This is a genomic window from Sphingomonas sp. 66-10 (assembly GCF_001897045.1).
Classification (GTDB): domain Bacteria; phylum Pseudomonadota; class Alphaproteobacteria; order Sphingomonadales; family Sphingomonadaceae; genus Sphingomonas; species Sphingomonas lycopersici.
Window position 1 is genome coordinate 21223 of record NZ_MKRR01000106.1, and the last position, 48090, is coordinate 69312.

Sequence of the window (48090 nt, forward strand, 5' to 3'; positions counted from 1 at the left end):
GTTGCGACGCCCGAACGCACTCATACTCACTCGTCCCCCATCATCGGACGAATGAGCTAGGCGCGAAGGCTTTAGATTTGCCTAACCACGCTCCCGCGTCTGGAGCACGCGCTTGCGTTCGAGGCCATAAGCATAGCCCCCCGCGCTGCCGTCGGTGCGCTGCGCGCGGTGGCATGGGATCACCACCGCGACCGGATTGGCACCGCAGGCGCTCCCCGCCGCGCGGACCGCCCCGGGGCTGCCGGCGATCGCCGCCAGCTCGGCGTAAGAGCGCGTCTCGCCCGCGGGGATCGCGCGCAGGGCCTGCCAGATCGCCTCCTGGAACGCGGTGCCGCGCACGTCGAGCGGCAGGTCGTGATCGCGCTCGGGCGATTCGACCGCCGCGACCACCTTCGCCGCGAGCGCAGCGAGCGCCGCGCCGCCCGGCTCGATCGTCGCGCGCGGGAAACGCCGGGCGAGCGCCAGCGCATCCTCGTCGAACGAGACGCGGCACAGCCCCTTGTCGGTCGCCGCGACGAGCAGCGGGCCGAGGCTGGTCGACGCGATCGTCCAGCGGATCGTCACCCCCGCCCCCCCGCGCACCCAGGCGCCGGGCGACATGCCGAGCCGCTTGGCGCCGTGCGCGTAGAAACGGCTCGGGCCGGAATAGCCCGCTTCGTAGATCACCGGGGTCACCCGGTCCTCGTCGCTCAATGCCTCGGCCGCGCGGCGCGCCTTGAGCCCGCGCGCATAGGCCGCCGGGGTCACCCCGGTGGCGCGCTTGAACAGGCGGTGGAAGTGATGCGGGGCATAGCCGACGCGCGCGGCGAGCTCGTCGAGCGGGATCGCCTCCTCGGCGGTCTCGATCGCGGCGACCGCCTCGGCCACCGCGATGCGATCGCGCCCCACTTCGTCGGGCTTGCAGCGCAAGCAGGCGCGATAGCCGGCCTGCGCGGCGGCCGCGCCATCGGCGAAGAAGCTGACATTCTCGCGCCTGGGGTGGCGCGCGGGGCAGCTCGGCTTGCAATAGATGCCGGTGGTGCGCACCGCGACGACGAAGCGCCCGTCGGCGTTGCGATCCCGGCTTTCGAAGGCGGCCCAGGCCGCGGCGGTGTCGATGGCGTCGGTCATGGGCTTGATGTAGGCGCAGTGACCGTCGCGGGCATCCCGTCGCTTGCGATCAAAGCGATCGATAGCAAGAGGAGGCCCGCCATCACCGATCTCGTCCTGGTCGACATCGCCGCGGGGGTCGCCACCGTGACGCTCAACCGCCCCGCGGCGATGAACGCGCTGTCGCTCGCGCTGCGCCGCGCGCTGCACGATGCGATGCGGCGAATCGACGCCGACCCCGATGTGCGCGCGATCGTGCTGACCGGCGCGGGGACGCGCGCCTTCACCGCCGGGCTCGATCTCAAGGAACTCGGCGCCACCGCGGGCGCTCTCGGCGCGGCCAATGCCACCGACGCCAGCGACAATCCGGTCAGGGCGATCGAATCGTGCCGCAAGCCGGTGATCGGCGCGATCAACGGCGTCGCCATCACCGGGGGATTCGAACTGGCGCTGGCCTGCGACATAGTGATCGCGAGCGAAAACGCGCGATTCGCCGATACCCACGCCCGGGTCGGGGTGATGCCCGGCTGGGGGCTCAGCCAAAAGCTCTCGCGACTGATTGGACTCGCGCGCGCGAAGGAACTCTCGCTGAGCGGCAATTTCATCGACGCCGCGACCGCCGAGCGCTGGGGTCTCGTCAATCGCACCGTCCCCGCCGCCGAGCTGCTCCCCGCCGCGCAACGGCTCGCCGCCGATATCGCCAGCGCCGATGCCGACTTCATCGCCGACTATAAGAGGCTGATCGACCAGGGCTTTGCGCTGGCGATGGGGGAGGCGCTGGCGCTGGAGCATCGCGTCTCTTCCGCGGCCAATGCGCGAGTGACCCCGGAGGCGGTCGAAGCGCGACGTGCGGCGGTGCAGGCACGCGGTCGTGCGCAATAACGCAGCCGGCAAAGGATTTGACGCAAGGATTGCATCGCCGCACCCCCTTTGCTACGCGCGCCGCAACCCAAGCGTATAGGTGCGGCAACCGCGCCATCCGTTCGCTCGGGGCAACCCGTGTCGACGACGAGGAAAGCGAATCGCGTGGATAGTTCCAGCGGTATTCAAGGTGGCAGCATCCAGGCGAGCCTGGGCGGACGTTATGCGACCGCGCTGTTCGAACTGGCGGCCGACGCCAAGACGATCGAAACCGTCGAGGCGAGCCTCGGCAAGGTGCGCGCCGCGCTCGATCAGTCGGATGATTTCAAGGCGCTGACCACCTCGCCGGTCGTCGCGCGCGATGCCGCCTCCAAGGCGGTGCTCGCCACCGCGGGCGAGCTGGGGGTCGACCCGACGACCAAGAATTTCCTCGGCGTGCTGGCGCACAATCGCCGCCTCGCCGAGCTGCCGGCGATCATCCGCGCGTTCCGTGCGCTCGCCGCGCGCCACCGGGGCGAAGTCACCGCCGAGGTGACCAGCGCCCATCCGCTCGCCGACGATCAGGTCGCCGAATTGAAGCAGCAGCTGCGCCAGCGAATCGGCCGCGAGGTTTCGGTCGAACTGGCCGTCGATCCGGCGCTGCTCGGCGGGCTTGTCGTCCGCATCGGTTCCCAGATGATCGATTCGTCGATCCGCACCCGTTTGAATGCGCTCGCCAGCGCGATGAAAGGCTGACGTAAATGGATATCCGCGCCGCAGAAATCTCCAAGGTCATCAAGGACCAGATCGCCAATTTCGGCACCGAGGCACAGGTCAGCGAGACCGGCCAGGTGCTGAGCGTCGGTGACGGCATCGCGCGCATCTACGGCCTCGACAACGTCCAGGCGGGCGAAATGGTCGAGTTCGCCAATGGCGTGCAGGGCATGGCGCTCAACCTCGAGGCCGACAACGTCGGCGTCGTGATCTTCGGCACCGATTCGGAGATCAAGGAAGGCGACACCGTCAAGCGCACCGGCACGATCGTCGACGTTCCCGTCGGCAAGGGTCTGCTCGGCCGCGTGGTCGACGGCCTCGGCAACCCGATCGACGGCAAGGGCCCGATCGAGGCGACCGAGCGCCGCCGCGTCGAGGTGAAGGCGCCGGGCATCATCCCGCGCAAGTCGGTCCACGAACCGGTGCAGACCGGGCTCAAGGCGATTGACGCGCTGGTGCCGGTCGGCCGCGGCCAGCGCGAGCTGATCATCGGCGACCGCCAGACCGGCAAGACCGCCGTCGCGATCGACACCTTCATCAACCAGAAGGGCGTCAACAAGGGCAGCGACGAGAGCAAGAAGCTCTATTGCATCTATGTCGCGGTCGGCCAGAAGCGCTCGACCGTCGCGCAGATCGTCCGCCAGCTCGAAGAGAATGGCGCGATGGAATATTCGATCGTCGTCGCCGCCACCGCGTCGGAGCCGGCGCCGCTGCAGTTCCTCGCGCCCTACACCGGCTGCGCGATGGGCGAATATTTCCGCGACAACGGCATGCACGCCGTGATCGTGTATGACGACCTTTCCAAGCAGGCGGTCGCTTATCGTCAGATGTCGCTGCTGCTGCGCCGTCCGCCGGGCCGCGAAGCCTATCCGGGCGACGTTTTCTATCTCCACTCGCGCCTTCTGGAGCGCGCGGCGAAGATGAACGACGCCAACGGCAACGGCTCGCTCACCGCGCTGCCGATCATCGAGACCCAGGCGGGCGACGTGTCGGCGTACATCCCGACCAACGTGATCTCGATCACCGACGGCCAGATCTTCCTCGAAACCGACCTGTTCTTCGCGGGCATCCGCCCGGCGATCAACGTCGGCCTCTCGGTCAGCCGCGTCGGCTCCTCGGCGCAGACCAAGGCGATGAAGAAGGTGTCGGGCTCGATCAAGCTCGAGCTCGCGCAGTATCGCGAAATGGCGGCCTTCGCGCAGTTCGGCTCGGACCTCGACGCCTCGACGCAGAAGCTCTTGAACCGCGGCGCGCGCCTCACCGAGCTGCTCAAGCAGCCGCAGTTCAACCCGCTGCCGTTCGAGGAGCAGACGGTGTCGATCTTCGCCGGCACCAACGGCTATCTCGATACGGTGCCGGTGGCGGACGTGGTGCGGTACGAAGCGGCGATGCTGGCGCATATGCGCGAAGCGCATGCCGACATCCTCACCGCGATCCGCGACAGCCGCGATTTCGGCGACGAGGTGAAGGCCAAGACCAAGGCCGCGCTCGACGCTTTCGCCAAGACGTTCGCGTAACCCGATCGATGGGCTCCCGCCCCGCGCGGGAACACATGAAGGATTGAAATGGCTTCTCTAAAGGCCCTCAAGATCCGCATCGGCTCGGTGAAGTCGACGCAGAAGATCACCAAGGCGATGAAGATGGTCGCCGCCGCCAAGCTGCGCCGTGCGCAGGAGGCTGCCGTTCAGGGCCGCCCCTATGCCGAGCGGCTCGAGGCGGTGATGGCGAGCCTGGCAAGCAAGGTGACGGTGAGCGAAAGCTCGCCCAAGCTGCTCGCCGGCACCGGCAAGGAACAGGTCCACCTCCTGGTCGTCGCGACCTCGGAGCGTGGCCTCGCCGGCGCGTTCAACACCAACATCGTCCGCGCCGCGCGCCGCAAGGCCGCCGAGCTGGAAGCCGCGGGCAAGACCGTGCGTTTCTATATCGCGGGCAAGAAGGGGCGCGTGCTCAGGCGCTTCTTCCCCAACGGTATCGCCGCCGATCATGACATGAGCGCGATCAAGACGGTCGCGTTCGACGATGCGCAGGCGATCGCCAGCGATCTCATCCGCCGCTACGAGGCAGGCGAGTTCGATATCGCGCATCTGTTCTACGCCAAGTTCCAGTCGGCGCTGGTGCAGGAGCCGGTCGGGCAGCAGATCATCCCGGTCGCGGTGCCGACCAGCGTCGAGACCGCCAATGACGGCGGCGCGGCGGTGACCTACGAGCCCGACGAGGAATCGATCCTCGCCGATCTGCTGCCGCGCAACGTCGCGGTGCAGATCTTCCGCGCGCTGCTCGAAAACGCCGCGTCGGAACAGGGCAGCCGCATGACCGCGATGGACAATGCGACGCGCAACGCCGGCGACATGATCAATCGCCTCACGATCCAGTATAACCGCACCCGCCAGGCCGCGATCACGACCGAGCTGGTGGAAATCATCTCCGGCGCGGAAGCGCTCTAAGCTACGAGAAGCAGGAAGGAGAACATGGCCACCGTCCTCGAGGATCCCCCGACCACGGGCAGCACCAATGTGGGCCGCATCAGCCAGGTGATCGGCGCGGTCGTCGACGTGTCGTTCGACACCCACCTGCCGGCGATCCTGTCGGCGCTGGAAACCGACAATAACGGCAACCGGCTGGTGCTCGAGGTCGCGCAGCACCTCGGCGAGAACACCGTTCGCACGATCGCGATGGACTCGACCGAGGGCCTGACCCGCGGCCAGACCGTCACCGACACCGGTGCGCAGATCACCGTGCCGGTCGGCCCGAAGACGCTGGGGCGCATCCTCAACGTCGTCGGCGAGCCGATCGACGAGCGCGGCCCGGTCAATTCGGAGCATCATGCGCCGATCCACGCGCCGGCCCCGTTGTTCGTCGACCAGTCGACCGAAGCCGCGATCCTCGTCACCGGCATCAAGGTGATCGACCTGCTCGCGCCTTATGCCAAGGGCGGCAAGATCGGCCTGTTTGGCGGCGCCGGCGTGGGCAAGACCGTCCTCATCCAGGAACTGATCAACAACATCGCCAAGGGCCACGGCGGCACCTCGGTGTTCGCGGGCGTCGGCGAGCGTACCCGTGAGGGCAACGACCTTTATCACGAATTCCTCGACGCGGGCGTCATCGCCAAGGATGCCGACGGCAATCCGGTGAGCGAAGGCTCGAAGGTCGCGCTGGTGTTCGGCCAGATGAACGAGCCGCCGGGGGCGCGTGCGCGCGTCGCGCTGTCGGGCCTCACCATCGCGGAATATTTCCGCGACCAGGAAGGCCAGGACGTGCTGTTCTTCGTCGACAACATCTTCCGCTTCACCCAGGCGGGCGCGGAAGTGTCGGCGCTGCTCGGTCGTATTCCGTCGGCGGTGGGCTATCAGCCGACGCTGTCGACCGACATGGGCGCGCTGCAGGAGCGCATCACCTCGACCAACAAGGGCTCGATCACCTCGGTGCAGGCGGTGTACGTCCCCGCCGACGACTTGACCGACCCGGCGCCGGCCACCTCGTTCGCCCACCTCGACGCGACGACCGTGCTGAGCCGTGCGATCTCCGAACTCGGCATCTATCCGGCGGTCGACCCGCTCGATTCGACCAGCCGCGTTCTCGAGCCGCGCGTCGTCGGTCAGGAGCATTACGAGACGGCGCGCGCCGTCCAGTCGATCCTCCAGAAGTACAAGAGCCTGCAGGACATCATCGCGATCCTCGGCATGGACGAGCTGTCCGAAGAGGATAAGCTGACCGTCAGCCGCGCGCGCAAGATCCAGAAGTTCCTGTCGCAGCCGTTCCACGTCGCCGAAGTGTTCACCAACATCCCGGGCAAGTTCGTCCAGCTTGAGGATACGGTGCGCTCGTTCAAGGCGGTGGTGAACGGCGAGTACGACCACCTGCCCGAAGCCGCTTTCTACATGGTCGGCGGCATCGACGAAGTGGTCGCCAAGGCCGAGAAGCTCGCGCAGGACGCGTAACGGGAAATGCTCCCCTCCCCCGCGGGGGAGGGGCGGAGATTTGTGATGCTGCATTTCGAACTCGTCACCCCCGAACGGTTGATCCGGTCCGAGGCGGTGCATATGGTCACCGTTCCCGGTTCCGAGGGCGATTTCGCGGTGCTCGAGGGACACGCCCCGCTGATGTCGACGATCCGCGACGGCGAATTGCTCGTCCAGCGCACCGCCGGCGGCCAGCCCGAGGCGATCGCGATCCGCGGCGGCTTCGCCGAGGTCAATGCCAAGGGGCTGACCGTGCTCGCCGAGCACGCGGGCTGAAACGCCCCTACACCCTGAAGTGATCGGACGGGCGCGCCGCACGTTGCGGGGCGCCCGTTTTCATTCGGGATTGTAGCCGGAAAGCAGAGAGCGCCTTCGCCCCCGATCCGCCCGGGCCAAGTCGCCGGATCAGCTTTTTCCCAACGGCGTTACAAGCTCTCTCAACGCACGGCTCGGCTCGACGCGGCAATCCGGTTCCCGTCCGCCGCAACGCTCGAACCAACGCCTTTAACCTTGTTCGATCCCGTAACGCCCCTGTATCGAGCCCGCGCAAGTGAGGACGGTTTGGCCAATGCCATTAGTGTGTATCGATTGCAGATATATCGGGCCGAAACCGAGCGGAATCGCAAAAGTCGTCCAGGCACTGGTTGATTGGGTTCCTGAACTTGCGCCCGATCTCGACTTCCTATTACTCAAGAATCCGAAATTTACAGGGCAATTGTCCACGGCCGGCAATGTCACCGAAGCCGTCGTGAACGCCGCGGCGAACAGCCCGACGACGATGTGGCGTCTGCCGGCAGTTGTGGATCTCTCCCAAGTCGATCTCTTTCACGCGACATTCAACATCATGCCGGCCCGATTGCGGATGCCCTGCGTCACAACGGTGCACGACATCATGTGGCTGACAAATCCCGAATGGTGCAATTCGCGTTTCTCGTCTCTGCTGGAGAGGTTCTTCTATCAGCACGGCATTCGACGCGCGCTCGAGCGATCCGCGGCGATCGCCACGGTCAGCGAGGCAAGCCGGCACGCGATCGAAGGTTATGCACCGCAGGCGGCGGACCGCATCGCGGTTACGCCGCTCGGCATATCGTCCGCCTACCGGGAGATCGCCTATCGGCCCGAGGACCTCAGCCGCCTGGGGCTGGCACCCGATCGGCCGTTCATCCTGTGCGTCGGCCAATATGTGCCCTACAAAAATCACGAGGGCGCATTGCGGATATTCGCCGAAGCGACGGAATCGCTCGACCATGTGGACCTGGTTTTCGTCCAGCGGCTCAACCGCCGCTCCGATGGCCTACGCCGTCTGGCGACGAGCCTCGGCATTGCCCATCGGGTTCGTTTCCTGCCGCTCGTCGAGCAGCGCGATCTTACGTTGCTGTTCAACGCCGCGAAAGCGCTGCTCCACCCCTCCTATTGCGAGGGTTTCGGTTTACCGCTGGCGGAGGCAATGGCCTGCGGCTGCCCGGTCGTGACGAGCGGCCGGTCCGCAATGCTGGAGGTCGTCGGAGAGGCGGGATTGCTCGCCGACCCCGACGACGTTCACGCGATGGCCGCGGCGCTGCGGCGTGTCATCGAAAATTCATCGCTTGCTGCCACGCTGAAGCAAAAGGGGCTTCAAAGGGCGGTGCGCTTCGAATGGCGTCGGTTCGCGCACGACAATCTGGACGTCTATCGGCGGGTTCTGCGGCGAACTCCCGAAATTCGGGCCGAAATGAAGGTTAATCGAATGCGGGCCAATTGACGCTCGACAGGATGGGCGAATAAGGGCAGATTCCCGTAGCGTAGGAGTTTTTGTGCGAGGCGGAACCGATATGGATATGTTATTTTCCAGCCCGCATAAGCAGCGCGCATCCGATGTCGCCGCTGCATCTATCCTAAGCGAAGGGAACTCATCCGATAGCGGCCATTATGAGGTGATGGTAAGTCGAGCATTACGCTCGACCGCACGCTGATAGTTTCTCAGGTCGAATACGCCTAAGCATGCTGGAACGCGAATTCGTACTTGATGTGAGCCGCCTTATTTGGCGAAGCTGGTCGCGCCGGCTGGCGACGGGGATAGATCGGGTCTGCTATGCCTATCTGGAAAATTTCCGGGAGCGATCGCAGGCGCTCGTCCAATATCGCGGCATTCCACGCATTCTTTCGGTGAAGCATTCCGAAAGACTGTTCGACATGCTTCTCGACGACGATGAGAATTTCAAGGCCAGGTTGCTCGCGCTTGCGCCGGCAGCCTTGGCGGCCGGGAAGACCAGATTCGATTGCGGCGGCGCTTTCTACCTCAATGTCGGACACACCGATGTCGATCTCGATCGGCTCGTTCGCTGGGTCGGCGAGAATCGGTTGCGGGCCATATATCTGATCCACGACCTGATCCCGCTGACGCATTCGGAATTCTGCAATCCCAGCTCGGTCGACCGGCACCGCGGCCGCGTGACGAACGCGATCGCTCATGCCGCCGGCATCATCACCAATTCCGAGGCGTCAACCCAGGAACTGCAGCGTTTCGCGGAACTTGAGGGGCTCCGAACCCCACCGGTGATCGCCGCATGGCTGGCGGGCGCGCAATTCGCGCGGCCTCAGGCGATCCCGTTCAAGGCGCCGCAGCATTTCGTATGCGTGGGAACGATCGAAGCGCGGAAGAACCATTATCTCCTGCTGCAGATCTGGCGACGGCTCGCAGAGCGCCTGGGCGAGGCGACGCCGAAGCTGGTGATCATCGGGCAAAAAGGCGCGCAGGCAAGCCACGTCGAGGGCATGCTCGAGCGGTGCCACATCATCGGCGACCATGTGGTCACGCTTTCGCATTGCGGCGACGAGGAATTGGGTCGCTGGATGGCGACCGCGCGTGCGTTGCTCATGCCATCGTTCGCCGAGGGCTTCGGGCTGCCGCTGGTCGAGGCGCTGCAGGTCGGCACCCCGGTCATCGCCAGCGATCTGCCTTGTTTCCGCGAGATCGGCGAGGGCATTCCGACGCTGCTCGATCCGCTCGACGCGGTTTCCTGGGAGCGCACGATCCTCTCGTTCCTCGAAAACGGGCCGGATCGCAGCCGCCAGCTCCGGCTCTTGCGCGACTATCAGGCGCCGAGTTGGAAAAACCATTTCGACGGCGTCGAAAGTTGGCTGAAAACGCTGCCGCATCATGAAGCGCATCATCTGGAGCCGGTGTCGCGCGGTGCCCGTTCGTCGGGTGGCAATTCAAAGGCATCGCTGGAAGGTCGGGCGGTCGCGATCGATGGGGCGGATTTCTGATGTCTCGTTGTCAGCCGCACCATGATCGAATCGCGTTGACGCCCGGTCAGTTGCGGCGGGGCGACTGGTCTGTTCATGACAAAGGAGCCGCCTCTCGCCCGGCGGGACGGTAACGGTGGAGTTCATCACCCGCGTGGCCCGGCAGGACGAAGATCCGGACTTGCTGGCGCGCTTCTTCGCCGAATTTCTCGACGAGAGCAGCTTTTCCGAATTTCGCAGAATCGAGCGCGTGTTCGCGCGTCTGCGCGATCAGGGATCGACCGTCTCGGGCTATCCGATCATCCGCCCGAGCGATTGCGGACGGATCACCGAATCACTCAGCGGTTTTTTCGAACAGTGCAGGCCGCAGTTTCGCACCCGCGACGCGAGCATCACCGCGCGATTCGAAGAAATCATCGGCGCATTTCATGCCTTTTGCCGCTCGGTCTATCCCAGCGAGGCGACCGCGGTCCTTGTACTGCGCGGCAAGGTGCTGCTCTTCATGGGCAGGACCGAACGGGTGCTGGATCTCGTATCCCACCTTGTGCTGCGCCCCTATGCCGTCGAAAACGTGAAACATTGCGCCGAACTCACGGAGCTGTTCGCCCAAGCACATCTGCAACAGGGAACGGTGCCGGCCGAGCCGCTTTCCCATATCGCGTTCGGCGCGTGGCTGTCGGCACAGGCAAACGGGTGGGCGGCTTTCCCTCGCCCGTCACGTAACGTCGAAGCGGACGAGGGCGGGGCCGCGCAGACCAACAAGCGGTCGATCTTCGCCGTCGCAATCAGGATGGCGCCTTATGTCAACCGCGAGCCGGCCGGCGACAGCGCCCGGCTGCGCTCGGCGCTGATCCGCTGGGCGTCCGCGGGCTATCTGCGCGCCGCGCGCGGCCATATCGGGATTCGCCGCAATATCGCCGCTTTTGCGATGCGCTGGTTGTATCAGGCGACGATGACGTTCGGCTACTGGACATTGCGCCGACCGTCCCGCTTCAGCTCGCCATTCTCGCTGCGCATGAATCGGAAGGGCACGACACTCGTCACGCGGGCGATGGGCGGAATCGGCGATCTGCTGATGATGGAGCCCGGCCTTGAGGCGCTCGCCCGGCGTCAAAAAACGCCGGTCGATTTCGCGATCCCGCGGAAATTCTTTCCCGTCTTCGCCAATAATCCGCACGTTCGGCTGATCGACATTGACGGGCCGCCTATCGATATCTCCCGCTACCGCCGCTTCGTCAACCTCAGCCTATGCCCCGCGGGCCGCTACGAAAGCGGAGCGCGGCCGTATGTGAAGCGCGGCCGGGTCGAAATTTTCGCTGCGGCGATGGGCGTCCGCCGCGCCGAACTGAAAGCGCAGGGCTGGCGCATCAATTCGTTCGGGAATGCCGAGGAAGCCGCATTCTGTGATGCCTTCCTGATCGAAAAGGGCTTGGGCGCGCGGCCGATCGTCGGTGTGCAGCCTTATTCACGCGACAGCTACAAAGATCATCCCGCCATCGGCGAGATCATCTCGGCGCTAGCGCAACATTATGACGTCCTGATTTTCCATCATGTCGGTGAGGGCTTGCCGCAGGGGCCGGGGATCGTCACGACCGCCGGCGTCGCATTGGCCAATTCGCTGGCACTCGTTTCGCGGATCGAAGCCATGGTGTGCGTCGACAGCGCATTTCTCCACGCAGCCGCGGCGCACGACGTTCCGACGGTCGCGCTCTTCGGTCCGACCGACGCGCGTACCTTTACCCGCCATCATCGCAACGTCACCATTTTGTGGAAACCGCAAACCTTTGGGTGCGTCCCTTGCTGGCGTAACGAAGATATGCCCTGCCAGATAACCCGGCGCCGCTCGCTCAGCCCCTGCCTGGCCGCGATTACGGCCGACGAGGTACTCGACGCGGTGGCTGGTGCGATCGGGCCGGCGCGGTGATGGCGCGGGAAGACGGTCTGGCGCAATGGGTCAACATTGCATCGCGCCCCGCCGCGGGCACGCCCGCGCTGTTCCTCGATCGCGACGGAACGATCATCGAGAATATCGCCTATCTGTCGGATCCTGAGGCGGTTTCCCTCATTCCTGGCGCGCTCGAGACGATTGGCACGTTCCGCGCGGCCGGTTTCGCCGTCATCATCGTCACGAACCAGTCGGGCGTGGCGCGCGGACTCGTCAGCCCCGAACAATATCACGCCGTCGACTCCGCCGTGCTCGAACGACTGGGATCGGGCGCGGTCGATGCCTCTTATGCCTGTCCGTTCCACCTTGAAGGGCGCGATCCCTACGCGGTCGACCATCCCTGGCGAAAGCCGCGAGGCGGGATGATCAGGGCCGCCGCGGAGGATCTGCAGCTGGATCTGGCCGGATCGATCATGGTGGGCGATAGCCTGACCGACATCGTCGCCGCGGCTGACGCCGGCGTCGGTCACGCGATACATGTTCTAACCGGCCACGGTGCCAGGGAGCGCGCAGCGGTCGAGCAGTGGATTGCCGAGCAACGACGTGACGGCTTCGGCCCGCGCGTCAAATGCGTCGCGAGCATCGCGGAACTCGAGCCTGGGCGAATCGTATCATGACACCATTTCTTGCTGCCCGGCGTTGTGTGGCGGCCCGTCACATCAGGAACGGTTGACGAGATGCACGCAACCAACCTGCGCCGCACCGATATCGACACGCGCTTCGAGCCGTGGTCGTGGCTGCGTGCATTCGACTATGATCGCCTGCTTCATCCAGATCCCGCGCAGTTGGCCGGCCCGCCGGTCTTTGAGCGATTTGACTGGTCGGGGCGCCCGGTCGAGCCTGGCTTCCGCCGGGTCAGGGTGATGGCCCGACAGACCTATGTGCTGAGTCATGCGGCGATCGGCGGGATGCAAGCGGCAGCATCCGCTGCGCCGCGTGCCGCGCGCGCCTTGATGGAACATGGCGTGGAAGACGGGCAATTCCTTTGCCTGCTCGCGCCGGACGGTTCCGTGCTCGATCCCGCCGCCGACCTGTACGATATTGCCTTCGGGCTCTTCGCGATGGCCTGGTGGTACCGTTTTTCGGGTGATAGGCGCGCGTTGTTCGTCGCGGAGGAATCGATCGCGAACCTGCGCTTGCTGCTTGCAAGCCCTTCGGGCCGCGGTTTCGTCGCGCGAGCGGACAAGGCGGGGCCGCATCAGCAGAACCCGCATATGCACCTCTTCGAGGCGGCGATCTTTCTCGCGGCATTTTCCGGACGGCCAGCGTTTCGCGCCCTGGCCGACGACCTTTTCGCACTGGCGGAGGATGTTCTGATCGACCGCGCGACATCCACGCTGGCGGAATTCTTCGACGACGCGTGGCGGCCGCTTGGCATCGATGGCCCGATACGCATCGAACCTGGGCACCATTATGAATGGGTGTGGCTCCTGCATCGATATGGTGCTTTGGCGAACCAGCCACGCGCTTATGCCATCGCCGACAAATTGTTCGATTTCGCTTTGCGGCACGGCCATGATCCGCAGACCGGGCTTGTGCTTTCCGCCGTATCGCCGGCCGGAAAGTCGATCGCGACGGATTTGCGCGTGTGGCCGAACACGGAATTCCTCAAGGCGCAGATCGCGATGCGCGAACGCCACAACAGCGGCCCCGGATTCGACGCGGCCGCGATCGACGCCAACCTCGATCGCATCTCCGCCTATTTCCTGACGTCGCAGCCTTCCGGCCCCGCCGCCCGTCTCGCCAATGGCTTTTGGATCGATTGCCTCGAGGGCGATAGCTACCGTGCTAAATCCGATCATGTGCCGGCATCGACGCTCTATCATCTCTTTTTCGCTTTCGCCGAGCTGCTTCGTCATCGCAGCGGGCACGGGCATTTCAGCGGGCTTCCGTGGTGAGCTTGCCGTTGGCGTGAATTGCCGTCATCGCCGGACATTCGAGTATCAACGCGAATAGCGAGACCCAAAGTGTCGACTTCCCTTCCGCAGCGCTTCTCGTTCGACGACGCCCGCGTGCTCGTCATCGGCGACGTGATGCTCGACAAATTTCGTTATGGCACCGTGACCAGAATCTCTCCCGAGGCGCCGGTCCCGGTCATGCATGTCGCGAGCGAACGGACCATGCTGGGCGGCGCGGGCAATGTTCTGGCGAACCTCGTCGCGCTGCAATGCGAGTGCGGATTGATCGCCATGATCGGCGCCGATGATGCCGGGCGGCATTGCCGGCAGATGATCGAAGCGCTGGACGTCGACCCCGAGCTGCTGGTGATCGCACCCGCACGCGTGACGACGCTCAAGACGCGCCTCGTCAGCGGCAGTCAGCAGTTGCTGCGATGCGACGAGGAGGACGCGACCCCGATCGATGCCGCGATCGAAGAACAGCTTATCGCACGTTTCGAGGATGCGCTGGGCGACTATACCGCTGTTGCCATCTCCGACTATGCCAAAGGGGTGTTGAGCGACCGCGTGCTCCGGCACGTGATCGATCGGTGTCGTGAAACGAACGTTCCGGTCATCGTCGATCCCAAAAGGCGCGATCTCGCCGTTTATGCCGGCGCGACCGCGATCAAGCCGAACCGAAGCGAACTGGCCGCCTTCACCGGAACCCCCTGTTCGGACGGCCCCTCGCGCCGCGCCGCCGCCGATCGGGCGATGGAGGCGACGGGCGCCGCCATCTTGCTGACGCTTTCGGAGGACGGGATGGCGCTGTTTCGCCCGGGATCGGCGATGCAGCATTTCCACGCCACGGCGACCGAGGTTTATGATGTATCGGGTGCGGGCGATACCGCGCTCGCGATCTTTTCGGCGGGCATCGCTGCGGGCATGGCCATGGAGGAATCCGCGATGCTGGCGAACGCGGGCGCGGGCGCGGTGGTTCGCAAGCTGGGCACCGCGACGCTGAGCCGCATCGAGCTGGCGGAGGCCGTCGCCGCGGTCGACGGGCGACAGACCGGCGCCATCTGCAGCCGCGCGGAGGCCGCACGGCAGGTGGCGCATTGGAAGCAAGAGGGGTTGCGCGTCGGTTTTACCAACGGCTGTTTCGATATCGTCCACGCAGGCCATATCGAGATATTGCGGCAGGCACGCGCGCGTTGCGACCGGCTCGTCGTCGGGCTCAATAGCGACGCCTCGGTATCACGGCTGAAGGGCCCCGAGCGCCCGATCCAGCCCGAATCGTCGCGCGCGCAGGTACTCGCCGCGATCGATGCGGTCGACCTCGTCGTCGTCTTCGACGAGGATACGCCGCTGGATCTGATTACCGCCCTTTTGCCGACCGAATTGATCAAAGGTGCCGATTATACCGAGGATAAGGTGGTAGGCGCACGCGAGGTCAAGGCCGCTGGTGGCCGGGTTCACCTCATCGATCTGGTCCCGGGGTTGTCGACCACACGCGCGGTCGAGCGCATCCGCCGGCGCGCGGAGCCGGCGGATCAGAGCTGAAGGCCTGTCGGGTGGTTAGTTGGAGCGGAAACGCGAACTCGGGTAACGATCGATCATGATTCTCATTACGGGCGGCGCAGGCTTTATCGGCGCGAACATCGTCACCGCGCTACAAGGCCGGGAACCGATCGCCGTGCTCGACCGGTTCGGCACCGACGACAAATGGAAAAACCTGCGGCACGCGGCGGTGGACCGGTTCGTTTTCCCCGAGGAGCTCGATTCGTTTCTGGCCGAAGACGGCCGGTCGCTGTCGGGCGTCGTCCACATGGGCGCAATCAGCGCCACCACCGAGCGCGATGTCGACCTGATCGTGCGGAGCAACATCCAGCTCAGCCGCACGCTGTGGCATTTCTGCGCGCAACGCGGGATTCCATTCATCTACGCGTCGTCCGCCGCAACCTATGGCGACGGGAGCCTCGGCTTCGACGATCGCTCGGACGAGGATTATCTTGGCCGGTTGCGCCCGCTCAATCCCTATGGGTGGAGCAAACTCGCCTTCGATCGCATGGCGCTGGGCAGCGTGCGTCGCGGCGAGCAGACGCCGCCGCGTTGGGCGGGATTGAAATTCTTCAACGTCTATGGTCCCCGCGAGCAGCACAAGGGCTCGATGCGTTCCGTGATGACCACTCATTTTGAGCATCTGCGCGATGGCGGCAGCCTCAGGCTGTTCCGCTCCGACCGCTCCGATTATCCGGACGGCGGGCAGAAGCGCGATTTCGTCCATGTCGACGATTGCGTGGCGGTGATCGCCTGGATGCTGGACAATGATTTCCCGTCGGATCTCTACAATATAGGGACGGGCAAGGCGCGGACCTGGCTCGATGTCGGCGCGGCCATGTTCGCCGCGCTGGATCGCGAACCGGCAATCGAGTTCATCGACATGCCACCGACCCTCGCGGGGCGTTATCAATATTTCACCGAGGCGCGGATGGCGAAGCTTGCGGCGATCGGCGCCCCCCTTCCCGCCACTGGCCTCACCGACGGCGTTGCGGCGACATATCGCTATCTGGCAGCGGAACGCGAATGAGCGCCGGCCAAACCAAATTGCAGTCGCTCAGCGCGGCGTCCGGCGACAAGCCCGGCGCGGTGCGCGCCTATCTGTCGGCGCATTACGGCCGGGTGCTGTTCGTCCTCGTCTTCATCCTGCCAACGCTGCTTGCGCTGATCTATTTCGGGCTCATCGCATCGGATCGATATATCTCCGAAGCGCGTTTCATCGTCCGCTCCGCCAACAAGCCCGCCGCGCAGGGGGCCGCCGCCTATCTCCAGGATTTCGGCATCATGCGGGCCAATGACGATGCCTTTGCGATCGCCGATTATATCCAGTCCCGCGACCTGATGCGGGCGATCGAGAAAACGATCGATCTGCGGGCCGTCTATACCCGGCCCGGCGCCGACGTGATCAGCCGATTCGGCAGGTTTTCGGCGGACGGGAAAACGGACGAGGCGCTGTTCCGCTATTTCATTCGGCAGGTGACCGTCGAAAAGGATCCGGAAAGCGGAATCACGACGGTGAAGGTCAGCGCCTACCGACCCGAGGACGCCAAGGCGCTCCTCGATCGCATCGTCGAAATGAGCGAGCAACGGGTCAACCAACTCAACGTGCGGGCGCGACGCGACGCGCTTGCCGATTCCGAGCGCGCGCTGAACGAGGCGACGCGCCGGCTGGCGCAGTCCACGGTCGATCTCGCCCGCTACCGTGAAACCGCGGGCACGGTTGATCCCCGCGAGAGCGCGGTCGCGACTGTCGAGCGGGGTTCGTCGCTGCGGCAGGAACTCGCGCAGCTCGTCGTCAACTTACAGACGATGGTGGCGCGCGCGCCAGGCAATCCGGCGATCCCCGCGCTGCGCCAGCGCGTCGCGGCTCTTTCCGCGCAGGTCGCGGCGCAGCAGGGTCAATTGACCGGCGAGCGCGATTCGCTGTCGGGCAAGCTGGGCGGATACGAACAGCAACTCGTCGAACAGGCGATGGCCGAGAAAAGCTATGAAGCGGCGCAGAAGCAATTCGATGACGCGCGCTCCGAAGCGGATCGCCAGCAGGTGTTCATCGAGTTCATCGCACGACCCAATTTGTCGGACGATCCGCTGGAACCGCGCCGCCTGCGCTATATCCTGACCACCGCGCTGCTGGCATTCTGGGCGTTCCTGATCTTCTACCTGCTGCTTTCGGGCAGCCGCGAACATCTGAACATGAGCTAGCGACATGGCGACCACGTTCTTCCCGCGGTTTCGAAAAAAAAGCCGAACGATCAATGCGTTGCTGATCCGCGAGCTGATGGCGCGTTTCGGGCATCACAATATCGGGTTCATGTGGCAGGTAATCGAACCGCTGATGCTTACCCTGGGCGTGATGATCTCCTGGTCGCTCATCTACGGCGAGCGCAACCACGGGGTCCGCGTGATCCCGCTGGTGCTCACCGGCTATACGTTCATGACGCTGTGGCGGCATATGGTCGCCCGTCTCATGCACACCTTCCGCCACGGTTCGGGATTGCTGTTTCACCGCCACGTCAAACCGGCCGACATCCTCGTCGCGCGCGGATTGCTGGAGAGCATCGGGACGATGATCTCCTTCTTCGTGGCCTATATTCCGTTGCAGATGCTCGATCTGATCCCCCCCGTGGACGATTATCTGATCCTGCTCGGCGCCTGGACATTGATGTGCGCATTCACCTTCGGCTTCTCGCTGATCATCACCGCGCTCGCGCATTTCTCGGATGCGTTCGAACGGGTGGTGCAGCCGATCATGTATATCATCCTCCCCCTTACGGGCGTGTTCTACATGGTTTACTGGCTGCCGGCCGCGCTTCGTCCGCTCGTGCTCTGGTCGCCGCTGGTGAACCTCTCGGAGATGTTGAGAGCCGGCTATTTCGGTGCCGAGGTGCCCACCAGCTGGGACGTCAGCTACATCCTTGTGTGGACCGTCGCGGTCAACGCCATCGGTTGGGTATTGGTCCTCAAGGCCCAGCGGCATATCGAGTTGGAATGACGCCAGGATGCAACCCGCGAGCCGAAGCGTGACGACCGAACCGACCGATGCCGCCGCGCGCAACCGGCAGCTCGTGCTGCTCGAGGCGCTGCGGGATTCCGACGAAGCTGCCGACCTCACCGCGCGTCGGCGCGATCACATCCTGCTGGGCGTGTTCCTCGCGATCATGATCGGCACAATGCTGTATAATTTCGTGATCGCCACCCCGCGGTTCAGCTCCGAATTCAGCTATGTCGTCCGTTCGATCGACAGCTCGCGCGAGCGTTTCAGTATCCTCAACATGGCGGCAACGGGCGGCGGCACCGACAATAGCGAGGCGATCGTATCGTTCGTCGGCTCGCGCGACATGCTGGCCCTGCTCGATCATGATGGGCTCGTGACGCGCATGTTCGGTGCGAGCGGCCTCGATCCCTTTTCCGCTTTCCCCTCGCTCGTCTCCGGGAACAGCAAGGAGGATCTGTACCGCCATCTGCAGCATTATATCCATGCCAAGTTCGATCCATCGACCAATATCACCCACGTCGAGGTGGAGGCATTCTCCCCCGATCAGGCGCAGGCAATCGCGTTCCGCGTGATGCAGGCGTCCGAGCGGATGGTGAACGCGCTCAACGACCGGGCCCGGGCCAACATCATCGAGTCCGCGCAGCAGGAAGTCGACACCGCCACGCGTTCGCTGGAAACCACGCTGGACAAGCTAAACCGTACCCGTAACGATCTGCGCGTCCTGGAACCGAAACTCGAAGCGACCGCCGCGATCAAGAATAGCTCCGGGGTCGCCAGCGAGTTGGCGCGGAGCAATGTCGAGCTGGCACAGATGCTGCGCGTTGCGCCGAACAGCCCCGCGATCGGTCAGCTCAGGGCGCGCCGCACCGCACTGGAGGCGGAATTGTCCCGCCAGGTTGCCGCTACGGCGGGTGCCCCCAACTCGCTGGCAAGCCGGATTCGACCATATGAAGAGCTGAACGCGCAGCGCGATATCGCCGAGAAGCGCCTGCTCGCAGCGAGCATGGTGCTCGCCGGCGCCCGCGCGAACGCCAATCGCGCGCAATTGTACGTCGAACGCATTTCGCAACCGAACCGCCCTGACGAACCGCGTTATCCGCGCGCCTGGATCAACCTGTTGATCGTTATGGCGCTTACCATTGCGGTATTGTGGATCGTCCGTTCGCTTTCCGAATTGTTTCTTGCTCATGACTAACCTGCCCGAGCTCCTCACCCCGCCGCGCGAAGAACGCGCTGGGCATGTTCAGCCCGGCGGGGCGATCGTGGCGGATCGGATCAGCAAGATCTACGAGACGCCAACCGGGCCGAAGCGGGTCCTCACCGACATCAATTTCACGATCGCGCGCGGCCAGAAACTCGCGGTGCTCGGTCGCAACGGCGCGGGAAAATCGACGCTGGTCAAGATCATCGGGGGCGTCGAGCGGCCGACCACCGGCGCGATCCGCCGCGGCATGTCGATGTCCTGGCCGCTCGCGTTCGGCGGCGGCTTCGAAGCGAGCATGACGGGGTTCGATAATATCCGCTTCATCGCGCGCATCTACAACCACCCGATCGAGGAAACGATCGCGCGGGTCGACGATTTCGCCGAGCTGGGCAGCAACCTCTTGTTACCGGTGAAATATTATTCCTCGGGCATGCGCGCCCGGCTGGCCTTCGCGCTGACTCTCGCGATCGATTTCGATTGTTTCCTGATCGATGAGGTCATCGCGGTGGGCGATCAACGCTTCCATCAGAAGTGCCACGACGCGCTGTTCCGCGACCGGCGTGACGCGGCGATGATTCTCGTAAGCCACGATACGGGCATCATACGGGAATATTGCAGCTCTGCGCTGATCCTCAAAAACGGCTACGGGCGCGAATTCGCGGATCTCGATCTCGCGATCAGCATCTATGCCACGCTCTAGAGACCATAATATCACGGACGGGTGGGCCCGTGGCCTCGCATCCGCCGTTGAAGGAACCCTGAAGAACATGACGTGTCAGGCCTATCACCGCAAAATGCTGCTCACCGCCGCCTGCGCGGGTCTGGCGATGACAAGCGGTTGTTCCACGCTGCCGCAAGCCGGACCGGTCGGCAAGACCGTCACCCGCGCGGGAGATCGCGGCGCGTTCAACGTGATCGAGGTCGATGCCAATACCGCCCTGCCGACCCCGCCGGCTGCCCCCGATTACACGCCCCTGCCGCCCGGCTGGAAATCCGACGTTGAAGCGATCGCCCCGGGAGACGTGATCAGCGTCACCTATTACGAGGTGGGCGCGCGGCTTTTCTCGGGGGCGCCCTCGGCACCCGGCGCGAGCTTCGATCCCACCGCCAAGGAACAGAAAATCGGGCCGATCGAGGTCGACCAGGCCGGAACGATCCGGCTGCCTTATTCGGGCACCTTGCGCGCCGCAGGCCGCACCCCCGCGGAGCTTTCGCGCGACATCGAGGCCAGCCTGCGTGGCAAATCCGAAAATCCACAGGTCCTCGTTCGCATCGAAGGAGCCGCCGGCAGTTCGGTGATGATCGGCGGCGAAATCACCAGCCGCGGCCGCGTGCGCCTTACCGGCGCTCGTGAAAAATTACTCGATGTCATCACCCTGGCTGGCGGCGCGCGCGGCTCCAACGCGGACATCATGGTCCAGGTCAACCGCCAGGGCGCGATCAGCGAATGGCCGCTCGACGGAATGAGCTACGCCAATATCGGGGGTATGCCGATGGAACCGGGCGACCGGGTCGAGCTGCGCCGCCTGCCCCAGAGCTATGCGGTGCTCGGCAGCGCGAACCGGGTCAATCGATACGATCTTCCGCTGCGGCGTTTTTCGCTGGTTGAAGCGCTGGCGCTGTCCGGCGGCCCGACCGAGAATGTCGCAGACCCGGCGGCGGTATTCGTTTTCCGGTTCGAGAAAACCGGCGAAGCGGGCGTTGAGCGTCCGACGGTCTATCATTTCAACATGCTGAAACCGACGTCCTATTTCCTCGGCCAGAAATTCTATATGACCGACAAGGACGTGATCTATGTCGCGGGGGCGGAAGCCAACCAGCCCAGCAAGCTGCTGCAGATCATCGGACAGGTCTTCAACCCGCTCGCAATTGCCTGGCAGGTGGTGAAGTGAACTGATCCGGGAATCGACATGACGCCCGCTACGTCGGCACTGTATCGGCCGGGGTTCCGCGGGAAACGGGAAACTGCCAGCCGTCGCGGGATCTTCAGGAAGAGCGTGTTGGAGTAGCGTTATGATTTTCTCACCAAAGAATCTCCAAGCTCAACGCACGGACTCCTCCTCTTCGCGCGCTGTCCGTTCACTACGCAAGCAACTGCCCGAACTACTGAGCCTCGTCGATGCGGATGGGCGGCCGAACATCAACGCGCTGACCGAAATTTTGCGAGACTTCAATGCAATGAAGCTCAACATGAAGTTTTTTGGTTATGAGCTGGCCAAGACATTGGCTGCCGCGTTGCCGCCCCTGCCTGCCGGCGGCCCGTTTACATTCGACATCGAATCCAAAGCGTCGACGCAGGCGGATCTCGAAGCGAACTGGACCCGCCATTGGTCCTCCGAACTCGGCGTAGCACATGTCCTGCATCGAAAGATCTGGGAACTGGCTTATGTTCTCCAGGTGATCTGGCAGACTGGAAACATGCAACCTGGCCGCCGCGGGCTGGGTTTTGGCTGCGGTGAGGAGCCGCTGCCGTCCTATCTTGCATCCAAAGGGTGCGCGGTCACCGCGACGGATTTGGCACCCTCAGACGAGCGGGCCGCGAACTGGGTTGCGTCGGAGGAACATGGCAATCCAGATCGGACTTACCGGCCTGAATTTCTCGATCGCGCCACTTTCGACGCGTTGGTCGATTTCCGCTACGTAGATATGACCGCCGTCCCCGACGATCTGCGGGACTATGATTTTTGCTGGTCGATTTGCGCGTTCGAACACCTGGGATCGATCGAAGCCGGCATCAATTTCATCGACAAGGCGGTCGACGTCCTCAAGCCCGGCGGCGTCTCCATTCATACGACAGAATTCAATTTCATGAATGACGATGTGACGATCGATAACTGGCCAACCGTTCTGTTTCAGCGGCGACATTTCGAGGAAATGGCGCGGCGCCTGAAGGCAAAGGGTTGTGCTGTTGCGCCGCTAAATTATGATGTCGGCTCTAAGCCACTCGATAAATTTATCGATATAGCTCCTTATGCATATGATTGGACCTTCGACCAAGCCGACAAATGGCGCGATGGCGCCAATCACATCAAGCTGACGGCAGATGGTATTCCCGTCACCTGTTTTGGTATTATCGCAACTAAGCAATAGGATCGCCGCGTGCGCGGTGAGCGAGGAGTTCTAGTGGTGAATGAATATTACTATCTCGGCAATTCTACAGGTATGGCGAAGCTCCACGGAACGTCGTGCTTAATCTGCGTCGATACGCAATCACTGGAATCCTTGACATATATTCAAGGATATCCCGTCGAACCGCGCGAAATATCCGTAATGAAGCGCTTCCTATCGCCCGGCAGCGTCTTTCTCGATATCGGCGCAAATTTCGGATTGTACTCGCTAGTTGCGAGCGAAATCATCGGGAGCAAGGGCCAAGTATACGCATTCGAGGCCAATCCGCATACGTTTAAATACCTGCGGCGTTCGGCGATGGCCAACCGACTGATCTGGCTTCCCCATTATCATTGGGAAAACCTCGCGGTCGCGGACCGGGACGGGGAATTGGAATTCGCCTATGATCCCGAACTGCTCGGCGGAGGACATATTCGCAATCCGGGCGACACCAGCGACACGCAGACGATCGTAAAGGTCGCCGCGGTCGCGATCGACAATTTCCTGCCGCGCGATGTGACGCCGGATTTCGTGAAGGTGGACGTCGAAGGTCACGAACTCTCGGTGCTCAAAGGCATGGAGCAGACCATTCGGCGATCGCCGGGCATCCGCCTGCTGCTGGAATATTATACCAACACCAGTGAGATTACCCAATACGGGCGCGATGTCGTCTCGTTCGTCCGCGGGCTCGGCCTTAGCGTGTGCGTGGTCGAAGGCGATGGAACACTGACCATTGTGCCGGACGGGGAAATCCCGACGGGGAATGTCTATTTGCTGGCAACCCGGACGCCCGAGAGCGATGCGAAGCAATCGCCGTCCGCAATGACGGTCAAGCCGAAGGAGCTACATTATCACACGGTGTTTGCGGAAAGCGACAACGCCCTTCTCCAACCTGACGGGACATTGCGATATCGCCGCGCCGATCATCCGAATGTCGCCGAACCGAGCCTGTTTTTCGGTCCCTATGTGAATTTGCCGGCGGGAAGCTACACGCTCAAGATCCACGGTAATGCGACCGGTTCGGCAGACCTGTCGATCACCACGGATTTCGGCCATGTCATAATTCTGTCCAAGATGGTTTCGCGATGGGATGAACCGATCAGCTTTACGCTACGCGAACCCGCTCAAGCCTTTGAGATCGTGCTCCGCAAGCGGCCTGATCTCGAAAGCCTGGATCTGGATCGGATGGTCATCGAACGGGCCGGCTGACGCCCGGGGGGCGAACCCAAATTGTGGTTCGCCCGTCCCTGCCCTCGGACAATAGCCAGGCAGCGCAGGCGAGATCCTTCAATTTACATGAATTGGGGTCAACCGCGTCTCTCTAGCGCAAGCGAATGCAGCCGAAGTTCGCCATCGATCGCGCCGCGGCGCAGATGAGTGCGGAATTCGAAAGGGTAATAAGGATCTGAGATTCGAAAATGGAGCTCGATCGAAAACTTTCCGTCTACGCTAATCTCGAAATTCTCCTCTAATTTTATTTCCTCGTCGGCGGTCACATCGAACCCGATCGTATTGGTCGATCGGTTGGACGACGAGGTGAAGGTGAGGACGCCCTTCCAGTCGCCGCTCGGCAGATAAAGATATGGTCCGATGGTCAGGCAACGCGCCGGGCCGAGAAGATTGAGCGGATCGGTAGCCGGCAAATAAGGGGGCGCCGCTTCGACCAGCAGGTCGACCGGCATATGCCAGGGCGACGCCGCGCGTTCGGGATGGAAAGTGTAAAATCGATCGAGCTCGTCGAGAAGCCCGGCAGGCTCACCCGAAAATGATGGCGTTTCATGCGTGAAATGAGCGCCTAATACGGCGCCCAGCGGACGATCGAGCTGGCGTTCATCGATCATGCGCTGAGCCAGCATCTCGTCGACGTCGCACGCGCGCGCAATTTGCCGAGCGAGGTCAGCCGCAGACTGAGCCTGATCGGCCGCGACAAGCTCTCCTCGCGGGATTTCGAGGAGCGCGCCCAACCCGATTTGTGCGCGCGCGATCGTTCGAACCGTGTCGAGCAGCTTAGCCTCGCGCGCCGCCATGAAATCCCGGCTGGCATCGGAAACGCGCTGGTCGATGATCAGGATAGGAAAATCCGATTGGCTGAGCGCCTCCACCACCGCAGCATCAGGAATTTCCGAGAGAAACATCGCAGGAAGGTCGATCGCAGCAATTTTTTCGAGCGTCGCCTCGCTCAGGTCGTTGAGCGCGATCACCTCGCATGCCCCGTGCTTCCGCGCCAACAGATCGCGGCAGAGTTCGGCGGCAAAATAGGTCACGGAACAGGGCAGACCGCCGATGAGGGCGAGATGGTTGCTTTTCGACGGAATCGGCGAAAGGGCCGTTACCGGTTCCATAGCGCGCGAAATACCCGGCCCATCTTAACCGTCAAGAGTCTGCGATGAGACCGCCGACGGCACGCGCCGTTGCAGCAACGTTGCGACGACCACGATGAGCCAGCCCGTCACGATGACCGCGAAGATATAGGCAGCAGCGACGGCATAGCCGAAGGCGATGATGACAAGTGCGAATAGCGCGTAGAAATCGCGCATCGTGAACCAGGTAAGCCAGATGATCACGCGGGAATGGCGCGTTGCCAACCGGTCTTTCACCGCATTGAACGTCACTGGCCCGCGATCGGACACCGCGGCGATGCCGAGCAAGGTCATCCCGCCGGCAAGCCCGAGCAGCGCGACTGCGCCGACCAGAGCCGCCTGAGTCTCGCCAACCAGATAGAAATTGATGATCAGGCAGGCGAAGAAAGACAAGTTGGTGGTCGCGTCGACCAGACTGTCGAAGGTCGCGCCCATCGGGGTGGCACGAAAAGTGGCCCGTGCGATCTCGCCATCGACGCCATCGACGACCGACGCCATCTGGAACAACAGCCCACCCCATAATTGGCCGTGATAGCCGGGGAAAAACAGCAATGTCGCCGCCATCGCGATGCTCACCGCCATGGTGCCGAAGGTCGCCTGATACGGTCGAACGGGGCCTAGGCTCAGCAACAGCCGCGTGATCGACTGCGAGATCGGACGATTGATCGTGCGCGAGACGATGCCGTCTCCGGACTTCCCGGTCGCCGCGATGACCGCCCGCGCCTGCGCACGAAGCAGCGCGTCGGCCGCGGCGACCGATAACAACGCGCGAGGCGCGGACTCGACGGAATATACTCCCGTGCCAGGGGCGACCGTGCCGGCCAGCGCGCCACGCAGGATCGCGGCCGGAACCAATGCCTCTCCCGTCACGACCAACGTACAGCCGGTCGGGAGATCGCGCGCAAAAGCGACCTTGAGGCCCGGCGCGAGGCGCTCGATCTCCTGGAGATCGAAGGCCGGCGGATTCCAGGACTCCGGAATGCAGACGGTACAGGAATCGACATGGGAAAGCGCAACTTCACGCAATGCGCGCGCTACTGCCGGAATCGCGGCGACCCGCCGCGACGCCATCTCCGCCGATGCAAAAACAATCGCGACGCTCATGGCTGGCGATTACTTGACGATCGAATGGTCCGGACAGGAATCAGCATCTGAAGCCTTAGAACAGCGCGCGCGCGATGAGGCAAATCACGATCGCCCGCCCCCTAGGCATTTCCCGAAATGTTAGCAAATTTCCATTGCGATGATCCGGCATGTCGTGCCGGGAGCAAGCCGCGTTGCCGCCTTACAAAAAACTATACGGGTCGACGTCGACCGAGACCCTGACCTTCGCGGGCCAGTCGAGCGCGCCGAGCCACCCGCGGATCACGTCCTGCACGTCGAGCGTGCGCCGCGCGTGGACCAGCAGGCGATAGCGATGCCGCCCGCGCAGCATCGCCAGCGGCGCGGGCGCGGGGCCATAGACATGCATCCCCTCCACCTCGGGCGCCGAGCGGCCGATCAGCCGCGCGATCTCATGCGCCGCCGGCTGATCCTCGCTCGACACGATGATCGCGGCATAGCGGCCGAACGGCGGCGCCCCCGCGTCGCGCCGCGCCTCGGTCTCGGCGGCGTAAAAGGTCTCGGCGTCGCCCGTCACCAGCGCCTGCATCACCTGCGCCTTGGGGCTGTGCGTCTGGATGTAGACATGCCCTGGCTTCTCGCCGCGCCCGGCGCGCCCCGAGACCTGACGGATCTGCTGGAAGGTGCGCTCCGCCGCGCGCAGATCGCCGCCCTCGAGCCCGAGATCGGCATCGACCACCCCGACCAGGGTGAGGTTGGGGAAATGATAGCCCTTGGTGACGAGCTGGGTACCGACGACGATGTCGATCTCCCCCGCCTCCATCCGATTGACGAATTCCGCCGCCTTGGCCGGGGACCAGATCGTGTCCGAGGTGACCACCGCGACCCGCGCCTCGGGGAACAGCGCCGCCACCTCGTCGGCGATCCGCTCGACCCCCGGGCCGCAGGCGACGAGCGATTCCTCGTCGCCGCATTCGGGGCAGGCGCGCGGCACCGGCTCGACATGCCCGCAATGGTGGCAAGCGAGCCGCCGCGTCAGCCGGTGCTCGACCATCCAGGCGGTGCAATTGGGGCATTGGAAACGATGCCCGCAGGTGCGGCACAAGGTGAGCGGGGCATAGCCGCGGCGGTTGAGGAACAGCAGCGACTGCTCGCCGCGCTCGAACGTCTCGCCGATCGCCTTGACCAAGGAGGGGGCGAGCCAGCGGCCGCGATCGGGCTTCTGCTCCAGGAGGTCGATCGCCTCGATCGTCGGCAGCTCGGCGACGCCATAGCGTCCCGGCAGCCGCAGCTCGGCATAATTGCCGAGCGCGACCTGTTGCCGCGTCTCGATCGCCGGGGTGGCGGAGGCCAGGATCACCGGACAGCCTTCGAACTTGCCGCGCATCACCGCCACGTCGCGCGCGTGATAATGCACCCCGTCTTCCTGCTTGAAGCTCGTCTCATGCGCCTCGTCGACGACGATCAGCCCGAGATCGGCATAAGGCAGGAACAAGGCCGAGCGCGCGCCCACCGTCACCGCCGCCTGCCCGCTGGCGATCGCGCGCCACGCGCGGCGGCGCTGCGACGAACGCAGCCCCGAATGCCACGCCACCGGCTCGCACCCGAAGCGATCGTGGAAGCGCTTGAGGAAGGGTTCGGTCAGCGCGATTTCGGGGAGCAGGACAAGGCATTGCCGGCCCTGCCGGATCGCCTCCGCCACCGCCTCGAAATAGACCTCGGTCTTGCCCGATCCGGTCACCCCGTCGAGCAGCGTGGGGTGAAAAGCGTGTGCCGCGACGTCGGCAACCAAAGCATCCGCCGCCGCCGCCTGCTCGGCCGAGAGCGCGGGCGGGGCATGATCGGGGTCGGGCAGCGGATAGGGGCTGTCGATATCGACCTCGACCCCCTCGATCGCGCCGGCCTTCACCAGCCCGCGAATCACCCCGTCGGAGACGTCGGCGATCGTCGCCAGCTCGCGGATCAGCCCCTGCCGGTCGCCGATCCGTTCGAGCGCCTGCGCGCGCTGCGGGGTCAGCCGATCGGGGACATGCCCGGTGGCGCGATATTCGACGACGAGCTTCTGCCCCTCGAGCGCAGCGGTGGAGGACAATGCCATCCGCACCACCGCGGCGGGCGCGGCGAGATAATAATCCGCGGTCCACTCGACCAGCCGGCGCAGCGGATCGCGCAGCGGCGGCGCATCGGCGACCGCGATCAGATTGCGCAGCCGGTTGTCGCCGACCTCGGCGTCGGACGGCATCCGTTCGGGCTCCCACACCACGCCGACCAATTGCCGCGGCCCCAGGGGCGCGACGACGATCGACCCCGGCTCGACCGTCATCCCGTGCGGGACGCGGTAATCGAGCGGGCCGAGCGCGGAATTGAGCACCAGGACACGGGCACGGGACATCGCCCGCCATATGGCGTGGAGACGCGCCGCGCGCAAAGCCGGCGGCAAAGTTCACGAAGTTCACACGTGTGAGAGGCCGGTCGCCTTGCCTGCTTCGATCGTCATGCCGGGCCCGACCCGGCATCCGGAGCCACTAAAGGCACCGCCTGAGATCTGGATGCCGGGGTCAAGCCCGGCATGACGGAGGAGGGGGTGGTGCGCCTCTCCTTGTGGACCCGCGCACGATTCGGTCTTACCCTCGAAGCGATGAGCGAGCTGGCTCCTGCCTATGGCGCCTATCTGCGCCGCGACCGACGTCGGTCGGCGCATACCGTGCGCGCTTATGAAGCGACCGCCAACCGGCTGATCGCCTTTCTCGCGCAGCATTGGAGCGGCGCGGTCGACCGCGCGGCGCTGGCGCGGGTCAGCGCGTCGGATCTGCGCGCCTATCTCGCGCACCGCCGCAGCGGGGGGCTCGGCGGCGACCTTTCCAACGCCTCCGCCGCGCGCGAATTGTCGGCGGTGCGCGGCTTTCTCGAATGGGCCAATGGCGAGGGCGCCGCACCGCGGCTTTCCGGGCCGCGGGTCAAGAAAGGCGTGCCGCGCCCGATCTCCCCCGACGAAGCCTGGGCGCTGGCCGAGGAAGTCGCGGAGGGTGCGCGGCACGAATGGGTCGGCGCGCGCGACTGGGCGGTGTTGCTATTGCTCTACGGCGCCGGCTTGCGCATCGGCGAGGCGATCGCGCTGACCGGAGCGGTGATCCCGCTCGGCGAGACGATCGTGGTGATCGGCAAGCGCGACAAGACCCGCATCGTCCCGCTGCTGCCTCCGGTGCGCGAGGCGATCGAGGCGTATCTCGCGCAATGCCCGTGGCCGCTCGCGCCCGATGCGCCGCTGTTTCGCGGGGTGCGCGGGGGGGCATTGTCGCCGGGGATCGTCCGCGCCGGGGTACGCGCGGCGCGCGGGCGGCTCGGGCTGTCGGAGCGGACCACGCCGCACGCGCTGCGCCACAGCTTCGCGACGCATCTGCTCGGGCGCGGGGCGGACCTGCGCGCACTGCAGGAGTTGCTCGGGCATGCCAGCCTGAGCTCGACGCAGGTCTATACCGCGGTCGATGCGGCGCATCTGCTCGACGTCTATCGCGCGGCGCATCCGCGGAGTTAGCCCGGCGCTCGCCCTGAGCTTGTCGACGGGCGGCTCTCACTCACGGACCGCAGGACGCCCTTCGACAAGCTCAGGGTCAACGGTGAGAGCTAAGCTCCGATGCCTCCGCGACCGAGCTTGCGCTCGATCGCGTCCCAGATCATCCCCGCGACATCCGTCCCGTCAAACCGCTCGATCGCCACGATCCCGGTCGGCGAGGTGACGTTGATCTCGGTCAGCCACTCGCCCCCGATCACGTCGATCCCGACGAACAGCAGCCCGCGCCGCTTGAGTTCCGGCCCGAGCGCCGCGCAGATCTCGCGCTCGCGCGGCGTCAGCTCGGTCTTTTCCGCCGATCCGCCGACCGCGAGATTGCTCCGGAACTCGCCCTCGCTCGGCAGCCGGTTGATCGCCCCCGCGACCTCGCCGTCGACCAGCACGATGCGCTTGTCGCCCTTCGCCACGGTGGGGAGAAAGGCCTGCACCATATGCGGCTCGCGCCACATATTGTTGAACACCTCGATCAGCGCCGAGAGATTCTCCCCCTCCGCGCCGACGCGGAAGATCGCCTTGCCGCCATTGCCGTGGAGCGGCTTGACGACGATCGCGCCGTGCCGCTTGAGAAACGCCCGCGCCTCGTCGAGCGAGCGCGTCACCAAAGTCGGCGGCATGAAGCGCGCATAATCGAGCACGAACACCTTTTCGGGGGCGTTGCGCACGCTCGCGGGATCGTTGACCACCAGGGTGCGGTCGGCGATCCGCTCGAGCAGATGCGTCGCGGTGATATAGCCGAGGTCGAACGGCGGATCCTGCCGCATCAGCACGACATCGGCCTCGTCGCCGAGATCGAGCCGCACCGGCTCGCCGAAGCGAAAATGATCGCCGACGACGCGCTGCACCGTCACCGGATGCGCGCGCGTCCACAAATGTCCGTCGGACCAGTTGAGATCCTCCGCCGCATAATGGAACACGCGATGCCCGCGCTGCTGCGCGGCAAGCATCAGCGCGAAGCTCGAATCGCCCGCGATATTGATCGATTCGAGCGGGTCCATCTGGACGGCAACGGTAAGGGTCATGCGGTCATCCCAAGATTGATCGGGGGGATTTAGGGGGTCTGCCTTCCCTCGTCACCCTCATCGTCATGCCCCGCCGCGGCAAAGCCGGGTCGTCGGACGGGCGCGCTGGCGCGACCCGCCGGCCGGGTCGGGCGCTGCGCTAACGCGCACCGGCGCCGTCGCTACGCCGACGCGCCTGCGCCCTAGCCAATCCAAGCATTCTCGATATGCCGCGGCCGCGTCCCCGGCGCGAGCAGGATCACGTCCACCCGGATATCCTCCCCCGCGGTCGCATAGACCGGCATCAGCAATTCCGCCGCCGCCGCGACCCGCGCGAGCCGGCGTTCGTCGATCGCGAAATCGAGTTCGGCGGCGGTGGCGCGGGTCTTGACCTCGACGAAGGCGACCAGCCCGGCGCGCTTCGCCACCAGATCGACCTCGCCCGCCGGGGTCCGCACGCGCTGCGCGACGACGCGCCAGCCCTTGAGCCTGAGCCACCACGCCGCCAGCCGCTCGCCGCGCCGCCCGGCGGCTTCGGCGACACGGCGATCGCTCACGCCTTCAAGTCCATCGCGCGGGCGTAGAGCGCCTTGCGGTCGAGCCCGAAGCGCTTCGCCACTTCCCCCGCCGCCTTCGACGCGGGGAGCCGCGACAGCGCCTCGACCAGCGCAGCCTCGGCATCTTCCGCGCTCGGCGGCGGCGCGGCGCCGGGCGGGGCGACGACGATCACGATCTCGCCCTTGGGCGGGGCATCGGCATAACGCGCGGCGAGCGACGACAAGGTGCCGGTTACCGCTTCCTCGAACTTCTTGGTGATCTCGCGCGTCACCGCCGCCTCGCGATCCCCCAGCCCCTCGGCCAGCGCGGCGAGCGTTGCGGCGAGCCGCGGGCCGCTTTCGTAGAATATGAGCGTCGCGCGCACCCCCGCGACCTCGGCGATCGCGCTGCCCCGCGCGCCCTGTTTGGCGGGGAGGAAGCCCATGAACAGGAAACGATCGGTCGGCAGCCCGGCGAGCGTCAGCGCGGCGATCGCGGCGCAGGGGCCGGGGATCGTCACCACCTGATGCCCCGCCGCACGCGCATCGCGCACCAATTTATAACCCGGATCGGAGATCAGCGGGGTTCCCGCATCCGAGACCAGCGCGATCACCTCGCTCGCCAGCCGCGCGATCAGCCCGGGGCGCACCTGATCGGCATTGTGATCGTGATAGGGCTGCATCGGGCGTTTCGCGCCGATGTGGCGCAGCAAGGTCGCGGTGACCCGCGTGTCCTCCGCGGCGATCAGGTCGGCGTGCGCCAGCACCTCCGCGGCGCGCGGCGAGAGGTCGCCGAGATTGCCGATCGGGGTGGCGACGATATACAGACCAGGAGAAAGCGACATCACGAGGGGTTTCATGGCAGAAGCGATGACCGTACCGCAACGGGTCCGCGGCTTGTTTCGGCTGACCGCACTGGCCGGGCTGGCCTTGCTCAGCGCGTGCCAGACGATCGTCCCGCGTGGGCCGGCGCCGGCGCCCGAGCAGAAGGTCCCGCCGCCGGTCTCCTCCACCGAGGTCCAGCCCGGGCTGCCGCGCGATACCGCGCGCAACCGCGTCGCGCTGCTCGTGCCGCTCAGCGGCGCCAATGCCGGGGTGGGCAAGAGCCTCGCCAACGCCACCCAGCTCGCGCTGCTCGATTCGCGCAACGACAAGGTGCGCATCACCAGCTACGACACCGCGACCGGCGCGGGCCCGGCGGCACAGCGCGCGATCGCCGAGGGCGCGCAGCTGATCCTCGGCCCGCTGCTCGCCGAGGATGTCCGCGCGGTGACCCCGGTGGCGCGCGCCGCGCACGTCCCGGTGCTGTCCTTTTCCAACGACGTGTCGGTCGCCGGCGACGGCGTCTATCTGATGGGCTATACCCCCGGCCAGTCGATCGAGCGGGTCGTTTCCTATGCGCGCAGCAAGGGCGTGACCAATTTCGGCGGGCTGATCCCCAATTCGCTCTACGGCTCGCGCGCCTCGACCACCTTCCTGCGCGCGGTGGAGAGCAGCGGGGGCAAGGTCGTCTCGTTGCAGACCTACGATCGCGCGGCGGGGGCGATGGCCGCCGCGGTCGCGCGGATGGCGAAGGATGCGCCGTTCGACGGGGTGCTGATCGCCGACAGCGGCGCCGCGGCCGCCGCCGGCGCGCCTTTGGTCCGCAAATCGAGCCCGCAGGTGCGCATCCTCGGCACCGAATTGTGGAATTCCGACAGCGGCATCGCCGCGCGCGGCGCGCTCGACGGGGCGTGGTATGCCAGCGTGTCGAACGGGCTCTATCGCCAATATGCCGCCAAATATCGCGCCCGCTTCGGCGCGGCGCCGTATCGGCTGTCGAGCCTCGGCTATGACGCGGTGCTGCTGACGGTGCGCATCTCGCACGACTGGAAGATCGGCGCCCCCTTCCCCGAGGCGCGGCTGCGCTCGGGCGAGGGCTATGCCGGGATCGACGGCGCGTTCCGCTTCGGCCGCGACGGCGTCGCCGAACGCGCGCTCGAGGTGCAGGAGGTCAAGGCCGGGGGGACGACGATCGTTTCGCCGGCGCCCGGGAACTTCGCGCGCTGACCGTCCCCGTCGCCCCGGCGGAAGCTGGGGTGACGGCGGCGGACGGGCTTATTCCCCGGCGCGCACGATCGCCGGCAGGATCGCGTCGAGCAGCAGCATCCCGGCGGGCAGCACGCGGAGCCGGTCGCCCTCAAGCCGCACCTTGTCGTCCAGCCGGGCCACCACGGCGAGATCGACCAAGGCCTCGACCGGCCGCGCACCCAGCCGCGCGATGCGGGCAAGATCGACGCCCTCGGCGAGCCGCAGCCCCATCAGCAGCGCCTCCTCGGCCTGGACCGCGGGGGCGAGATCGTCCTCGACCTCGATGCCGTGGCCGTTGCGCGCCACCGCCGCGAGCCAATTCTCGGGCTTGCGCCGCCGCTGCGTCGCCACCCCGAGCCGCCGGCCGTGCGCGCCCGGACCGACGCCGGCATAATCGCGATACCGCCAATAGCTGAGATTGTGTCGGCTCTCCTCGCCGGCGCGCGCGTGGTTGGAAATCTCATAGGCGGGGAGCCCGGCGGCCGCGGTCATCGCCTGCGTGGTCTCATAGAGATCCGCTGCCGCATCACCGTCGGGGACGACGAGCCGCCCGGCCGCCGCCTCGGTGGCGAAGCGCGTGCCGGGCTCGATCGTGAGCTGGTAGAGCGACAGATGCCCGGTGCCGAACACGAGCGCGCGCGCCAGCTCATTTTCCCACGCCTGGACCGTCTGCCCCGGCCGGGCGTAGATCAGATCGAAGCTGACCCGCGCGAAGGCGCGCTGCGCAGTCTCCAGCGCGCGCAATCCCTCCGCCACGTCATGCGCGCGGCCGAAGAAGCGCAGCACGGCATCGTCGAGCGCCTGCAGCCCGAGCGAGACGCGATTGACCCCGACCGCGGCGAGATCGCCGAACCGCGCCGCCTCGACCGACGAGGGATTGGCCTCCAGCGTGATCTCGGCATCGGGAGCGAGGCCCCATGCCTGCGCCGCGGCGTCGATCACCGCGGCGACGGTATCGGGGGGCATCAGCGAGGGGGTGCCGCCGCCGAAGAAGATCGACGTGACCCGCCGCCCGGGCAGTGCGCGCGCCTCATGCGCGAGATCGGCGAGCAGCGCGGCGCGCCACGCCGCCTGGTCGACCTCCGCGCGGACATGGCTGTTGAAGTCGCAATAAGGGCATTTGGAGACGCAGAACGGCCAGTGGACGTAAAGCGCGAGGGAGTTGTCGTCGGGCATGCGAACGCCGATATGGCCGCGATGCCCGCCAAAGGCCACCGCGCGATCGCGCTTTCGCTCGCCCTCACCCTGCTTGCCGCGTGCGGCGGCTATGCGCCCGCGCGCGTCGTGGAACCGCGCCTTTCCGAGGCGCCCGCGCCGCGCGGCGCCGCCTTGCTCCGATCGGTGATGCTGCGCGGCCACAATGGCGCACGCGGCGCGCTCGGGCTGGCCCCGCTGGCATGGGACGACAGCCTTGCCGATGCGGCGCGCGATTATGCCGGGGAAATGGCGCGCACCGGCCGTTTCGCGCATGCCGAACAGCCGCAAGGGATGGGGCGACAAGGCGAAAACCTGTGGATGGGGACGCGCGACGCCTATCGCTACGACGAGATGCTCGGCCATTGGCTCGCCGAGCGGCGCGATTATGTGAACCTGCCGACGCCGGGCTTCAGCCGCACCGGGCGCTGGCAGGACGTGTCGCATTACAGCGAGATCGTCTGGCGCGGCGCGCGGCGAATCGGATGCGCGGTGGCGTCGGACCGGCGAAACGACTTTCTCGTCTGCCGCTATTCGCCGCCGGGCAACGTAGTCGGCGAAACGGCCTATTAACCCGCCTTCCGCGATCCCGATTTAATACAGACTCGCCGAATCGGCGCTTTATCGCACCGCAGGCTCGCATTGCCGAAGGCGCGAAAGCTTCATAGACTGGCGCGTTATGGGCCTAACCCCACGTACGGGCACCTCGCGCGACGGCCATCCGCTGTCGCTCAGCCGCGCACCGAGCGGCGATCTGGCGCGATTCGTCGCGCGCTTCTTCATCCTGATCATCGAACGGCCCGATGATGCGGTGCTGGAAGATTTCCTGCTCCACGAGACCGCTTATGTCCGCGTGCCGACCGAGGGCCGGTGGGAGACCCAGGTCGCCGGCAAGTGGATCGCCTATGAAGGCCCGATGATCTTCGGGGCGCAGCGCAAGCGCTTCCCCGTGCGCTGCACCGGCCCGATCGTCGCCGCCGGCTTCGCGCTGCGCCCGGCGGCGTGGCTCGCCTTCGCCGACCGGCCCGCTTATCTGCTCGCCGACCGGCTCGAGACGATCGACGGCGCGTGGGGCGAGGCGCTGCGCTGGGCGTGCGAGGATATCCGCCAGACCGAGCGCACCTTCGACCGGCTCGAACAAGTGGTGCGCGAACGCATTGCCGCGCGCAACGCGCGGATCGATCCCGCGCTCGAACGCTTCGAGGCGATCAGCCGGCTCGATCCGGGGCGCACCGTCGCCGATATCGCACGCGAGCTGGGGATGATCCCGCGGCGGCTCGACCGGCACGTCCGCGCGCATTTCGGCCACCCGCCCAAGACGGTGCTCCGCCGCAGCCGCTTCCTCGATATGGCGGCGGTGCTGCGCGGGCTGGCGGTGCCCGATGCCGACGATCTGGCCGAGGAACGCTTCTACGACGCCTCGCACCTCAACCGCGAATTCCGGCTGTTTTTGGACATGCCGCCCAATCGTTTCCGCAAGACCCCGACCTTGCTGTTCACGCCCGGGTTGGAGGTGCGCCAGCAGCGCAAGCTCACCGATATGGCGATGGAGCAGGCGGTGCCGTGGGTCGCCCCGAAACTGCCGCGCGCGGCGGAATAGCGGATCGCGCGCAACCTCTCCGTTCGGGCTGAGCATGTCGAAGCCCTGTTCTTTCTTCCTCGGACGAGAAGGGCAGCCCTTCGACAAGCTCAGGGCGAACGGGGAGGATTGCGCTTGAACCAGCCTCTGGCGCCGACCCCCGCCCGCGCCCCATATAAAGCGCGGTGCCCGATCACGACATGCCCCTCCCCCCCGCGCTTGCGGATTGGTTCGCCGAGCGCGGGTGGCAGCCGCGCCGGCACCAATTGGCGATGCTCGCCGAGGCGCGCGCCGGGCATCATGCGCTGCTCGTCGCCGCAACCGGCGCGGGCAAGACGCTCGCCGGTTTCCTCCCGACGCTCGCCGAACTGATCGAGCGGCCGAGCGACGGGCTCCACACGCTCTACGTCTCGCCGCTCAAGGCGCTGGCGGTCGATATCCAGCGCAATCTGATGACCCCGGTCGACGAAATGGGGCTCGATATCCGGATCGAGACGCGCACCGGCGATACCCCGTCGGACCGCAAGGCGCGGCAGCGCGCGCGGCCGCCGCAGATCCTGCTCACCACGCCCGAATCGCTTTCGCTGCTGCTGTCCTATCCCGACGCTTTCACGATGTTCGCCGGGCTCAGGACGATCGTGGTCGACGAGGTCCATGCCTTCGCCAGCGGCAAGCGCGGCGATCTGCTGGCGCTGTCGATGGCGCGGCTGCAGCGGATCGCGCCCGAATGCCGCCGCGTCGCGCTCTCCGCCACGCTCGCGGATCCCGACGATTATCGCGCCTGGCTCGCCCCGGACGGCGACAAGGAGGCGGTGAGCCTCGTTATCGGCGATCCCGGGGTCGATCCCGAAATCGATATCCTGCTCCCCGAGGACAAGGTGCCCTGGGCCGGCCATTCGGGGCGTTATGCCGCGCGGCAGGTGATGGCGGAGATCGAGACCCACCGCACCACAATCGTCTTCTGCAACACGCGCAGCCTCGCCGAACTGATCTTCCAGGATCTGTGGAAGGAAAACACGCTCCAGCTGCCGATCGGGATTCACCACGGCAGCCTCGAAAAGGAGGCGCGGCGCAAGGTCGAGGGCGCGATGGCGGCGGGGCGGCTGCGCGCGCTGGTCGCCACCGCCAGCCTCGATCTGGGGGTCGATTGGGGCGATGTCGATTGCGTGATCCAGATGGGGGCGCCCAAGGGTTCGTCGCGGCTTCTCCAGCGCATCGGGCGCAGCAACCACCGGCTCGACGAGCCATCAGAGGCGATCCTCGTCCCCGGCAACCGCTTCGAATATCTCGAGGCGCGCGCGGCGATCGATGCGGTGCGCGCGGGCGAGCTCGATGCCGAGCCATTCCGCCCCGGCGCGCTCGACGTGCTCGCGCAGCATGTCATGGCCTGCGCCTGCGCGGCGCCGTTCGACGAGGCGGCGTTGCTCGATGAGGTGCGCTCGGCGCTGCCCTATGCCGCGCTCGACGCCGAGACCTTCGCGCGGTTGCTCGGCTTCATCAGCGACGGCGGCTATGCGTTGCGCGCTTATGACCGGTTCAAGCGGCTGACGCGCGACGCCGACGGGCATTGGCGGGTGAGCCACCCCAAATTCGTCGCCCAGCACCGGCTCAACGCGGGGATCATCGTCGAGGCGACGATGCTCAAGGTGCGGTTCCGCAACGGCCGCACGCTGGGCAAGGTCGAGGAAGCCTTTGCCGCGACGCTGGCGCACGGCGATACCTTCTTCTTCGCCGGCATGAGCCTCGAGGTGGAGAAGATCGACACCGAGGATCTGATCGTCCGCGCCACCGCGCGCCCGGCACGGATCCCGACCTATGGCGGGGCGCGGATGCCGCTCACCACGCATCTCGCCGACCGGGTGCGCGGCTTCTTCGCCGCGCCGGAGCAATGGCATCGCTTCCCCGGCGATGTGCGCGAGTGGCTCGAAATCCAGGCGCGCCGCTCGGCGCTGCCGCGCCCCGACCAGCTATTGGTCGAAACCTTCCCGCACGAGGGGCGGCATTATATGGTCGCATACAGTTTCGAGGGCTGGAACGCGCACCAGTCGCTCGGGATGCTCATCACCCGCCGGATGGAAACGCGCGGGCTCAAGCCGTTGGGGTTCGTCGCGTCGGATTACGCTCTGGCCTGCTATTCGCTCGATCCGGTCGACGATCCGGCGGCGCTCTTCTCCCCCGATATCCTCGAGCATGAATTCGTCGAATGGGTGCAGCAATCGCATCTGCTGAAGCGCGCCTTCCGCGAAGTGGCGGTGATCGGCGGGCTGGTCGAGCGCCAGCATCCGGGCAAGCGCAAGACGGGCAAGCAGGTCACCTTTTCGACCGACCTGATCTACGATGTGCTGCGCCGTTACGAGCCGGGGCATATCCTGCTCGAAGCCGCCTGGGCCGACGCGCGCGCGCGGATGACCGATATCGGCCGGCTCGCCGATCTGCTCGACCGCGCCGGGGAGACGATGCTGCACGTGACTCTGCCGCGCGTCTCGCCGCTCGCGGTGCCGGTGCTGGTGCTGATCGGGCGCGAACGCGTCGCCACCGGGCTCGCCGACGACGCCTTGTTGATGGAGGCGGAAACGCTGGCGCAGGCGGCGATGCGGATCGATTGATTTCGCTTGCGAAAGGGCCGGTTCGGGCGCACTCTCCAGTTCATGAAACGCATGCTCGCCATGCCCTTGCTGCTGCTTCTCGCCGCGCAATCCCCCGTGCCGCAGCCGGCTCCCGCCATACCCCCGCCCCCGCCCGCCGATGCGACGACGCCGCTCGGCGATCTGCTCAATTTCGGCGGCAATGGCGAGCGGATGACGGTGCCGGTCCAGATCGGCAGCACCGGGCCGTATCGCTTCATCATCGATACCGGCGCGCAGCGCACCGTGGTGAGCCGCGAGCTCGCCGGCAGCCTGCGGCTCGCCGCCGGCCCCACCGTGCGCGTCACCGCGATGACCGGGGTGAGCGAGGTGAGCACCGTCGTCATCCCGTCGATCACGGTCGGCGCGCTGGGCGGCGAAAGGATCGAGGCGCCCGCGCTCGAGGGGCGCTATCTCGGCGCGCCGGGGATGCTGGGGATCGATTCGCTCCAGGGCCATGCGCTGGCGATCGATTTCGACAAGCAATCGATGGTCGTCTCGCCGTCGCGGCGCCGGTCCTCGCGCGAATCGAGCGACCCCGGCGAGATCGTGGTGCGTGCGCGCAGCCTGTTCGGCCAGCTCGTCGTGACCGAGGCGACGGTCGGCGACGTCAAGGTCCGCGTCATCATCGATACCGGCTCGGCGGTGACGATGGGCAACAGCGCGCTGCAAAAGGCGGTGATGCGCCGCGGCAAGGTGGGGATCCCGATCGCGCTGACGGGGGTGACCGGGGAGACGGTGACGGTCAATTACACCGTGCTCAACACGATCAAGCTCGGCCAGATGACGATCAACGACATGCCGATCGCTTATGCCGCGAGCGACGCGCCGCCGTTCAAATTGTTCGGGCTCGACAAGCGTCCCGCGCTGATGCTGGGGATGGATGCGCTGCGGCTGTTCCGCAAGGTCGATATCGATTTCGCCAACCGCGAGGTGCGCTTCAAGATGCCGCGCAACGCGTTCATCAGCTAGGAGCTCGTGAAAGAGTTGCGCCACGCAACTATCCCTGCAACGATCGCCCCCTGAGCGAAACAGGGGGAATTAACGATGCGGGCTATGTGGTTGGCTGGAATCGCCGCGCTGGGGCTCGCCCCCGCTATCGCTGACGCCCAGGATCGACCCGACCAGAAGAATTTCTTCTCTCTTTACAAAGAGTTGGTTGAGACAAACACCGTCGTCGGGGTTGGCAGCTGCACCAAGGCCGCGGCGCAGATCGCGACCCGGCTCAAGGCGGCGGGCTATGCCGACGCCGATATCACCTCCTTCTCCGTCCCCGAGCATCCCGACGATGGCGGGGTGGTCGCGATCCTCAAGGGATCGGACGCCAAGGCCAAGCCGATGCTGCTGCTCGCGCATATCGACGTGGTCGCCGCCAAGCGCGAGGACTGGAAGCGCGATCCGTTCAAGCTGGTCGAGGAAAACGGCTTTTATTACGCGCGCGGCACCGTCGACGACAAGGCGATGGCCGCGGTGTGGGCGGATGCGATGATCCGCTTCAAGCAGCAGGGCTATCGCCCCAAGCGCGCGATCAAGATGGCGCTGACCTGCGGCGAGGAAACCACCTATGCCTTCAACGGCGCGCAATGGCTGGCGGATAACCGCCCCGAGCTGGTGAGCGGCGAATTCGCGCTCAACGAGGGCGGCGGGGGCCGGTTCGACGCCGATGGCAAGCCGCAGGCGCTGGCGGTGCAGGTCGGCGAGAAAGCCGCGCAGAATTTCACCTTCCTCGCCACCAACCCCGGCGGGCACAGTTCGGCGCCGACCCCGGCCAATGCGATCTACGAGCTGGATGATGCGCTCAGGGCGGTACAAGGCTATGAATTCCCGATAAAACTTACTGACACGACGCGCGCCTTCCTCGGCGCCACCGCGAAAGCGGTGCCGGCCGAAATGGCGGAGGCGATCACCCGCCTGCTCGCCAACCCTAACGACAAACAGGCCGATGCGATCGTCAGCCGCGACAAGGTGCTGCATTCGACGTTGCGCACGACCTGCGTCGCGACGTTGGTCAACGCGGGCCATGCCGAGAACGCGCTGCCGCAGCGCGCCACCGCCAACGTCAATTGCCGCATCTTCCCCGGCGAGACGGTGGAGGGCACGCTCGCCAAGCTCAAGGAACTCGCCGGACCGAAGGTAACCGTCACCGCCAACGCCCCGATCCGCCCGATCGCGGTGCCGCCGGCGCTCGATCCGAAGATCGTCGGGCCGATGAAGACGCTGGCCGCGAAATATTTCCCCGGCGTGCCGATGGTGCCGATGATGTCGACCGGCGCGACCGACGCGGTGTTCTTCGGCAAGATCGGGATGCCGGTCTACGGCGCGCCGGGCATCATGCTCGAACAGGATCTCAACGGCATCCACGGGCTCGACGAACGTATCCGCGTCTCGTCGCTCTATCAGGGGCGCGACTATCTGTTCGATCTGGTCAAGGCTTATGGGGGCTGACCGGTCGATCGCCTGCCTCTCGTCATGCCGGACTTGATCCGGCATCCAGCGCAACGAGCGACGCCGCTTGCGGCTCTGAATGCCGGTTCGAGCCCGGCATGACGCTATTGCTTGCGACAATCGCTTCCCAACCCAGTTGATCCCACCCCCGCGCTGCGGCATGGCGGCGTCATGGTTCCCTTTTCGTTCGCCGGCCACGAGCTCGTCGCGCTGCCGCAGGGCGCGTTGTTCTGGCCGGCGCGCGCGGCCTTGCTCGTCGCCGATCTGCATCTCGAAAAGGCAAGCTATTTCGCCGGCGCGGGGCAGATGCTCCCGCCTTATGATTCGCTCGCCACGCTGACCGATCTCGCCGCGCTGGCAACCGCGACCGCGGCGCGCGAAATCTGGTGCCTGGGCGACAGTTTCCACGATGCGCGCGGCGGTGGGCGGCTGCCCGACGCGGCGCGGGCGATGCTGCACGCGCTGATGACGCGGGCGCGCTGGACGTGGATCACCGGCAACCACGATCCGATCGACGCCGATCGCTGCGGCGGCACGGTGGTCGAGGAAGCGGTGATCGACGGCCTCGTGCTACGCCACCAGGCCGATCCCGCCGAGACGCGCCCCGAGCTGTCGGGGCATTTCCACCCGCAATTGCGCATTCGGGTGCGCGGGCGGCTCGTCGCGCGGCGGTGTTTCGTCGCCAGCGGGCGCAAATTGCTGCTCCCGGCATTCGGCGCGCTGACCGGCGGGCTCGACGCCACCCACAGCGAGATCGCGCGCGCGATCGGTGCGCCCGCGGAGGCTTTGGTGCCGGTGGAGAACCGCCTGCTGCGCTTCCCGCTGGCGGCTTAGGATTCGCTACCGCCGTTCGCCCTGAGCCTGTCGAAGGGCTGTCCTTCTTCCTTGAAAGAAAAGTGCAGGGCTTCGACAAGCTCAGCCCGAACGGGGAGAGGGCAATTCACGGACTGTTAGGGCCACCTTAAACCGTCAGCCCCTGCAACAACTTGGGCAGCGATCCGCTCTCGCCGCGCGCTTCCGCCATGAAGCGTTCCTTGAGCGGGGTGATGCGATCGACCGCCGAAATGCCGAAGCGCCGGATCGCGCTGGCGGTGCGGCCCGGAATGCCGAACAGCCGGGTCAGCGTATCGGTCGCCCCCGCGACCATCAGCGTATCGAGGCTGCGCCAGCGCTGGTAGCGATCGAGCAATTGCGCATCGCCCGCCTCCAGCCCGAGCCGCCGTCCCTCGACCAGCACCTCGACCAGCGCGGCGACATCGCGGAAACCGAGGTTGAGCCCCTGCCCCGCGATCGGATGGATGCCGTGCGCCGCGTCGCCGACCAGCGCGAGCCGCTCGGCGGTGATCGACGCGGCATGATGGAAGCCAAGCGGGAAGCTCGCGCGCGGGCTGGCGCCGGAAAGCGCGCCGAGGAACCCGCCCATCCGTTTCTCCGCCTCGGCGAGAAAGGGGCGGTCGCCGAGCTTGAGCATCGCTGGTGCGTCCGCCGCCTTCACCGTCCAGACGATCGCCGAGCGATGCCCGATCTCGTCGTCGACCAGCGGGAGCAGCGCGAACGGCCCGGCGGCGTAGAAAATCTCGTAAGCGATCTCCTCATGCTGCCGCTCGTGGTGGAACGCCGAGATGATCGCGGCATGATCGTAGCGCCATTGCGCGACCTTGATCCCGGCATCGGCGCGGGTCGGCGAATTGCGCCCCTCGGCCGCGACGAGCAGCGACGCGCCAACCGTCTCCCCCGAGGAAAGCGTCGCGGTGACGCCGGCTGGCCCACGCGTTACCGCGGTCGCGCGGGTCTTCATCCTGAGGTCGACCGTCGAACGCTTGAGCGCCTCGCCCAAGGCGATGCGCAGCCGGCGATTCTCGTACATCGTCCCCAAAGCGCCGTCGTCGGCATCGGGAATGAAATCGAGCTTGCCGGGTGCAAGCCCGTCGCTCACCCGGATATGGCGGATCGCGCAGCCATGGCCTTCGAGCCCCTCGGCGACCCCGATCGCCTCGAGCATACGGTGGCTCGCGCTGGCGATGGCGGAAGCGCGCCCGTCAAAGCCGATCGCGGTGGTGACGGTCGGGTCGGCCGGGTCGACCACGATCGTCTTGAGGCCGTGGCGATCGAGCGCGATCGCCAGCGTCGCACCGACCAGCCCGCCGCCGAGGATGAGAACGTCAGCGTGATCCATCCGCCACGCTCTATCCGCGATCCGGCGCGCTGCCAATCGCGGTGTCTTGACGCGGGACTCGGTGAGGCAGATGATTCCGCCGGGCATATCTCATCACATCGGCGGGGGATTTAAAGGCAATGGCGAGCCGGGCGAACGCATCGCTATGGCGCGAAACGGTGAAGGCAGGCGCGGCGCGCAGCGGCGCGCTGATCGTCGCGATCGCGCTGGTATTGGCCACCGCGGCGATGGCGCTGGCGCTGGTGACCTATTCGCCGGGCGACGCCGCGCTCAACACCGCCGCCGGGGAGGGCGTGCATAACCTGCTCGGCAGCGCCGGCGCGTGGTTCGCCGATATCGCGCTGACCCTGCTCGGCCCGGCGGTCGCGCTGCTGCTCCCGGTCGGGCCGATCGTCGCGCTCCGGCTGTGGCGCGATCAGCCGGTCGGCGAATGGGGGCGGATGCTGCGCAATGCTGCGCTCGGGGTCGCGCTGATGGCCACCGCGCTCGCCTGCGTCGCGCGCGGCGCGGTGCCCGCGCTGCCGTTCGGCTGGGGCGGCGGCATCGGGCTCGGCGTCGTCGCGGGCGTCCGCTGGGCGCTGGGCTTCGCCAATAATCCTGCCGTGACCTATTGGTCGGTGATCGCGCTCGGCCTGGTCTCGGGCATCGCCGGCGCGATCCTGTGGGGGCGGAGCATCGACATCGCGTTGCCGCGGGTATGGCGCGTCCGCCGCGATCGCCCGGCGGCGATCGACGACGAGGACGTGCCGCTCGAACTGGTGCGCCGCCCGGTCACCCCGCGCCCGGTGGCGCAACCCGATCCGCGCCCCGGCCCGGTGATCAGCGAGCGCAGCCTCGCGCCCTCGGCCGCACGCCCCAAACCCGCGGCGCAGGCGCAGCTCGATCTGCGCGACAATTATGTCCTGCCGACGATCGATCTGCTCACCCCGGCCCCGCCGTCGCAAAACAATGCGATCGACAAGACCGCGCTGGAGCGCAACGCGCGGCTGCTCGAGACCGTGCTCGACGATTTCCACGTCCGCGGCGAGATCAAGGAGGTCCGCCCCGGCCCGGTCGTCACGATGTACGAGCTCGAGCCGGCGCCGGGGATCAAGGCGACCCGCGTCGTCAGCCTCGCCGACGATATCGCGCGCAACATGTCCGCGATCTCGGCGCGCGTCGCGACGATCCCGGGGCGCACCGTGATCGGGATCGAACTGCCCAACGCCAAGCGCGAGACGGTGTCGCTCCACGAACTGATCGGCTCGCAATCGTTCGAGGATCAGTCGGCGCAGCTCCCCGTGGTGCTCGGCAAGAATATCGCGGGCGATCCGGTGATCGCCGATCTCGCGCCGATGCCCCACCTGCTCGTTGCGGGCACCACCGGCTCGGGCAAGTCGGTCGGGCTCAACTGCATGATCCTCTCGCTGCTGTACCGGCTGACCCCGGATCAGTGCCGCATGATCATGATCGATCCCAAGATGCTCGAATTGTCGATGTACGACGACATCCCGCATCTGCTCTCGCCGGTCGTCACCGATCCGGCCAAGGCGGTGCGTGCGCTCAAATGGGCGGTCGAGCAGATGGAGGATCGCTACCGCCAGATGTCGTCGCTCGGGGTCCGCTCGCTGAGCAGCTTCAATGACAAGGTGCGCGCCGCCCGCGCCAAGGGCGCCCCGCTCGGCCGCCGCGTCCAGACCGGGTTCGGCGAGAACGGCCAGCCGGTCTATGAGGAAGAACAGCTCGATTATCAGGTGCTGCCACAGATCGTCGTGATCGTCGACGAGCTTGCCGACCTGATGATGACCGCGGGCAAGGAAGTCGAATTCCTCATCCAGCGGCTCGCGCAAAAGGCGCGCGCGGCGGGGATTCACCTGATCATGGCCACCCAGCGTCCGTCGGTCGACGTGATCACCGGGGTGATCAAGGCCAACCTGCCGACCCGCATCTCGTTCCACGTCACCTCGAAGATCGATTCGCGCACGATCCTCGGCGAACAGGGCGCCGAGCAGCTGCTGGGCAAGGGCGACATGCTCTACATGCCCGGCGGCAAGGGCATCGTCCGCGTCCACGGCCCGTTCGTCTCCGACGACGAGGTGCGCGCGGTGACCGATCACTGGCGCGCGCAAGGGGCGCCCGATTACGTCACCTCGGTCACCGAGGAGCCCGAGCAGAGCTTCGATCTCGAAGGCGCGCCGACCGGCGAGGATTCGGCCGAGGATCAGCAATATCGCGCCGCGATCCAATTGGTGTGCGAGAGCCAGAAGGCGTCGACCTCGTGGCTCCAGCGCCAGTTGCGGATCGGCTATAACAGCGCCGCCCGGCTGATCGAGCGGATGGAGAAGGACGGCATCGTCGGCCGGCCCGACCATGTCGGCCGCCGCGAAGTGCTTCGCGACGCCGACGGGCATCCGATCTGAACGCTTCGATTAAGCGAGATTGCCCCTTCCCGTTCGAGCCGGGCCTGTCGAAGCCCTGCACTTTCTTCCGACGAAGAAGCACAGCCCTCCGGCGGGTCCCATGAAAGTATTACTTTCATGGGCGCCTTCATAAGCTCAGGGCGAACGGGACGGCAATCTCGTCGCTCTTCTCTATCAACCTATTGTTTAGGCAAGGTTTTCCTTGAAGAACGCCGCGGTCCGCTGGTCCGCGAGATCGGCCGCCTGCGGCGAGCGGCGGTTGCCCATTTCGGTTGCGAAGCCGTGATCCTCGCCCGGATAATCGTGGATCGTCACCCGCGGATGATCGTCGAGCCCGGCGTGCATCCGCTGTTGCGCGGCCTTGTCGACGAAGCCGTCCTCGCCCGCGACATGCAGCATCACCGGGCGCGCAATCGCATGCTTCTCGCCGAGCAGCCCGTCGATCCCCACGCCATAATAACCAACCGAGGCGTCGATATCGGTGCGGCACGCGGTCATGAAGGCGAGCCGGCCGCCGAGGCAATAGCCGACGCAACCGACCTTGCCCGTACCGCCGAGTAGCGCGCGCGCCTTGCGGATCGTTGCCTCGATATCGCGGATTCCGGCTTCCTGATCGAACCGGCCGAACAATTGCAGCCCGCGCTCGAACTCGGGTTTGACGTCGGGATCGAGCTGTTCGCCCGGCGCGATCCGCCAGAACAGATCGGGGGCGATCGCGAGATAGCCGTCCGCCGCCAGCCGGTCGCACTTGCCGCGGATCCCGGCGTTCACTCCGAACACTTCCTGGATCACTACGATCGCCGCGGCCGCCGTCCCCGCCGGGCGCGCGACATAGGCGCCGAAATGCGCGTCATGGTCCAGCGTTTCGACCTCGATCATCTCACCCATTGTTCACTCCATTGATGTTCTTGGTTCAATCGCTGGTCGCCCGACCGCCGACAAGCGTTGCGATAAAGGCGGAATCGCGGGCATACATAGCAAGGGACGCTATCGCGCCAGCCCATGCGGCTCAAGGAGTGGTCGGGAATGAAAGTGAATGTCGAGGTGGATTGCACCCCGGAAGAGGCGCGGCGCCTGATGGGCCTGCCGGACCTCACCCCGATCCATGAAGCCTATATCGCCAAGATGCAGGATACGATCGACAACGGGCTCCGCCCCGAGATGTTCGAGACGATGATCAAGAATTGGGCGCCGATGGGCGAGGCCGGCGTCGCCTTCTGGCGGCGACTGTTCGAGGCGGGGACCAAGCCCGGCGGGTGATGGATACGATCTTCGCCGTTTCGAGCGGCCAGCCGCCCGCGGCGATCGCAGTGCTGCGCATCAGCGGCCCGCACGCCGCAGCGACGGTCGAGGCGCTCGCGGGCGGGCTCCCCCAACCCCGCCGCGCGACGTTGCGACGGCTGCGCGATGCGGACGGCGCGTTGCTCGACGATGCGCTGCTGCTGTGGTTTCCGGGGCCAGCAACCGCGACCGGCGAAGATCTCGCCGAACTCCACCTCCACGGCGGCATCGCCACGGTGGCGGCGGTCGAGCAGACGCTTGCCTCCCGCCCCGGGCTGCGCCGCGCGCGCGGGGGCGAATTCACCCGTCGCGCGCTGGAGAACGGCCGGATCGATCTGGCGCAGGCGCAGGGGCTCGCCGACCTGCTCGAAGCCGAAAGCGAGGCGCAGCGCCGCGCGGCGATCGCCAGCGTCGACGGCGAGATCAGCCGCGCGGTCGCGCGCTGGCTCGCGACGCTCGCCGGGATCGCGGCGCGGATCGAGGCGATGATCGACTTCAGCGACGAGGATGATGTGTCGCCCGCCGACGATCGCCAGCTCGATACCGCGATCGCGGCATGGCTCGGCGAGGTGTCGGCGCTGCTCGCGCGGCCGACGGTCGAGCGGCTGCGCGAAGGCTATCGCGTGGTTCTCGCCGGGCCACCCAATGCGGGCAAATCGTCCCTGTTCAACGCGATGCTCGAACGCGACGCGGCGATCGTCACCCCGATCGCGGGGACGACGCGCGACCTGCTCGAAGCGCGGGTGATCCGCCACGGCCAGCTCTTCACGCTGATCGATACCGCGGGGCTGGCGGTGGAAACCGACGATCCGGTCGAGCGCATCGGGATCGAGCGTGCCCGGCGCGCCGCGGCGACCGCCGATATCGTGCTGTGGCTCGACGATGCCCCCGCCCCCGCCGACTGGCCGGTGACCGCGCTTCACCCGCGCAGCGACCTTCCCGATCGCGCGACGGTCCCCGCAGGCCGCATCGCGGTGTCGCGCGACGACCTCGCGAGCATCGATCGGCTGTGGCAGGTGATCGAGGAGCGCGCCGCCGCGCTGTTCGCGATCGATGGCGCCTTGCTCCGCGACCAGCAACGCGCCGCGGTGGTCGCGGCGCGCGAGTCGATCGAGCGCGACGGCATGGATCGCGATCTATTGGTACGCGCCGAAGGAGTGCGCTATGCGATGCGGCAATTGGCGGGCATCGTCGGCGCCGACGCGACCGAGACGAT

Annotated in this window: 42 protein-coding genes; 31 read left to right on the forward strand and 11 right to left on the reverse strand. The window is 66.1% G+C overall.

The features are described from left to right. Positions 1-81 precede the first annotated feature (81 nt). Positions 82-1110 (reverse strand): bifunctional DNA-binding transcriptional regulator/O6-methylguanine-DNA methyltransferase Ada, encoded by a 1029-nt coding sequence (gene ada, locus BGN95_RS09790; protein ID WP_286772510.1) that lies wholly within the window; start codon positions 1108-1110, stop codon positions 82-84. An 81-nt stretch (positions 1111-1191) separates the two neighbouring features. Here ada and BGN95_RS09795 point away from each other — a divergent pair, with 81 nt between their 5' ends. From BGN95_RS09795 to BGN95_RS09825, 7 genes are all read left to right on the forward strand, one after another. Beyond that, the gene (locus BGN95_RS09795; protein ID WP_179513788.1) at positions 1192-1971 is read left to right on the forward strand and encodes an enoyl-CoA hydratase; all 780 of its coding nucleotides are present in this window, start codon (positions 1192-1194) and stop codon (positions 1969-1971) included. A 144-nt stretch (positions 1972-2115) separates the two neighbouring features. Continuing rightward, positions 2116-2685 carry a F0F1 ATP synthase subunit delta gene (locus BGN95_RS09800; protein WP_432423331.1) on the forward strand — a complete coding sequence of 190 codons (570 nt, stop codon included), beginning with the start codon at positions 2116-2118 and terminating at the stop codon, positions 2683-2685. A 5-nt stretch (positions 2686-2690) separates the two neighbouring features. Continuing rightward, on the forward strand, positions 2691-4220 hold the full coding sequence (gene atpA / locus BGN95_RS09805) for a F0F1 ATP synthase subunit alpha (RefSeq protein WP_179512987.1): 1530 nt from the start codon (positions 2691-2693) through the stop codon (positions 4218-4220). A gap of 48 nt (positions 4221-4268) precedes the next feature. Continuing rightward, entirely contained in the window at positions 4269-5147 is an 879-nt protein-coding gene (locus tag BGN95_RS09810) for a F0F1 ATP synthase subunit gamma (RefSeq protein WP_286772511.1), read from the forward strand. 24 nt (positions 5148-5171) lie between these two features. Further along, positions 5172-6641, forward strand: coding sequence for a F0F1 ATP synthase subunit beta (gene atpD / locus BGN95_RS09815; protein WP_286772512.1), 1470 nt, complete (start codon positions 5172-5174; stop codon positions 6639-6641). A 45-nt stretch (positions 6642-6686) separates the two neighbouring features. Then, entirely contained in the window at positions 6687-6938 is a 252-nt protein-coding gene (locus BGN95_RS09820) for an ATP synthase F1 subunit epsilon (protein WP_179512984.1), read from the forward strand. 292 nt (positions 6939-7230) lie between these two features. Next, positions 7231-8403 (forward strand): glycosyltransferase family 4 protein, encoded by a 1173-nt coding sequence (locus tag BGN95_RS09825; protein ID WP_265268801.1) that lies wholly within the window; start codon positions 7231-7233, stop codon positions 8401-8403. A gap of 233 nt (positions 8404-8636) precedes the next feature. On the opposite strand, the gene BGN95_RS09830 is transcribed toward BGN95_RS09825, so the two are convergent. Further along, positions 8637-9026 carry a hypothetical protein gene (locus tag BGN95_RS09830; protein WP_286772513.1) on the reverse strand — a complete coding sequence of 130 codons (390 nt, stop codon included), beginning with the start codon at positions 9024-9026 and terminating at the stop codon, positions 8637-8639. Here BGN95_RS09830 and BGN95_RS09835 point away from each other — a divergent pair. The 13 genes from BGN95_RS09835 (at position 9003) to BGN95_RS09895 (ending at position 23788) form a co-directional block, all read left to right on the forward strand. After that, positions 9003-9911, forward strand: a complete 909-nt coding sequence (locus BGN95_RS09835) for a glycosyltransferase family 4 protein (protein ID WP_286772514.1) — start codon at positions 9003-9005, stop codon at positions 9909-9911. The two genes, BGN95_RS09830 and BGN95_RS09835, sit on opposite strands and share 24 nt — an antisense overlap. Before the next feature lie 115 nt (positions 9912-10026). Then, a complete protein-coding gene (locus tag BGN95_RS09840; RefSeq protein ID WP_286772515.1) occupies positions 10027-11814 on the forward strand; it encodes a glycosyltransferase family 9 protein in 1788 nt (595 codons plus the stop codon). After that, positions 11814-12452, forward strand: a complete 639-nt coding sequence (locus BGN95_RS09845) for a D-glycero-alpha-D-manno-heptose-1,7-bisphosphate 7-phosphatase (RefSeq protein ID WP_265268804.1) — start codon at positions 11814-11816, stop codon at positions 12450-12452. The genes BGN95_RS09840 and BGN95_RS09845 overlap by 1 nt, the downstream gene beginning before the upstream one ends. Positions 12453-12698: 246 nt before the next feature. Continuing rightward, positions 12699-13733, forward strand: coding sequence for an AGE family epimerase/isomerase (locus BGN95_RS27115; RefSeq protein ID WP_353744696.1), 1035 nt, complete (start codon positions 12699-12701; stop codon positions 13731-13733). 69 nt (positions 13734-13802) lie between these two features. Then, on the forward strand, positions 13803-15275 hold the full coding sequence (rfaE1, locus tag BGN95_RS09855; RefSeq protein WP_265268806.1) for a D-glycero-beta-D-manno-heptose-7-phosphate kinase: 1473 nt from the start codon (positions 13803-13805) through the stop codon (positions 15273-15275). 55 nt (positions 15276-15330) lie between these two features. Beyond that, positions 15331-16302, forward strand: coding sequence for an ADP-glyceromanno-heptose 6-epimerase (gene rfaD, locus BGN95_RS09860; protein ID WP_286772517.1), 972 nt, complete (start codon positions 15331-15333; stop codon positions 16300-16302). Further along, a complete protein-coding gene (locus BGN95_RS09865; protein ID WP_286772518.1) occupies positions 16299-17474 on the forward strand; it encodes a KpsE/RkpR family capsule polysaccharide export protein in 1176 nt (391 codons plus the stop codon). The genes rfaD and BGN95_RS09865 overlap by 4 nt, the downstream gene beginning before the upstream one ends. A gap of 58 nt (positions 17475-17532) precedes the next feature. Next, a complete protein-coding gene (locus BGN95_RS09870; RefSeq protein ID WP_286772519.1) occupies positions 17533-18264 on the forward strand; it encodes an ABC transporter permease in 732 nt (243 codons plus the stop codon). Between the two features lie 280 nt (positions 18265-18544). Then, on the forward strand, positions 18545-19462 hold the full coding sequence (locus BGN95_RS09875; RefSeq protein WP_286772520.1) for a KpsE/RkpR family capsule polysaccharide export protein: 918 nt from the start codon (positions 18545-18547) through the stop codon (positions 19460-19462). After that, positions 19455-20171, forward strand: coding sequence for an ABC transporter ATP-binding protein (locus BGN95_RS09880; protein WP_265268811.1), 717 nt, complete (start codon positions 19455-19457; stop codon positions 20169-20171). Before BGN95_RS09875 ends, BGN95_RS09880 begins: the two co-directional genes overlap by 8 nt. Before the next feature lie 67 nt (positions 20172-20238). Then, a complete protein-coding gene (locus BGN95_RS09885) occupies positions 20239-21363 on the forward strand; it encodes a polysaccharide biosynthesis/export family protein (RefSeq protein WP_286772521.1) in 1125 nt (374 codons plus the stop codon). Between the two features lie 121 nt (positions 21364-21484). Further along, entirely contained in the window at positions 21485-22561 is a 1077-nt protein-coding gene (locus tag BGN95_RS09890; RefSeq protein ID WP_265268813.1) for an SAM-dependent methyltransferase, read from the forward strand. A 36-nt stretch (positions 22562-22597) separates the two neighbouring features. After that, positions 22598-23788, forward strand: a complete 1191-nt coding sequence (locus tag BGN95_RS09895; protein WP_265268814.1) for an FkbM family methyltransferase — start codon at positions 22598-22600, stop codon at positions 23786-23788. A 98-nt stretch (positions 23789-23886) separates the two neighbouring features. Here BGN95_RS09895 and BGN95_RS09900 read toward each other — a convergent pair whose 3' ends face one another. The 3 genes from BGN95_RS09900 to BGN95_RS09910 all read right to left on the reverse strand — a co-directional run bounded on the left by BGN95_RS09900 (position 23887) and on the right by BGN95_RS09910 (position 28393). Then, positions 23887-24921 carry a hypothetical protein gene (locus BGN95_RS09900; protein ID WP_265268815.1) on the reverse strand — a complete coding sequence of 345 codons (1035 nt, stop codon included), beginning with the start codon at positions 24919-24921 and terminating at the stop codon, positions 23887-23889. 24 nt (positions 24922-24945) lie between these two features. Continuing rightward, positions 24946-26043: a CDP-alcohol phosphatidyltransferase family protein gene (locus BGN95_RS09905; RefSeq protein ID WP_286772522.1), complete on the reverse strand. Its 1098-nt coding sequence runs from the start codon at positions 26041-26043 to the stop codon at positions 24946-24948. Between the two features lie 181 nt (positions 26044-26224). Further along, complete coding sequence (locus BGN95_RS09910; protein ID WP_286772523.1) at positions 26225-28393, reverse strand: primosomal protein N'; 2169 nt, start codon at positions 28391-28393, stop codon at positions 26225-26227. 246 nt (positions 28394-28639) lie between these two features. Here BGN95_RS09910 and BGN95_RS09915 point away from each other — a divergent pair, with 246 nt between their 5' ends. After that, complete coding sequence (locus BGN95_RS09915) at positions 28640-29536, forward strand: tyrosine recombinase XerC (RefSeq protein WP_286772571.1); 897 nt, start codon at positions 28640-28642, stop codon at positions 29534-29536. Between the two features lie 89 nt (positions 29537-29625). On the opposite strand, the gene gshB is transcribed toward BGN95_RS09915, so the two are convergent. The 3 genes from gshB to rsmI form a co-directional block, all read right to left on the reverse strand. Then, positions 29626-30591, reverse strand: a complete 966-nt coding sequence (gene gshB / locus BGN95_RS09920; protein WP_265313520.1) for a glutathione synthase — start codon at positions 30589-30591, stop codon at positions 29626-29628. Positions 30592-30773: 182 nt separating this feature from the next. After that, a complete protein-coding gene (locus BGN95_RS09925; RefSeq protein ID WP_179512980.1) occupies positions 30774-31127 on the reverse strand; it encodes a YraN family protein in 354 nt (117 codons plus the stop codon). After that, complete coding sequence (gene rsmI, locus BGN95_RS09930) at positions 31124-31966, reverse strand: 16S rRNA (cytidine(1402)-2'-O)-methyltransferase (protein WP_179512979.1); 843 nt, start codon at positions 31964-31966, stop codon at positions 31124-31126. Before rsmI ends, BGN95_RS09925 begins: the two co-directional genes overlap by 4 nt. Between rsmI and BGN95_RS09935 the strand changes: the two genes are divergently transcribed. Next, complete coding sequence (locus BGN95_RS09935; protein WP_286772524.1) at positions 31965-33155, forward strand: penicillin-binding protein activator; 1191 nt, start codon at positions 31965-31967, stop codon at positions 33153-33155. The two genes, rsmI and BGN95_RS09935, sit on opposite strands and share 2 nt — an antisense overlap. A gap of 48 nt (positions 33156-33203) precedes the next feature. Here the strand turns inward: BGN95_RS09935 and hemW are convergent, their stop codons facing one another. Beyond that, positions 33204-34352: a radical SAM family heme chaperone HemW gene (gene hemW / locus BGN95_RS09940; protein ID WP_286772525.1), complete on the reverse strand. Its 1149-nt coding sequence runs from the start codon at positions 34350-34352 to the stop codon at positions 33204-33206. A 12-nt stretch (positions 34353-34364) separates the two neighbouring features. On the opposite strand from hemW, the gene BGN95_RS09945 reads away from it, so the two are divergent. The 6 genes from BGN95_RS09945 to pdeM all read left to right on the forward strand — a co-directional run bounded on the left by BGN95_RS09945 (position 34365) and on the right by pdeM (position 41852). Next, a complete protein-coding gene (locus tag BGN95_RS09945; protein WP_286772526.1) occupies positions 34365-34943 on the forward strand; it encodes a CAP domain-containing protein in 579 nt (192 codons plus the stop codon). A gap of 106 nt (positions 34944-35049) precedes the next feature. Beyond that, positions 35050-35970, forward strand: coding sequence for a helix-turn-helix domain-containing protein (locus tag BGN95_RS09950; RefSeq protein ID WP_179512975.1), 921 nt, complete (start codon positions 35050-35052; stop codon positions 35968-35970). A 179-nt stretch (positions 35971-36149) separates the two neighbouring features. Next, positions 36150-38555, forward strand: a complete 2406-nt coding sequence (locus BGN95_RS09955) for a ligase-associated DNA damage response DEXH box helicase (protein WP_286772527.1) — start codon at positions 36150-36152, stop codon at positions 38553-38555. A gap of 42 nt (positions 38556-38597) precedes the next feature. After that, complete coding sequence (locus BGN95_RS09960; RefSeq protein WP_286772528.1) at positions 38598-39545, forward strand: aspartyl protease family protein; 948 nt, start codon at positions 38598-38600, stop codon at positions 39543-39545. A 75-nt stretch (positions 39546-39620) separates the two neighbouring features. Further along, the gene (locus BGN95_RS09965; RefSeq protein WP_286772529.1) at positions 39621-41018 is read left to right on the forward strand and encodes a M20/M25/M40 family metallo-hydrolase; all 1398 of its coding nucleotides are present in this window, start codon (positions 39621-39623) and stop codon (positions 41016-41018) included. A gap of 171 nt (positions 41019-41189) precedes the next feature. Then, positions 41190-41852 carry a ligase-associated DNA damage response endonuclease PdeM gene (gene pdeM / locus BGN95_RS09970; RefSeq protein WP_179512972.1) on the forward strand — a complete coding sequence of 221 codons (663 nt, stop codon included), beginning with the start codon at positions 41190-41192 and terminating at the stop codon, positions 41850-41852. A 127-nt stretch (positions 41853-41979) separates the two neighbouring features. Here pdeM and BGN95_RS09975 read toward each other — a convergent pair whose 3' ends face one another. Further along, on the reverse strand, positions 41980-43194 hold the full coding sequence (locus BGN95_RS09975; protein WP_286772530.1) for an FAD-dependent monooxygenase: 1215 nt from the start codon (positions 43192-43194) through the stop codon (positions 41980-41982). Positions 43195-43313: 119 nt separating this feature from the next. Here BGN95_RS09975 and BGN95_RS09980 point away from each other — a divergent pair, with 119 nt between their 5' ends. Beyond that, positions 43314-45593 (forward strand): FtsK/SpoIIIE family DNA translocase, encoded by a 2280-nt coding sequence (locus BGN95_RS09980; protein ID WP_179512970.1) that lies wholly within the window; start codon positions 43314-43316, stop codon positions 45591-45593. Positions 45594-45779: 186 nt separating this feature from the next. Here BGN95_RS09980 and BGN95_RS09985 read toward each other — a convergent pair whose 3' ends face one another. Then, a complete protein-coding gene (locus BGN95_RS09985; RefSeq protein ID WP_286772531.1) occupies positions 45780-46481 on the reverse strand; it encodes a dienelactone hydrolase family protein in 702 nt (233 codons plus the stop codon). Positions 46482-46619: 138 nt separating this feature from the next. On the opposite strand from BGN95_RS09985, the gene BGN95_RS09990 reads away from it, so the two are divergent. Both BGN95_RS09990 and mnmE read left to right on the forward strand, forming a co-directional pair. Continuing rightward, a complete protein-coding gene (locus tag BGN95_RS09990) occupies positions 46620-46853 on the forward strand; it encodes a DUF6489 family protein (RefSeq protein ID WP_179512968.1) in 234 nt (77 codons plus the stop codon). Next, positions 46853-48090 (forward strand): tRNA uridine-5-carboxymethylaminomethyl(34) synthesis GTPase MnmE (gene mnmE, locus BGN95_RS09995; protein ID WP_286772532.1); only part of this gene is annotated, 1238 nt, incomplete at its 3' end. The genes BGN95_RS09990 and mnmE, both read left to right, overlap by 1 nt.

Bases quoted from the DNA above. Each gene is read 5' to 3' on its own strand.
- ada (WP_286772510.1), bottom strand. From the start codon at position 1,110: ATGACCGACGCCATCGACACCGCCGCGGCCTGGGCCGCCTTCGAAAGC.
- atpA (WP_179512987.1), top strand. From the start codon at position 2,691: ATGGATATCCGCGCCGCAGAAATCTCCAAGGTCATCAAGGACCAGATC.
- BGN95_RS09810 (WP_286772511.1), top strand. From the start codon at position 4,269: ATGGCTTCTCTAAAGGCCCTCAAGATCCGCATCGGCTCGGTGAAGTCG.
- atpD (WP_286772512.1), top strand. From the start codon at position 5,172: ATGGCCACCGTCCTCGAGGATCCCCCGACCACGGGCAGCACCAATGTG.
- BGN95_RS09820 (WP_179512984.1), top strand. From the start codon at position 6,687: ATGCTGCATTTCGAACTCGTCACCCCCGAACGGTTGATCCGGTCCGAG.
- BGN95_RS09825 (WP_265268801.1), top strand. From the start codon at position 7,231: ATGCCATTAGTGTGTATCGATTGCAGATATATCGGGCCGAAACCGAGC.
- BGN95_RS09845 (WP_265268804.1), top strand. From the start codon at position 11,814: ATGGCGCGGGAAGACGGTCTGGCGCAATGGGTCAACATTGCATCGCGC.
- BGN95_RS27115 (WP_353744696.1), top strand. From the start codon at position 12,699: ATGGCCCGACAGACCTATGTGCTGAGTCATGCGGCGATCGGCGGGATG.
- rfaD (WP_286772517.1), top strand. From the start codon at position 15,331: ATGATTCTCATTACGGGCGGCGCAGGCTTTATCGGCGCGAACATCGTC.
- BGN95_RS09865 (WP_286772518.1), top strand. From the start codon at position 16,299: ATGAGCGCCGGCCAAACCAAATTGCAGTCGCTCAGCGCGGCGTCCGGC.
- BGN95_RS09875 (WP_286772520.1), top strand. From the start codon at position 18,545: ATGGCGGCAACGGGCGGCGGCACCGACAATAGCGAGGCGATCGTATCG.
- BGN95_RS09880 (WP_265268811.1), top strand. From the start codon at position 19,455: ATGACTAACCTGCCCGAGCTCCTCACCCCGCCGCGCGAAGAACGCGCT.
- BGN95_RS09885 (WP_286772521.1), top strand. From the start codon at position 20,239: ATGACGTGTCAGGCCTATCACCGCAAAATGCTGCTCACCGCCGCCTGC.
- BGN95_RS09890 (WP_265268813.1), top strand. From the start codon at position 21,485: ATGATTTTCTCACCAAAGAATCTCCAAGCTCAACGCACGGACTCCTCC.
- BGN95_RS09900 (WP_265268815.1), bottom strand. From the start codon at position 24,921: ATGGAACCGGTAACGGCCCTTTCGCCGATTCCGTCGAAAAGCAACCAT.
- BGN95_RS09905 (WP_286772522.1), bottom strand. From the start codon at position 26,043: ATGAGCGTCGCGATTGTTTTTGCATCGGCGGAGATGGCGTCGCGGCGG.
- BGN95_RS09910 (WP_286772523.1), bottom strand. From the start codon at position 28,393: ATGTCCCGTGCCCGTGTCCTGGTGCTCAATTCCGCGCTCGGCCCGCTC.
- BGN95_RS09915 (WP_286772571.1), top strand. From the start codon at position 28,640: ATGAGCGAGCTGGCTCCTGCCTATGGCGCCTATCTGCGCCGCGACCGA.
- gshB (WP_265313520.1), bottom strand. From the start codon at position 30,591: ATGACCCTTACCGTTGCCGTCCAGATGGACCCGCTCGAATCGATCAAT.
- BGN95_RS09935 (WP_286772524.1), top strand. From the start codon at position 31,965: ATGGCAGAAGCGATGACCGTACCGCAACGGGTCCGCGGCTTGTTTCGG.
- rsmI (WP_179512979.1), bottom strand. From the start codon at position 31,966: ATGAAACCCCTCGTGATGTCGCTTTCTCCTGGTCTGTATATCGTCGCC.
- hemW (WP_286772525.1), bottom strand. From the start codon at position 34,352: ATGCCCGACGACAACTCCCTCGCGCTTTACGTCCACTGGCCGTTCTGC.
- BGN95_RS09945 (WP_286772526.1), top strand. From the start codon at position 34,365: ATGGCCGCGATGCCCGCCAAAGGCCACCGCGCGATCGCGCTTTCGCTC.
- BGN95_RS09950 (WP_179512975.1), top strand. From the start codon at position 35,050: ATGGGCCTAACCCCACGTACGGGCACCTCGCGCGACGGCCATCCGCTG.
- BGN95_RS09955 (WP_286772527.1), top strand. From the start codon at position 36,150: ATGCCCCTCCCCCCCGCGCTTGCGGATTGGTTCGCCGAGCGCGGGTGG.
- BGN95_RS09960 (WP_286772528.1), top strand. From the start codon at position 38,598: ATGAAACGCATGCTCGCCATGCCCTTGCTGCTGCTTCTCGCCGCGCAA.
- BGN95_RS09965 (WP_286772529.1), top strand. From the start codon at position 39,621: ATGCGGGCTATGTGGTTGGCTGGAATCGCCGCGCTGGGGCTCGCCCCC.
- pdeM (WP_179512972.1), top strand. From the start codon at position 41,190: ATGGTTCCCTTTTCGTTCGCCGGCCACGAGCTCGTCGCGCTGCCGCAG.
- BGN95_RS09975 (WP_286772530.1), bottom strand. From the start codon at position 43,194: ATGGATCACGCTGACGTTCTCATCCTCGGCGGCGGGCTGGTCGGTGCG.
- BGN95_RS09980 (WP_179512970.1), top strand. From the start codon at position 43,314: ATGGCGAGCCGGGCGAACGCATCGCTATGGCGCGAAACGGTGAAGGCA.
- BGN95_RS09985 (WP_286772531.1), bottom strand. From the start codon at position 46,481: ATGGGTGAGATGATCGAGGTCGAAACGCTGGACCATGACGCGCATTTC.
- BGN95_RS09990 (WP_179512968.1), top strand. From the start codon at position 46,620: ATGAAAGTGAATGTCGAGGTGGATTGCACCCCGGAAGAGGCGCGGCGC.